The organism is Clostridium sp. (assembly GCF_050717515.1).
GTDB lineage: Bacteria > Bacillota > Clostridia > Clostridiales > Clostridiaceae > Clostridium_AD.
Window position 1 is genome coordinate 115,343 of sequence record NZ_JBOITL010000023.1, and the last position, 57,671, is coordinate 173,013.

Here is a 57,671-nt window from a genome sequence, read left to right on the forward strand (position 1 = left end):
AAAGCAAAAATTATTTAAAGTTCAACTTCCCATTGCCAAAAATACAATTATGGCAGGTGTTAACCAAACAATAATGCTTGCACTATCTATGGTAGTTATAGCTTCTATGATTGGTGCTGATGGATTAGGAGTTGAAGTCTTTAGGGCCGTTACAAGAAATGAAGCTGGACAAGGTTTTGCGGCTGGACTCTCCATTGTTATATTAGCTATGATACTAGACCGTATTACTCAAGCCCTAAATATAAAAACTAATTCTTAACAAATTAATATATAGGTAATATAAGGAGGCATAAATTTATGATTAAACATAACTGGAAAAAAGTTAGTATGATTGCTTTTAGTCTAGTAGCCCTAACTCTTGTTGGCTGTGGTAACAGTAATAAAAATAAAAGTGATACTAAGCCAAAGTCTGCTAATGCAACTTATGGTGAGCAAATGAATTATAAGATTACAGGTATAGATGCTGGTGCAGGAGTAGTTCAAGCTTCCGAAAAAGCTATTAAAGACTATAAATTAGATTATACTGTACAAACTAGTTCAGGAGCTGCTATGACACAAGCTCTTTCAGATGCAATTAAAAATAAAGAACCAATTGTACTTACTGGTTGGTCACCTCATTGGATGTTTAGTAAATATGATTTAAAATACTTGAAGGACCCTAAAGGATCTTTTGGTGGTTCTGAACATATAAATACAATTGCGCGTTTAAAATTAAAAGAAGATAAGCCTGATGCTTACAAAATTTTAAACCAATTTTCTTGGACGCCTAAGGATATGGAAGCTGTTATGCTTAAGATTAATGATGGTGAAGATGTAAAGAAAACAGCAAGACAATGGATTACTGACAATAAAGATAAGGTAGGTAAATGGACAGCAGGTGCGAAAAAAGTAAAGGGTGAAGAAATCAAACTTGCCTATGTTGCTTGGGATACAGAAATCGCCTCTACTAATCTAATTGCATTAGTACTTGAAGATATGGGATACAAGGTTAGACTTACGCAAGTAGAATCAGGCCCTATGTGGGCTGCAGTAGCCAGTGGCGATGTAGATGCTATTGTTGCAGCATGGCTACCAGGAACTCATGCGAAATATATGGCTGATTACAAAGGTAAATTTGAAGATTTAGGTCCAAACCTAGAAGGAGCTAAAATAGGTTTAGTTGTTCCTAAATATATGAATATTGATTCTATAGAAGATTTAGTTAAATAACTTGAATTAAATCCTCTACTTTAGAGCTGTAATATTTAAAGATAATAATATATTTATAGTGATTTATAACAAAAATAGTTATTGTAAGATTAAAGAATTTCACAATGAAATTAAAAATTCATTTAAATCCACCTAAGCCCTTACATCACAGCGTTTTATAGCAATGTGATGTAGGTTTTTTTTTTGCCATGAAAACCTTTTACAAAATTTAAAAAGTTTTTGTATAAATCGTTTTCAATAATTACATAATAAATTATAGCTATTAACGCAATCTTTACAAAGTAACAACTCAATGTTATGATTAAGTTGTTACTTGCAATAATTAAGGAGGCTACACTTTGATTGATTTTATAAATGTGAACAAAAGCATCAATGGTAAGGTTATATTGAAAGATATAAATATAACTATAGAAAAAGGACAATTAGTTGCCTTTATCGGACCTAGTGGTTGTGGAAAAACTACCACACTAAAAATGATTAATAAATTACTAACTCCAACCACCGGTGATATTTTAATTAATGGAGAGAAAATTGGAGAAAAAAACACTATAAAGCTTAGAAGAAACATGGGCTACGTTATTCAACAAGCGGGACTTCTTCCTCATTTAACTATTGGTGAAAATATTGGTTTAATAGCATCTATAGAAAAAATGCCAAAAGATAAAATAGAGGAAAAAGTAATTGAATTATTAAATCTAGTAGGACTAGATCCTAAAGATTATGTAAATAAATACCCTAAAGAGCTTAGTGGAGGCCAACAACAAAGGGTAGGAGTTGCAAGGGCTCTTATAATGGATCCTGATGTAATATTAATGGATGAACCTTTTAGTGCATTAGATCCTATAACAAAAACTCAACTTCAAGATGAAATATTCAACATACAACAAAATTTCAAGAAAACTATAATATTCGTAACTCATGATATGGATGAGGCTTTAAAACTAGCGGATAAAATTTGTATCCTAGAAGCTGGATCCGTAGTTCAATTTGCCACTCCTGAGGAACTATTAAAAAACCCCATTAATGACTTTGTGCGAGATTTTGTAGGTAAAAACAGAATATGGAATCAACCCGAACTCATTAAGGCAAAAGATATTATGATAGAAATGCCTGTAAAATCAGTTGGTGAGCGAACCATTCTGCAAGCCATTGAAATAATGAAATCTAATCATGTAGATAGTTTACTTGTGGTAGATAAAGCTAATCTTTTATGTGGCCTTGTTACTTTAAAACATATTAGAAAAAATCCAGATAAAAGTAAAAAGATTAAAGATATAATGCAAAAGGATCTTTTAACAGTAAGCAACGAAGATTCTATAATTGATATATTAGAAATGATAAAGAGTGAAAATATAAGCTTTGTACCTGTAATAGATGAAAACTTAAAACTGTCAGGCTTAATTACCAAGAGCAGCCTTTTATCTATCTTAAGTAACCAGTTTATAGATGAGGAGGTAGATGATAATGAATAGTATAACATCTTTTATAAATTTCGTAATAGATAGAAAATCTGAAATTTCCGGTTTATTTATACAACATATTCAACTAACTATATTTTCAATTTTACTTGCAGTGGTAATAGCTATACCCCTTGGAATACTTATAGTTAGATATAGAAAACTTGCAGGTCCTGTCATTGGATTTACAAATATAGTTCAATCTATACCAAGTTTAGCACTACTGGGATTTTTAATTCCTGTACTTGGTATCGGCAGTAAACCCGCAATTGTTATGGTAGTTATGTATTCTCTTCTACCTATTGTAAAAAGCACATATACAGGACTCACTAACATAAGTCCTTCACTTATTGAAGCCGCTGATGGTATGGGACTTACGCAAACACAAGTACTTCTCAAAGTTCGTTTCCCACTAGCTATGCCGATTATAATGTCAGGTGTTAGAATATCTTCAGTTACAGCAGTAGGACTTATGACTATAGCCGCCTTCATTGGGGCTGGTGGTTTAGGCTTTCTAGTATATTCTGGTGTTGCAACTGTTAGTAATAATATGATACTAGCTGGAGCTATCCCTGCTTGTTTACTTGCTATTTTTCTAGACTTCATTTTAGGTAAGGTAGAAAAAATAGTAATTCCTGAAGGAATAAGAACTACTCCTAGTAAAGCAAGAAAAACTAATACAATTTTCAGCAATAAAAAATTCAAACTTGGAGCCTTGATACTCGTTCTTATAATCATTGTATCCTCCGTAGTTTCTAGTTTTGGCAAAAGTAAAAACACAATTGTGGTAGGCTCTAAAAACTTTAATGAACAATTAATACTTGGAGATATGGTAGCCTCTTTAATAGAAAGTAAAACAGATATTAATGTTGAAAGAAAATTAAATTTAGGAGGAACTGCTGTAGTATTTAGCGCTATGCAATCAAAAAATGTTGATGTATATGTAGAATATACTGGAACAGGTCTTGTAAATATACTAAAAAAACCTACTATAAAAGATCCAACTAAGGTTTATGATATTATGAAAACGGATTTTTCTAAAAATTATAATGTGGAAGTATTAAACCCCCTAGGATTTAATAACACCTATGTAATAGCAGTGAAACAATCTCTTGCTAAAAAAAATAATTTAAATACTATATCCGATTTAGCAAAAATAAGTCCTACTTTAAACGCAGGATTTACTATGGAGTTTGCAAATAGACCAGATGGTTATCTTGGAGTTAAAAAATTGTATAACCTAAATTTTAAAAATTCTAAAGGTATAGATGGTGGGCTTAGATATACAGCCCTTGAAAAAGGTGAAACACAAGTTTTAGACGCCTTTGCTACAGATGGATTACTTAAAAAATTTGATCTTCAGCTTTTAAAAGATGATAAGAATTTCTTCCCACCTTACTATGCAGTTCCTGTAATAAGAGCAGAAACATTGAAGAAATATCCTGAGTTAAAGGAAGTATTATTACTTTTAGAAAATAAAATTAGTGATAAAACTATGAGAGACCTCAACTATAGAGTAGATAGTGGAGAACAATCTAAAGTTGTTGCAGAAGACTTTTTAAGGTCTATAAAATTGATGGATTAAGTTAAAGAGAACGTGATATACTAGCAAATTAGGATATCACGCTCTTTTTAGGCTTCTTAGAGCACTTTACCACCCCTCATTAGAAACTTACTCTTTTTTCATATAAACATGTGTTCTTTACAAAGTAACAACTTGGTGATATACTTAAGTTGTTACTTTGAAAATTTAAGGAGGTTACATTTTGATTGAGTTTAAAGATGTAAATAAAAGTATAAACGGAAAAATAATATTAAAGGATATAAACATTACTATAAAAAAAGGAGAACTGGTTGTTTTTATCGGACCTAGTGGTTGTGGAAAAACTACAACACTAAAAATGATAAATAAATTACTAACCCCCACTTCTGGTGAAATCTTAATTAATGGAGATAATATCAACACTAAAAACACTATAAAGCTTAGACGTAACATGGGCTATGTTATACAACAAGCGGGTCTTCTACCTCATTTGACTATAGGTGAGAATATTGCTTTAATAGCATCTATAGAAAAAATGCCAAAGGATACAATAGCGGCGAAAGTCGTTGAATTATTAAATTTAGTTGGACTAGCTCCTGAGGAATATTCAAACAAATACCCTAAAGAGCTTAGTGGAGGTCAGCAACAAAGAGTTGGTGTGGCAAGGGCTCTTATAATGGATCCTGATGTAATATTAATGGATGAACCCTTTAGTGCATTAGACCCTATAACAAAAACTCAACTCCAAGATGAGATATTCAATATACAACAAAACTTCAAGAAAACCATAATATTTGTAACTCATGATATGGATGAAGCCTTAAAACTTGGGGATAAAATTTGTATCTTAGAAGCTGGATCAGTAGTTCAATTTGCTACTCCAGAGGAATTATTAAAAAACCCTATTAATGACTTTGTACGAGACTTTGTAGGTAAAAACAGAATATGGAATCAGCCTGAACTAATTAAGGCAAAAGATATTATGATAGAAATGCCTATAAAATCCGTTGGAGAGCGAACAATTGTGCAAGCAATTGAAATAATGAAATCTAGTCATGTAGATAGTTTGCTTGTAGTAGATAAAGCTAATCTTTTATGTGGACTTGTTACCTTAAAACAAATTAGAAAAAATCCAGATAAAACTAAAATGATTAAAGATATAATGATAAAAAATATTATAACAGTAAATAATGAAGACTCTATAATCGATATATTAGAACTTATAAAGAAAGAAGACATAAGCTTTGTTCCAGTACTGGACGATAACTTAAAGCTATCAGGCCTTATTACCAAAAGTAGCCTTTTATCTATATTAAGTAATCAATTTATAGATGATGAAGACGAGGAGGCAACTGATAATGAATAGTATAACTTCTTTTATAAATTTCGTAATAGAAAGAAAAACTGAAATATCAGATTTACTTATGCAACATGTTCAACTAACTGTATTCTCAATTTTAATGTCTATAATAATTGCAATACCTCTTGCAATACTTATAGTTAGGTTTAGAAAACTTTCAGGTCCTGTTATTGGCTTTACAAATATAGTTCAATCTATACCAAGTCTAGCACTACTCGGATTTTTAATACCCGTAGTTGGTATTGGCAGTAAACCCGCAGTTATTATGGTAGTTATGTATTCTCTTCTACCTATTGTAAAAAATACATATACGGGACTAACTAATATAAGTCCTGCGCTTATTGAAGCTTCTGATGGTATGGGACTTACTCAAACTCAAGTATTACTTAAAGTTCGTTTTCCTCTAGCTATGCCTATTATAATGTCAGGTGTTAGAGTATCTTCAGTTACAGCAGTAGGACTTATGACCATAGCCGCATTTATAGGCGCTGGCGGCCTTGGATATTTAGTATTTTCTGGTGTTTCAACCGTTAATAATAATATGATCCTAGCCGGAGCTATTCCTGCTTGTTTACTTGCTGTTATTTTAGATTTCATTTTAGGCAAGGTAGAAAACATAGTAATTCCAGAAGGGATAAGAACTACAAGTAAAGTCAGCAAAACTAGTTTATTATTTAAAAACAAAAAAATTAGAATTGGGTCCATTATATTAGTTGTTATACTAATTGTAGGATCATTAGTTTCAAGTTTAAATAAGGGTAAAAATACCATAGTGATAGGTTCTAAAAATTACAATGAACAAATAATACTTGGAAATATGGTAGCCTCACTAATAGAACATAAGACAAAATATAAAGTAGAAAGAAAATTTAATTTAGGCGGAACTGCCGTAATATTTAACGCTATGAAATCAAAAAATTTAGATTGTTATGTAGAATATACTGGTACAGCGCTTATAACTATACTAAAAAAAGCTTCTATAAGCGACCCAGCTAAAGCTTATAATGTAGTAAAAGAAGATTTCGCTAAAAATTATGGTATAGAGTTAATGAAACCCATAGGTTTTAATAATGCTTATATAATGGCTGTAAACAAAGAACTTGCTAAAAAAAATAATTTAAAGACTGTTTCTGATTTAGCAAAAATAAGTCCAACACTAAATGCTGGATTTACTATGGAATTTACAAATAGATCAGATGGTTATCCTGGACTTCAAAAAAAATACAATCTAAACTTTAAAAGTGTAAAAGGTATAGATGGCGGACTTAGATATACAGCACTTGATAAAAATGAAACACAGGTTTTAGATGCAAACTCCACGGATGGATTATTACAGAAATTCGATCTTGCACTATTAAAAGATGATAAGAATTTCTTCCCGCCTTACAATCCAGTACCTATAGTTCGCACAGATTCATTGAAAAAATTCCCCGAGTTAAAGGGACTATTACTACAACTAGAAGGGAAAGTTACAGATGAGGATATGCAAAAACTTAATTTAAAAGCAGATAATGGAGAAGATCCTAAAAAAGTTGCAGAAGACTTTTTAAAATCTAAAAAATTAATAGAGTAAGCTAAAAGGTATATTCAAATAAATATATATTCTAAATTTAAAAGTGAGATATGTTATTAAACTATCTCACTTTTTTTGTACTCATTTTAATAAATCAAAGGCAAGTTATTTTTTTACTAAAAATAGAGTTAATTAACTCTGTAAACACTTATCTATAATTTCACCTTTTTTATCAGCTGGCACATTTTCTAATAATTTTTCTTCTAGTTCAAATATATATATTTTGCTATCATCTATAACATAAAATTTATTTATTTGGTTTAAATCTCCACTACTTTTATATAAAATCGGCTTGCATATGTCATCAGACATCCTAACTAAATCTTCAATAGTTACTACCTTCATTGTACTTTCACATGAAAATACCACATCATTTTCAATTGCAACCATTCTATTACCATGCAGTTTAAATATTTGCTTTAATTTTTTCTCAAAGGGATTGTTTACAATTAATCCTGATGTAAAGAAAATAAAAAAAACTAAAGCACCTATACACGTCCCAATAGCAATACAAGTTATAGCAACCATTTTTTTATTAATAGGTACTGGTATTTTCTTTACTTCCTCAATTGCAGCTTGTTTTTTTAAAGCTAAATTACCTTTAATCTCAAAGACTTTTGTATTCAAAGGAATTTCCATTGAAGGAGACAAATTCTCCTTAATTACTCCTTTATCTGTTTTTGCCTCTAAATTAACTCTAAAAAGAATAGTCAATTTTGTATTAAAATTAACACTTGATGTTTTAATTATTTTTTGAACAATATTATTATACTCCTTAAGCTTTATTGGTATATCCTTCTGGACTAAAAATATTTTATCATTAACATTGAATTTAGTTTTTGCTTGAAGTGTCTTTTCCTTCTTCCAAACAGTTTTCTTTTCCTTTTCGCTTCCCGTCATCCCTTCTAGCACTGCAATAATCTCATAATCACCATTTATATCAGCTGCTCTTTCACCACTAAACTCATATTTAAAAGATGCATTTATATAATCTATATAATCGGTTATATAAGTATTACCCTCCACTAGGTCATTTTTACCATATATTTCATTAGGAAGTAACAAAACTTTATAATTAATATTTCCGTTATTTTTATAAGAGTATAAAGGCACTTTCTCCGCGGTAAATTTATGACTATTTACTATTCTATACAAAAAAGCTGACATCCCAATTAGTATAATAACAGTTGATATTATAAGACCTAACCTTAAATATGTATTCATAGCACATAGTTTTTTGTTTTTTTTATTTTTAGACCTCATTTTTACTCCCCCCTAATATATTTAATATGTATATTGTACCTTATAAGTTATTTATTTCCAATATAAACATTGTAAGCAGGGTTAGACTCCCTGCTTACTTACATTATTAGTTGTGTTGCTTAAAGCTTACTTTTATTTTTTCTTTTTATATAAAAGTACACTTCCTCCACCTATAAAGCACCACCCTATTGTTATTACTACCGTCATATCTACGGGTGACCCTGTTTGAATTAGTCTAGCAACTACTTTGGGACCATCTGGATCAGGTACAGTTGGTGTACCTGGCTCAGGCACAGTTGGTGTACCTGGCTCAGGCACAGTTGGCGTACCTGGCTCAGGCACAGTTGGTGTACCTGGCTCAGGCACAGTTGGTGTACCTGGCTCAGGCACAGTTGGTGTACCTGGCTCAGGCACAGTTGGTGTACCTGGCTCAGGCACAGTTGGTGTACCTGGCTCAGGCACAGTTGGTGTACTTGGATCAGGCACAGTTGGTGTACCTAGCTCAGGCACAGTTGGTGTACCTGGCTCAGGCACAGTTGGTGTATCGCCTCCTCCAGATGATGTAACAGCTCTAAAATTCATAGCAATAATAAATGTACTTTTTAGCCTTTGAACGCTATTTCCCGCCTCTTCATTCATGTCTGCAACTATCTTAACTTTTTTAATTTCACCAGGTTGAAGCGTACATTCAACATCACTTTTAACACTTACGGTTTTATTAATTAAGTTTTCAACACTGCTACTAAATAATAATAAATCGCCTCTCATTATTCTATAATTTACATTTTTAGTGAAATCTATATACTTCTGAGATTCTGAAGAGAGTACATTATCTGAATTATCCTTTATCTTAAAATCACCTAGTTGAAAACTATCCATGACAATACTAAATGAACAGTTATTCCTTACAGAAAATATACTACTTACACTCCCTCCTGGTATTAATAATCCATCACATGATGTAAATATAGGAACTTGATTCCCATTCCCTGTCTCTTTAACATCAATAACAATTCCAGTTTCAACAGCTATAGCATGAAAACTTGACTGAAGAGATATAAAAATAGTCAATAATACAAAAATCACAATTGATGAAATTTTTAACGTATTCCTTAAAATCAATTAACTCCCCCCCCTTTTCATACAAGGTCAAAAACAACTCTATTATATTATTAGTTATCTTGCTTAAAGTTTGTTGTAAGGGTGAATGTTAAAGTTTTCATTTGAGTATCTGGTGGTGCATCTTTATCAAAATGTATGATAATATACTTTTCCGCTGAACCATCTCCATTTAAGTCATCTGCTTTCTCTTCAGGAACATTTAAAGAGAAGTTACCCTTACCATTAGGTTCCATCTTTAAATCACTTAATGACTCCTTTATCTCTGCATTAAAATCACTTGCAATATTTTCAAGATTTCCACTGATTTTTTTAGTTTCTTTATCAATTACGTTATCTCCATCTGCATCTATAGTAAGTCCAGCATCATAAGTCAAATAGGCTAACAGTTTTCTATCTCCATTAAACTCAACTTTGAAATCATCAAGCTTTACCGGAATAGTTCCTGAGTTAATGCCCGTTACCCTAAATGCAGCCCAGGATCCTGGGTATAAATTGGTCAATGATACCTGAACAGTATGTGCTTTCTCACCAATTATTTGTACACTTGAGTTTACATCTTCAGACCCACAAGCTGAAGGATATGTGTCATCCTCAACGAAATTAACATTAAATTCACCAGTTGCCACTGTACCATTAATTACTAGATTATCATCCCATTTTGCATATCCGGCACCCATTAACATTAAAGATGTTACTAAAGCTATGGATATAACCCTTATTTTTTTCATTTCCTAGCACCTCCTTTACTAATTTCTAAAAAACAGGGCTAGGTAACCCTGTTTTTTAAGTTAATCTTATTATTTAGTAAAGCCAATATTATGCTGTTTAAAGTTTATTGTCATTTTAAGCGTAGCTGTTACTTTTTCGCAATCCGTAATTTCTGGTGCAAGCCAGAAATTAATACAGTTGCTATCCTTAACAGCAGCATAACCTTCTAATCCTTTGTATTTTGTAGCAACTTGCGCTCTACATTCATCTGGCATGTCAAAAGTTGCATAGTCGCCAGGTTCTAATTGTAAATTTATTCCTTTCAAATAGGTATTAAGAGTAGTTTCTAAGGTATTTAGTTTACAATAGAACCATCTAGCCTCTGTAGTATTAGCTATTTCCTTGCCATCTTGGCCATATAACTTCTTCTCTTTACCCTCTTTATCAAAAATCTTTATTGCTCCAAATACATCTAACTTTTCATTTAATTGTCCATCACCAGTGATTTGAACATTAACATAATCAAATACTGCAGGAATCGTACCTTTATTATCAATTTTTGCTTCATAAAGAGCTAATGCACCTGGATACATGTTACTAAAGTTTATAGTTAGTTCTTTTTCACTCTTCCCTTCAATTTTTGGCACCACGTAAGTGTTTGTATCTGGTGAACAAACACCATTTACATAATAATATGTCTTTGTACTAGGATAAACCCCACTGTTATCAAATTGCACCTTAAGTTCTCCAGTTGATACTGTGCTATTAATTGTTAACGCGTCAGTCCATGCTGCATAACCAGCTCCTACTAGCATTGTAGTAACCATTGCAGCTGCTATTATAACTCTTGTCTTTTTCATATTTAATGCACCCCTCAAATTTTTTTAATTTTATAATATTTATTTTTTATTGATTATGTTGAACAAAATTAATTTCCAGTTTGAATTTTTCATAAGTGTTTTCCATTTCATCACCAGTAACTGCCTGGCTAGGAAGTTCAAACTTAAGCTCTTCGATTTTAGCATAATCATTTGGTTCTAATTTCCATGTAGCAAGACCAGGTGCTTCACTTGTGCCATTTAATACTGTTTGAAGATCTCTTAAATTAGTGTTTATAGCTAATCTTTTAACAATTTTAATAGTATCTCCAGCTTCTCTGTACTGTTTAATATTACCAACTACTGTTATTTTTGCTTTTTCATCATCCGTCATTTTAACTAGATCCTTGTTATTTAAACCTTTTAAAATAGCAGTTTCTTCAGTAATAACTACTGACTTAATTACTGCAGGAATAGTTCCATTGTTTTCAAACCTTGAACACAATATAGCACTTACTCCTGGATACAAGTTATTAAGTGTTAAATCTAAACTTTTTGTATTAGTATTTCCTTCAATATAAGAAGGATTGAAATCTGTTTTTGCATAGTCACCAATACCTATCTCATTATCTTTATACATTGTACATTCAGTAAATTTAACATTTAATTCTCCAGTTGACACTGTACTATTAACTGTTAACTTATCAGTCCACGCTGCAAAACCAGCTCCCACAAGCATTGTGGTAACTATTACAGCTGCTACTAAAATTCTTCTTTTTTTCATATTACTTTCACCCACTTTAAATCGTTTTTAATTTAAGAGTAAATCTTAGATTTATCCAAAGAAGCAGAGTTTACTAACCCTGCTTTATTAATTTTATAGAATTTATTTTTATTGATTATGTTGAACAAAATCAATTTGTAATTTGAATTTTTCATAGGTGTTTTCCATTTCATTATCTTTAACTGCAGCGCTAGGAAGTTCAAATTTAAGATCTTCTATTTTAACAAAATCATTTGGTTCTAATTTCCATGTAGCAAGACCCGGTATTGTGGATGTTCCATTTAACGCTGTTTGAAGATCTTTTAAATTAGTCTTTATAGGTAATGTTTTAATAGTTTGAGGATTATTTACATTTCCTCTATAATGCGTAATAGCACCTACTACAGTTATCTTTGCTTTTTCATCATCCGTCATTTTAACTAGATCCTTGTTATTTAAACCTTTTAAAGCAACATCTTCATGAGTAACTTTTACTGACTTAATTACTGCTGGAATAGTTCCATCGTTTTCAAATCTTGAAACCAATGTAGCATTTACTCCTGGATACAAGTTATTAAGTGTTAAATCTAAAGTCTTAATATTACCTCGGACATCAAAAGGAGTGAAACTTGTTTTTGCATAGTCACCATTGTCTTTGTCATTATCTTTATAAAATGTCCATTCAGTAAATTTAACATTTAATTCTCCAGTTGATACTGTACTATTAACCGTTAACTTGTCAGTCCATGCTGCAAAACCAGCTCCCACTAACATTGTAGTAACCATTGCAGCTGCTATTATAACTCTTGTCTTTTTCATAATTTTTACCCCTCTCTTTTATGGAATTTACATTTAAATAAAAATCACAGAATCATACCAAAGGATTTCTACTTCTTAATTCCTAATATGTTAATTATATCCAACTAAATCACTATTTTCTCACCTCGAATGTTTACTCTTTAATACTACTTTGTATTTATTTAACACTATACTAAAGTAGTAATTCATATACTACTTTAGTATTACATACACCCTCCTTGCTTTAAATTAAGTATCTCCTCTTAATTTAAAACATAAAAAAACAGGGCATCTCACCCTGTACTAAGCACTTAGAATTCCACCTTTTCTTTTGGCACAACATTTTTGCTTTTAAATATTAATGTAGGCCAACCTATCTTAGGTATTACATAAATAACTTTCCCCTTAACATCCCCAATTGAAACCAAATCTGAATCTGCACCTGAATTATTATCTCCTTTAGTTTTATATTTCAATTGTTTTTCATCTTCTTTTATCTCTATAATTCTATGAAAAATGTAAATATTATCCTTCTTGAACTGAATAACATCTCCCATTTTGACTTCGTTACCATCCATTTTTTTCACTATCACCATATCTCCCGGTTGTATCATTGGCTTCATGCTACCTGTTACTATAACTGATGGTTGTATTGGGAAAACTCCAACTGCAAACCAAACCATAGCTATAGAGAAAACACTTGTTAAAATCCAGCCTAATGGATTTTCTTTTTCTGCATGCCTAATCTTTGGAGACTTTGATTGCCCTAAATATATATATTGAATAATCATTAAACTAAATACTGGACACAATATTCCAATTAAAGCTGTTGTAATCCATCTTATATCTGGTAAAATAGGACAAACCCAAACCACTCCATTTAATATTCCTAAATAAACAATTGAAAGGGTTGGCCCTCCAATAAAAACCAAATATGTTACTAATATATTTTTTAATAATTCCGGAAGAAATATTTCTCCAATATATTGAAAAACTTCCATACCTTCTTTCAAACTAATGATTCTATTTAATGATAAATTTAAAAACGTCATTAATATAGCTATTATGGCCATGGTTAAGAAGGGATGTTTATTTGCTAGGCTATTAACTAAATATGCCCTTACTAATTCCCGAGCAATTAATGCTGAGCCTAATACTATTATATTTTTCACTATTCCTAGTGGTGAGAAATCGTAAGGGCTCTTACCAAAATGTTCTATTAACCCAGCTAAAAAGGTGAATAATATATAAAAAACGGCTAAATAGCCCACCCACCACTTTAAATCATTTTGAAACCTTATTTTCCCCTTTGGTCTAACTCGTGGGAAAATCCAAACTATAAATATTATTCCAAACCATATTAATGGCTTGATTATATAAGCAAAATAAGTACTGCTATTAATCTTAATTAAAGGCAGATTTTCTAACAAATAAACACCTAACATTATGCAAATCAGCAAAAAGCATTTAGATTCTGATGTTCTTATCCCTTTAGTTTTACAACTTTTCATCATCTTTTCCCTCATTTTAACATATTTATATTTTTACATACTTCCAATACCTTCAAAAATTACTGATTCATCTCATTAACAAGCTTTTAACGATATTTCAATTTACATAGCTACTTTAGTATTTACCATAAATACTATTTGTGCACGATGGTTTAAATTCAATTTATACAAAATATTACTAACATGCTTCTTTACGGTATGCTCTGATATATATAAGATTTTTGCTATTTCTTCATTACTTAAGCCTTTTCCAACTTCCTTTAACACATCATTTTCTCTGTCTGTTAATTGATAAATTAAACTATTATTTAATACATCTTTCTGTTTTAAAATTTCAGGGTCATAATATTTCTTTCCTCTACTGATTAACCTAATGGCATATATAATATCCTCAGCAAATGCTTCTTTTAGTATATAACCATCTACATCCATCTTTTCTGCCCTCTTAAAATCTTCATGTGGAATAAATGAAGTTAATACTACACATTTGGTTTTTAGATTCATTTTTTTAACCCTTGCCACAATTTCCAGCCCATCATCTGAACCTAGCCTTAGGTCAATTATTGCCATTTCTATCTCATCCTTTATTATTATGTTCATTGCCTCTTCAACATTTGATGCCTCTTTTATTTCATCAATATTTTTTTCATTAGTTAATATAGATATAATTCCCTTCCTTACCATTGGGTGGTCATCAACAATAACTAACTTCACACAACTTCCTCCTGTTCTTTATTTATTAATATAAAATTGGGTAGCATTACCACGATAGTTGTACCTATCTTATCTTTACTATCAATATTTATTTCCCCATTAAGATATTTAACTAAATTCAGCATATTATTAATTCCTAGCCCAATTTCCTTATTATCCATTTTATTTTTTAAATCAAACCCTATTCCATTATCCATTATCATTAACTCCGTAAATTGATCTTTTATATTCAGAGTTATTTCTACTTCATCACATTTACCATGGTGAAGAGCATTACCCGTTCCTTCACATATAATTCTATATAATGCTTTTTTTAAATCATAGCTCATTAATTCTTGATTTCCTTTTATATTAAAAGATATAAAAGCATTATTTAGCTTTGATATATCATTTATATAATTTGTAATATCCTGTTGAAATGTATTAACCCCACTTTTTCTTGAGCTTAGCCCATATATAGTTTCTCTCAGTTCCTTCATTGCCTTGTTTAGCGAATCATTTATTGTATTTAGTTGCATTTTTAATTTTTCTTCAGTAATAAGATTCAATTCCTCCTTCAAAGTATGAGTTGCACAAGAGATACTAAAGAGTCTTTGAGTAACACTATCATGAATTTCATTTGCAATACGATTTTGCTCTTCAGCTATTAATAGATGGTTATTTATTTCTTCTAACTGTAATTTTTCAAATACCATAGCACTTAATTCAGATAAAAACTTTAATTGGCCTGTATTTTCTTTATAAAACACCCTGTCTTCATTATCATTTATTTCAATTCCTAGTACTCCATATTGTCTATGGGAATATTCAACAATAACTGCAGCAAATTTTGCATCCTTTATATATAGATTAATTACCTTATTAGTATTATTCATATTACCCCACTGCCTCTTTATGTCTTTTACTAAATCATCTTTACAGCTTTGAGTTAACTCCCCATTGACCTCTACTTCTAATTCATCTTTATCTGATTGTATGCAGAAAAATGTTAAATTAGACTTGGTAATTTCCTTGGCATAATAGGTAATTATTTTTGTCAATTCGCCCTTATCACTCTGATTTATAAAAGAGTGCGTTGCTTGATACAATGCCTTAATATGTTCAATTGATTCTTTTGTTCTTTCATTTGAGACTATTAAACCATTATTAAGAATCGTTAAATTTTTGCTCTCCTTGTTTAATTGTTTTGTTAATGTTGACAATAATTGCATTAACACAGTTATTAAAATTAAACTAAGTATAAGATTTGAATTATTAAAAACTATTTCAACAATACTTTCCCCTTCTTTGTTAAATATTTCAAATGATATCACTGTAGAAAATATTAAATAACTTAATATGTTAGCAGTGCAACAATATATATTTAAAAAATATATACATATTAAAACAGTATTTAAAGAGTACCAAATATATGGGCTCTTTAATCCACCCGTAGGTATCAAAAGTATTGTATTTCCTATAATTTCAATAATAATCAACATTTTAATGATATTCTTCATATTTGGGTTGCTTACATAAAGATGGTTTAAAATAATTGATGAAATAGATAAACATACTACCACTATTAATTTATATTTTAATGCAACCTGAAAATCACTAGCTAAATAAAATAAGGAGGTCAAAAACAGGGAAAAATATCTGTATAAATAAATAATTTTCAACTCACCATTTAAATTTTTTATTGCCAATACTTTATCTAAGCCCATATTAATCACAAAACACCGCCCCCACAAATCTAACTATACGTTTGAATAACAAAACCTCTGTTCGCTTTATAATTATTACCATTTTCACTATATACATATATTATTAAATTTTTCGTAAAAAAAACAACCTACACAAATAAATTCCTTGTAGATTGGGTGGGTTGCACCATTGACTCAGCATGCTCTAGGTGCCCAAATATGGAGCATACTTCATTGTCCCCCTATTTATTTTTTTATTACATAATCAATAATATAAGTATACCATTTACATTTTCTGGTGTAAATGGTATTTATTTATATATATATTTAAATAGGCATCAAATCTTTCATTTAAGCTACAATGATAATCAATACACCTAAAATGAGCTTCACCCCTGGCTTTATTTTCTTCATATTTTTACCCTCTTTAATTTTATATGCTGAATAAAAATAATTAGTACAATAACCTTACTTTTGCTCTAATCCATTGTATTTTTTAACTTTTAGCCATATAATCTATATATAGCTTTATATTCATATAAAGCTATTAATTGTTATTAATAGGGGAGGATGTAGTCTTTATGCCAAAATTTATAATTTTTGCAATTATATTAACTATTATGTACATTGTATATGCTAGCCTGATGAAAGCTGCCGGTAAGACCCCCCCCTTAATGCCAAATGTTAAATATGATGAAGAAAAAAGTAATTAAAACTATCCAAATGCATGTTTACTCTGCATTTGGATAGTTTTAATTACTCTACTACGGTGTCAACCGCACATTCCTGCATAGTTCTATTGTAAGTTGGAACTATTTCTTCTACTTTTTTAATTAATAGTCCAACATCATCCCTATCAATAATCTCCCTAAGCTCTCCAATTTTCTCTCTCAAAACCTCTAAATCACTAAAAATCGGTCTCCCCACAAATATTTTCTCGTGTTTAGTATTGGCAAGCCCTTCTTCACTCATCATCAGCTCTTCATAAAGTTTTTCTCCCGGCCTAAGCCCTGTAATTTCAATTTTAATATCTTTATTAGGCTCAAATCCTGAAAGCTTTATTAAATCCCAAGCTAAATCATATATTTTAACAGGTTGTCCCATATCCAGCACGAAGATTTCTCCACCTTTGGCATAAGCACCAGATTGAAGCACTAATTGTGCCGCCTCTGGTATGGTCATAAAAAACCTTGTTATATATTTATTAGTAAGTGTAACTGGTCCACCATGCTCTATTTGTTTTTTAAATAGTGGTATTACAGAGCCATTACTTCCTAAAACATTTCCAAATCTCACTGCCACAAAGTGTGTTTCACTTATTTTGTCAAAGGATTGTATAATCATTTCGCACATTCTTTTGGTAGCACCCATTATATTTGTTGGGTTTACCGCTTTATCCGTGGATATCATAACGAACCTTTCTACTTTAAACTTATGTGCACATTCTGCCATATTAAAAGTTCCAAATACATTGTTTTTTATGGCTTCCATAGGGCTCTCTTCCATTAACGGCACATGCTTATGCGCTGCTGCATGGAAAACTATATTTGGTGAATATTTTTTAAATACACTTTCTAATCGTTTAATATCTCTAACAGACCCTATCAGTACTTTTAAATCTAATTCAGGATATTTATACTGGAGTTCCATTTGCAAATCATAAGCATTATTTTCATATATATCGAAAATAATTAATTGCTTGGGTTCAAATTTTGTAATCTGACGGCACAATTCTGATCCAATAGACCCTCCTCCCCCAGTTACAAGGATAGTCTTATTGTGAATATAGCTTGCGATGCCATCCATATCCAGCTCCACTGCTTTGCGTCCAAGCAGATCTTCAATATCTACTTTTCTTATTTGGCTTAAGGAAACTTTACCATTTATTATTTCATACATACCAGGAATGATTTCTATTTTACAATTTGTTTTTTTACATATTTCTAAAATTTGTTTTTTATCTTTATCATCTATAGTTGGTATAGCTATAAGTATAGTTTCTATAGACTGCTGCTCTGCTATTTTAGGTATGTCACTCCTATTACCAAGAACTTTCACTCCCACTATATTTTTTCCTTTTTTATAAGGTTCATCATCGATTACAGCTACAGGCATATACGTACTTTGACTACTGCTTTTCATTTCTTTTATAACCATAGCGGCCGCCGCCCCAGCTCCAATTATCATTACTCTTTTCCGTTCATTTTTACTTGCATTACAATTTAGAATACTTTCAAATCTACCGTAGATTCTAAATGACATTCTAAAACCTACTATAAAAATGATGGAAAAAGCACAGGCTATTATACTTACTCCATAAGCAAACTCATGGCCGAAAGTTCTAACAAAGGCAATAGTTGCAAGATTAGCTGTAAGACATGCTCCAATAGCTAACATAAATTCATCTATACTTGCATAACTCCAAAGGCTTTCATAAAGCTTAAAGAGATAAAAACAAGCTATGTAAATAACTGTTACAATTAAGGCTATCTCTTTGTATCCTTTTGAATAAAACTTGAAACTTGTAAAATTATATCTAAAATAAAATGCTAATATATATGCTAAGTTTATTAAAACTGCATCACTTAAGATTAATATTGGCTTTTTCCATTTTCCTAATACTTTCATATTATCTACCTCTTCTCTTCTTTTCTAAAGCATACAAAATTTCTGTTTTCTACTTTTACTATGTTACTTGCAATTTATAATAAGGTTTTTACTTTCTATTAAATTATTTATTTAATTCCCTAATTTATACAAAGAAACCCAATATTATTATATAGCTATGTAAAACTTATAGCAATTTTTTGTTTTGTCAATATTCCACGTTATAAGGCATATGCTCTACTATACATCAACTTTATAATTATTTCACAGTTTCAATGTTGTTTTTTTTAAAATAAGAGTCCATGGCATCTTGTATATCAAGGCTTCACAGTTATTCATGCAGCGACATAATAGTATTTTTTTTATTTAACTTACAAAAAAATAAAGAGATAGATTTGCTCCCATAAGAAACTCTATCTCTTTATTTTTAATGCTGCAATTCTCAATTTTCATTCTTTCACAAGGTGAATTAACAACCCCACTTTTTCCTAATTACAATCTTCTTTTTTCTACTTCTTTATATAAGTCACTAAAATTATCATTATATTTTAAAGTCTGCAGATATTCCATAAAGGGAACTCTTAATTCTTCTCTTTTTAATGCAAACTCAACTGTGGCCTCAAGAAATCCTAATTTATCACCTACATCATATCTTCTTCCTTCGAATACATATGCGTACATGTCTTGCTGTGCTATTAAAGTTTTTAGAGCATCCGTTAACTGAATTTCTCCACCTTTACCTGGCTTTGTATTATCTAATATATCAAATATCTCAGGAGTTATTATGTATCTACCAAGTATAGCTACATTTGAGGGCGCCAAGTCTACTTGTGGTTTTTCAACAAGGTTATTGACTTTGTATACTCTATCTCTAATTTGAACTCCATCAACTATTCCATATTTATCTACATTTTCTTTTTTTACTTCTTGAACCCCTAAAATTGTTGCCTGCTTTTCTTCAAAACAATCCATAAGTTGTTTTAAGCAAGGGATTTTTGCGTCAACTATATCATCACCTAGCATAACAGCAAAAGGTTCATTGCCAACAAAGGTTCTTGCACAATTTATAGCATGACCAAGTCCTTTTGGCTCTTTTTGTCTTATAAAATGTATATTCACCATATTTGATATATCTCTAACCTGTTCAAGTAAGCCATCCTTATGTTTATTTTCTAGCTCTAGTTCAAGTTCTACAGATTTATCAAAATGGTCTTCAATAGACTTTTTATTTCTTCCTGTAATAATTAGTATTTCTTCTATACCTGAAGCCACAGCTTCTTCTATAATATATTGCATAGTAGGCTTATCAACTATAGGTAACATTTCCTTAGGTAGTGCCTTGGTTGCAGGTAGAAACCTGGTTCCAAGTCCCGCCGCTGGTATAATAGCTTTTTTAACTCTCATATAAACATCTCCTATTAATATCTAGTGTGATTTCCTTATACACTGATTAATCTTACTTGTTTTATAAGTTATTTTTCGTACCCATTAGGATTATTTTTATGCCATTCCCAAGCTGTTCCTATAATGTTTTCAAGGGAATTATATTTAGGGTTCCAACCCAGCTCACTTGCTGCCTTATCACTAGAAGCTATAAGTACAGCAGGGTCTCCTGCACGCCTTGGCGCAATTTCAGCTTTTATATTGCATCCCGTAACTTTTCTTGCAACTTCTATAACTTCTTTAACAGAAAAACCTTTACCATTACCTAAGTTACAAATTGTACTTTTACCACCATTTTCAAGTCTTTTTAGGGCAAGTAAATGTGCGTTTGCTAAATCTGTTACATGTATATAATCTCTTACGCAGGTACCATCTTCTGTAGAATAGTCCTCCCCAAAAATCATGATTTTTTCTCTTTTTCCTAGTGCTACCTCAAGGATTAATGGTATTAAATGAGACTCTGGTGAGTGATCTTCTCCTATTTTCCCAGATACATGAGCTCCCGCTGCATTAAAATATCTAAGGGCTGTATAAGTAATCCCATAGGCATTATCACACCACTTTAATATTTTTTCTACTGCAAGCTTTGACTCTCCATAGGGATTAGTTGGTATTGTTTTGTCCCCTTCAAGGATAGGTATACTCTCCGGTTCTCCATAAGTTGCAGCTGTTGAGGAAAATACTATATGTTTTACTTTATGATCTCTCATAGCTTTTAATAAATTAACAGTACTACCTATATTGTTTTCAAAATACTTTAGTGGCTCCACTACGCTCTCTCCCACTAGTGAGTCTGCTGCAAAATCTATAACTGCATCTATTTTATTTTCATTAAAAACAAGATCTAATAGGTTACTATCTCTTAAATCTCCCTCATAAAACTTTCCACCCATAAGTGCTCGTTTATGTCCCTTTTGAAGATTATCTAAAATTACAACTTCTTCACCTTTTTCTAAAAGCTCCGCTACCATATGACTTCCTATGTAACCAGCTCCGCCACAAACTAAAATAGCCAATATATTCAACCCCTTTCAATTGGTTTCAAAATTATTTAAGTTACCTTGCAGGTTATAAAAAACCCACAATGTAATTATACTATTTAGCTTACTATTTTACTATGATTTTCACTCCGCAGTAGTAATTAAAGATTACTACTGCGGAATGGTTTTCTGACTTTCTTATTTTAAATATTCACTAATTGCTTGCTGCCAAGTCCTAGTTATATCACCACAAGTGAGTTCCATCATATAATTTCTAAGCACGGAATATTTAGGTCTTTTGGCTGGCCTTGGAAACTCATCTGTTGTGCAAGGCAAAACTTCTGTAGAAATACCTTTAAGTCTAAATATTTCTTTAGTGAATTCATACCAAGTGCATTCCCCTTTGCAGGTGCAATGAAACACTCCATAATTCTTATCTTCTATAAGTTTTATTATAGCTCTAGCTAAATCCACTGTGCTTGTAGGTGTTCCCTTTTGGTCATTAACTACTTTTATTGTTGTATTAGTTTTACTTAAGTTTAGCATAGTCTTTACAAAATTATTCCCTTCTCCGTAAAGCCATGCAGTTCTAACTATATAATGCTTAGGATTGTGGCTTTTAACTAATATCTCTCCCTCAAGCTTTGTTTTCCCATAAATAGTTTGCGGATTTACGGGGTCAAACTCTGTTAGTGATTTATCAGTATTACCATCAAAAACATAATCTGTTGATACTTGAACAATTTCTGCCCCAATTTCATTTGCAGCTACAGCCAAGTTTTTAGGTCCTAGGGCATTTATTTTATATGCCATATCTATTTCTGACTCACATTTGTCAACAGCCGTAAATGCAGCACAGTTAATAATTACATCTGGTTTTTTTTGATTTACAAAACTATATACACTACGTAGGTTTGTTATATCTAAATCTAATTTACCTGCAAGTATTAAGTCAATACCTTTTATCTCTTTATATTGCCTGGCCAGCTCTCGTCCAAGCTGGCCATTAGCTCCTGTAATTAATATCTTCATAATTCATTCTCCTTTATATTCTACTTACAACTAGAAATAATTTAACTCCTTACCTATTCCACCTTTACAGCGGGGCTTTAGGCACTGGCTTTATATCTTTGTAAATAAATTTGTGAATTTGATCTATAGTATCTGACTTATCATAGGTTAAATACCACACTCCATCTATAGTTTTTCCCTTGCAGTAGCCATCCACTGGAAATCTCTCCTGCTCCAAGGGTTTTATATTAGAAGTAATCACTCTTTTACCACTCTTTATTACTTCCATACTATTCATGCTTGTTTCAGTATAAGGTAGCATCTTAGACAGAGCAGATAGAGATTCAGTTACCCCTAAAGACTGAATTTTTGTAATTACAGCTGATAATACAGTTCTTTGCCTTTCAGTTCTCCTAAAATCTCCACCAGAAGTGTAGCGTACTCTTGAATACGCTAAAGCTTGCAGTCCATTTAAAGCCTGTAGTCCCACTCTTGTAATCTTAGTAACTGGTTTATTTTCGATTTTAGATCCTTCAAGTATTTTATCGTTTATTGCACTAATTTCGTCTTGTTTAATATCTATAGTCACTGTGCCAATATCATCTATTATTTTTTCAAAGGCAAAAAAATCCACAGAGACATAATCTCTAATGTCTAAATTAAAATTTTCATTAATAGTTCTTATAGCAAGCTGTGGTCCACCGTAGGCATATGCATGGGTAAGCTTCGTTTCACCATGACCACTTATCTGTACGTAGGTATCCCTCATTATGGAGGACATTTTTATTTTCTTGTGATCTTCATCAATAGAAAGTATTATTATAGAATCCGAACGACTTGGCTGATTTTTATCCTTTCTATCTAGACCGAAGAGTGCAATATTTATTATTTTGTTTTCATTTTCTTTTTTTACAGATGCTTCAGGCTTGATACCTAAATCTGCATCGGTTTTTGATATTTTTAATGTATTTATTCGACTTAGTTGATAAAATGTATAGCTAAATGCAGCTCCACCAACCAGTACAATAATAATAAATACACTTAAAAAAGTCTTCATCCATGGTTTCATTTTCTTCATATTTTCACCTCCTATAATGATTAGTATAATCAATTCCGAAAGTGATATGCAGACTCTAAAATGACCACAATTAATTATATAACTTTGAAAATTTTATGGCAAACTTTTAATTTCATAATGAACATATATTTACCCATTTTGATAACTAATTTAAAAAACCTAAAGGATAGTATATTACTTTCGATAATATAACCTAATGATAATATTGCAGCCCCATAGGTGATGATTTAATCTTCTATGTAAATCTTTTACCGATAATAGCAAACTTATCGAAAGGTAAGGACGCAAAGCCATAGGGCCTTACGTAGGTATGGTAGCCTAGCCACCGAAATAAAAGGAGTGATTTAAATGTTAAAAAACAATTTCAAAAAAAGTATAACCGCAATAATAATTTTAATTTCTTTATCAAATGTTAGTTACTTCTTACCTACTACAAACGCTGCTGATCTAATAGTAAATACTAATGATTTAACAACACAATCTTCTACCCTATCTACCACAACTAATATTCCTACTATTATAAATGCTATAAATTATAATTTAGATATAACAGGAGTATCAGATACCTCAGGCCAATTTCAAAAAATGATAGACTCTTTTTCAAAAGGCTCTGTAATACAATTACCAAAAGGTATATATAAATTTTCTAGCACCGTTAAATTAAAAGACAATATAAAACTAATTGCTTCTAGTGATGTTATAATTATAGGCACTAGCAAAAACACTCTATTTTCTACAGGTAATTTAAACAGTTTTGAGGGCATAGAGTTTCAAAATTGCTCTACAGCTTTAAATGTTTTTCAAAAGACTGGCCTTAATGTAATAAACTGCAGATTTACTAATAATATTGATTATGCAGCAATTAATTTTTATGGAGGAAAAAATTCCTCCGTTACAAATTCATATTTCTACGATATACATAAATATGGAATTTTAATAGATAACGATGCTTCTAATATTACAATCAACAACAATAATTTTGATAACGCTACCGTTTTTGGTGGCTATGAAGTAGAACAGATAAGTGGGCATGTTTACTGTTTAAATGGAACTAAAATTATAGTATCAAACAATATTATAAAAAATAGCGGAGGGCAAGGTGTTATCTTCGGTTATAATTCAACAACTGCCAAAGGTACAACGGATTCTGTAGCATTCAATAATCAATGCGTGGGCAATGGTCAGGAAGGCATTACAATTTATGGAGGCAAAGGCAAGGTTACCAGCGGAAATTCTATTATAAGCAATACATCTATAAATAACAGATTTAATCAAATAGAAGTATGGCAATCTGATAATAACATTGTATATGAAAATACAGTGGAAGAATCCATATTGGGTCGTGGAAATTTGGGAGCAATATGCCTTTTCGCTACAACTGGAACAAATGTTACAGGAAATACCGTGTTGTCTTCGCAAACTAATGGTATAGCAATAATAGCAGGAACTTCAAATTGCACCGTATCAGATAATATTATAGCTAATACTAATAGGAAAAATGATATTAATACTGCCGAAAAAGGTAATGCCATATTACTTGACTGGAATGGTGTAGCTGATCCTCAATATATTACAATCACCAATAATAAAATTAGCTCAAGTAAAGGAATTATAGCTAAAAGTGGTATCTACTCAACTTCTAATAAAAATCATCATAACAAAATAAGTGGTAATATCACGAAAGGCTACAAGTATGGAAACCATTGGTATGCTCTAGCCACTTGTGGAAAATAATAATATATACTAGATAAAATTCTTACTTATACAAAGGTTTTTTTATTTTTGTAATATTAAGACTTCAGAAGGATATTTATATTCCTTCTGAAGTCTTTTGTTGTTGCTCTGTTAACAGATAGAATGAACTTAATCACCTCTATTAATGTTATAATTAGAAGGATACTCATTATAAAATACTAGAATGTAACACACATAAAAGGAGTGATTAAATATCTTAAAAATCAATATTAAAAAAAGTATAATTCCAATTATTATATTAGTTTGTTTATCAACTGGTAGTTTTTTTGTAACTACTACAAATGCTGTGGATGTAGCAGCAATTTCTTCTAGTGCATCTAATCCTACTATAATAGAAGCTAAAAATTATAATCTAAATATAACGGGATTATCAGATACTTCAGTTGCATTTCAGAAAATGGTGGATTCACTACCAGTAGGTAGCGCAATAAAATTACCAAAAGGTATATATAAATTCTCAAACATCGTTGAACTTCCAGATGGAATAAAATTAATTGCAGATGATAATGTTGTAATCCAAGGAATTGGCAAAAACACTTTATTCTCTACAGGTAATGATAACACTTTTAAGGGTATAGAGTTTCAAAATTGCTCTACAGCTTTAAGAGCTTTGTATAAAAAAGAGGTCAATATAATAAACTGCAGATTCACAGATAATATTAATTTTGCAGCAATTGATTTTTATGGGGCAAGCAATTGTACTGTTACTAATTCATATTTTTATAACATACTCAAATATGGAATTAAAACAGATAACAATAGTTTTGATATTACTATAAATAACAATTATTTTGATAACCCCGAGGTTTTTGGTGGATACGCTACGCAGCAGATAAGTGGGCATGTTTACTGTTTAAATGGCAGCAACATCTCCGTTACAAACAATATTTTAAAAAATAGCGGTGGCCAAGGGATAATATTCGGTTACAGTTCAACATCTGGAAAAGGTACCACTAACTCCCTAGCACGCAATAATGTATGCATAGGCAATGGTCAGGAAGGTCTCACAATTTATGGAGGTAGCAAAAAGGTTAGCAGTGGAAATTCTATTATAGGCAATACTTCTAAAAATAACAGATATAATCAAATAGAAGTATGGCAATCTGATAATAACACTGTCAGTGGCAATACAGTAGAAGAATCAATAAAAGGTCGTGGAAATATGGGAGCAATATGCCTTTTTGCTACAACCGGTACAACCGTTACAGGGAACAAAGTATTGTCTGCTCAAAATAATGGTATTGATATAACCGCGGGAAGCTTAAATTGCACCATATCAGATAATTACATAGCTAATACTAATTTGAGAAATGATAGTAATGCTGCAGAAATTGGTAATGGCATATTACTTGACTGGAATGGCATAGCTGATCCTCAATATATTACAATCAATAATAATAAAATTAGCTCAAGTAGTGGGATTATAGCTAAAAGTGCTATTTACTCAACTTCTAATAAAAATCAGCATAACAAAATATATAGCAACCTAATAACGGGCTACAAATCTGGAATTCATGAATATGCTGATTTGACCCGTGACAAATAAGCAAATGGATTAAATACTATACTGTATATTATAGTAAATTTAATATACAGTATAGTAAATTTACTAATACAAATATAAAGGGTGAATGTATGAAATTTTTAAAAAATAAAGTAGTTATTATTATAATAATCCTTTTATCAATTATAATAACAACATTTGTAATTATTAATAAAACAAAAGATCCATCTCTTCATAACATTAATAAAAGTGATGTAAAAAAATATTCATTAGACATAACTGGTGAAACTGATACTTCTGCTTCATTTCAAAAAATGGTAGATTCTTATCCTAGCGGTAGTACATTGAATTTACCAGAAGGTACCTATAATTTTCACGGCAGCGTTAAATTAAAGGATGGAATAAAATTAATTTCAGGCGGTGATGCTGTAATTAAAGGCACAGGCAAAAACACCTTGTTTTCTGTAGGTAATGATAACAGTTTCCAAGGTATAGAATTTCAAAATTGTGCTACAGCTGTAAATGTTACCGAAAAAAAAGGACTTGTGATAACTGATTGCAGATTCACAAATAACATTGATTTTGCAGCCATTAATCTTTCCAAGGCATCAAACACCTCAGTTACAAATTCATATTTTTATGATATACGTAAATATGGGGTTTTAATAGATAATAATTCATCTAATATTAAAATCCATAAGAATAATTTTGATAACCCTAAAGTTTTTGCTGGCTATGCTAAGGAACAAATAAGTGGTCATGTTTACTCATTAAATGGAACTAAAATTTCCGTTACAAACAATATTTTAAAAAACAGCGGTGGTCAAGGTGTAATCTTCGGTTATAATTCCACCACAGGAAAAGGTACAACAGACTCCGTAGCAAGCGATAATCTCTGCCAGGGCAATGGTCAGGAAGGTGCTACAATTTATGGAGGTGATAAGAAAGTCACTAGTAGAAATTCTCTTATAAACAATAATTGTAAAAACAACAGATTTAATCAAATAGAGGTATGGCAGGCCAATGATAATATTGTTAAAAACAATACAGTGGAAGAATCCATAAGCGGTGTTGGTAATTTAGGCGCAATATGTCTTTATGATACAAATGGAACCAGCGTTACGGGAAACAAAGTATTGTCTTCGCAAACTAATGGTATTGATATAACTGCAGGAAGTGCAAATTGCACTATAACAAATAATACTATAACAAATACAAACCTCAAAAATGATACTAAAGCTGCTGAAAAGGGTAATGGAATATTACTTGATTCAAATGGCAAATCTCATCCCCAACATATAACAATAAAAAATAATAAAATTAGCTCTGGTAGTGGAGTTATAGCTAAGAGTGGTATTTATTCAACTTCTAATACAAACCAGCACAACAAAATAGATAGTAATACAATATCAGGTTACAAAAATGCACTTCATGAATATGCTAAAATGACAACTGAAAAATAAACGAAGAGTGACTCCAAATAAGAGATTGAAACATGAAATTCCATTTAGAAATTCTAATCTTTTGCAAATATAAAATTCTCTAACGCTCACATTCGGCGTCCTGCCTCAGGTTCGCTAGCCTGACTTCCTGTCAGGCTTACGAGAATTTTATATTGGCAAAAAAGAATTTCTAAATGGAATTTCAATTGTTTCTGCTCTTCTTATTTGGAGTCACTTCCCCAGGAATTTCATCTTATTGTCATTTACAATAAGATGTATCTAAGAAGGTGCAAATAGAACAAAGAAAAAGGGATAATTTATTAAATTATCCCTTTTTCTTCGCTTATATTGTTTTCCTCATAGATTTTCTCAGGTATCCATTTGGTTAATATTAATCCGTATATAATCCAATTTACTGGATTTGTAAAATAACCTCCATAGATCTGATATAAGAAGCTAAAGATCAGAAGGTTTGCTAGTAGCATATTTTTTTTGTGGAGTACATTTATTAATAAAAGTATTATTAATAAAACAAGATATGCTACTCCAAACAAGCCGCCTTCTGCAATGAAGTATGGGAAAGATGCTGCTACCACAGCTGTCATGCCCGTTGATGCGAAAATTTTCCTTGTATTATCTGTATTCAGATTGCCCAGTCCAACTCCAAGACCACCGGTATTAGTTATTGCTGTACTAGTAAATTCTTGAGTAACATTTACTCTATAACTATTGGAAGAATCACTTCCATTTAGCGTATCAACAGTTCTCATATACATTGATGATTTAGTCACAATAGATACTACTATTATTGTAGTGAAGATTATAGCTAATCCATATCCAACTAAAATATTTTTATAGTTCAGCTTTGCTATTATAATTATAAATGATACAAATAGTATGGTGCCTAGTAATATTACTGAAGCCCCGTAAGCTCTAGATAGCACTAATAAAATTAAGCAATTCACGGTATAAACTATGTATTTTCGATTTACCTTCTTATCTTTTTCCCCAATAATTAAATACATTAATATAATAATTATAAAGGATAAATGAAAGCCCAGTTCGCTAGGTTCTATATAAAATAAATTTAGTCTTGTAAGGCTATATTTATTTATAGTATCATGAAGTCTCCAAAAATATTCGTTACTAGAAAATATCAAAGCCATGGGTGTAAATATTATGTATATCCTACAAACATAATCAATAAATTTTTTAATTTTAAAATCATGAACTTTCCTACCTACCAAAATCATTAGAGAAATACATATAGTTATTTTAGAAACATTAACCATAAGCTTTTGAATATCCAAATTAACCATAATCATCTTTTGAAGGATACCATAAATCGCAATAGGTAGTGCAGCTATTATTAAAAGTGAAATGTCTTTTTTTCTTTTAAATATAACAAAAATAATCCCGAATATACCTAGCGCATAAAAATAATCTAAATTGCCAGTTAAAGTTTTCGGCGCAAAGGGTAAATTGGCAGCCATCTGATGAAAACAATACAATAATGCCATTAACATTTCCATTTAACTATTTCTCCATTTCTTTAGTATTTCATTAAAAACTTAAACTACCTGGTTAAATCAGTATACAATTTCATTATATCCTCAGCATGGTTTTTCATTGTATAAATGCTTTTTAACCCGATTATATTTCCATTAATATAAGATAATTTTTCTCTGCACTCTATTATAGTTTGTAGGTTATTATACAATTCATCTTCTGAGGCTTTGATTATGATACCAGTAACTTCTGGAATTATCATATCTTTAAACCCTACAAGATCAGTCATAATCACAGGTACCCCATAAGAAAATGCCTCTAGGGCTATATACCCAAATGTTTCATACCAAATACTAGGTACTATAAGCACATCTGTATTCTTAAATATATTCTCTAACTCAGAATAATTATAAGTACCCTTTATATTTACTTTTCCCATATATTTATTTGTATCTATATTTACATTTCTTCCGTAAATGTTTAAAGTCCAATTGTTAACATTGTTTTTCATTAACTTTTCAAGCACCTTCAATAGAAAAAATAAACCTTTGTATTTCTCTATTGATCCGATATATGTTATTTTTAACGGTTCATTGTCATTACTATTTTTTTCTATTCTATTATCCTCTATATTTGAATGAGAAATATTAATAATTGTGCTATTTACATTGTCAATATATTTCTCATATGCATTTTTTGCAACTGTGCTATTATAATGAATATAATCTATATTATTAAGTATATTTATAAAGTACTTTCTTAAGTTAACATAGTCCTTGGCACCGGTGTTATTATTGTTTTTTGCTTTTACCGGTTGGTATTCCATTATACTATTGTTTCTTTTAATAATTATTTTCTGCTTATAATTTCTTAATTTTTTTACAATCAAACTATTCTTTAGTTTTCTATAAGTCCTTGACTGCATTAAAAACACTAGTGATTTACTGTAGCCATTTCTATTGCAATCTATACAGTTTTTCCCATTGTCATAATCTTTGCATATTGACCCTTGTAAATTAATAAGATTAACTTTAGGACATATTCCAAAATAATCATGAGATGTGAATATGGTTTTTATATTTAACTGTTTTGCAGCTGCGATGAATTCTTTATTAAGTCCCATCAATGTGTGAATATGTATGATTTCTACCTTTAAGTCTTTTAAAAAATCAATATAAATATTCAGATCTACATCTTTCAAATATGCTTTTGGATTTGGTATTCCACTTAATAAGGGGATAGAAAGCGGATTTAATATTTCGAATACCTTAATACTATTAAAGGGTTTATCCTTATTAATCCTTAATTTCCTATTAAGCGAATAATGTCCTGGATATAATAATGAAACTTCATTTCCATTTTCAACTTGGCTTACCATAAGGTCTACAGAATATTTAGTTAATCCTCCTGTTCTAAGAGGGGGAAGTCCTAGGGAATAATGCAATATTTTAATAAGGCTGCGCCTCCTTTATTTATAAGAATAGCTCTTCATAATCATTAACAATCTTGTCCCAAGAATAAAATTGTTTGATAATATTTTTAGCTTCTCTAGACATTATTTCTATCTCGTTTTCTTTTAATTGTTCAGCTTTATTTATTGTGGAAGCTAAGTCACCATCTTTTTTACTAAAATACAGTGCTCCCTCTTTCCCAACTTCCTTATTAAAGTTAACACCTAAAAGCAAATTAATATCAGTACTTGATAGAGCTTCTAGTAGTGAAGGATTTGTTCCTCCTACTTCATGTCCATGGAGATATGCAAATGCCTCTTCTCGTATTTTCTTTAAAAGTTCATTATCATATACAGTTCCTACAAATTTTACTCTTTTATCACTAGTAAAATTGGTGGCCTTTAGTAATCTATCATAAAATTTGTTTTTTTCTAAATTCGTAATTATAACCAGATCTTTTTGGACATCAGACTTCATAAATTCTCTTATCATAGTCTCATAATTATTCTCAGGTACAAACCTTCCAACTATTAAGTAGTATGATTTTCTTTTTACTGAAAACTTATTAAACCAGTCTGTTATTACTGCGTCATTTGACCCTAAATTAGATCTTCCAATTTCCGCTCCATAAGCTATAAATGTAGTTTTAGGATTATAAACCTTGTACTCGGATTTTATATAATCCTCTATACCTCTTGAATCACATATTTGCAGATCTGCATGTTTAACCATTAATTTTTCAGAGAATTTCCAATAAGCTCTTATTGGTGCAATCCATTTACTTCTTTTCCATTCATGTCCATCAGGATTTACATAAAGTTTTATTCCTAAATCTTTTAGTTTTTTCTTGTAAAAGCATAAGAATGGTCCAATACGACAAGCAAGAATAAGAATAATTGCATTAGATAAATTGTTATCCTCAATATACTTTATAGATTTGCTTAAAGCCTGCAAATCATAGAGCACGGCTTTAGCGCTACCTATTTCTTTTACATGTACATTAAAGCATCTTGCCTTATTATAATAAAACTCTTCATTGCGCACATTTAGACAAGCTACATGATACTTTATGCTATCATTTTTTTTATAAAGGGTTAACTTATCTACAAAAGTTTCGAACCCACCATAATTTGCAGGTATTCCTTTTGAACCTATAATAAATATATTTGACATTTGTATACACCTCTATTTCTCTTTTGTAAAATTATTATTAAATTGTTTTATTTAAAAATACGCCTATAATACTGGCATTTGCTTTTTCCAAAATTTCTTTACCTTTTATAGCAGTTTTTCTTTCTGTCCCACCATACTTAACCACAAGTACACAACCATCTGCATTTTTTGCTATAGCCTTAGCATCAGCACTTTCAGTAAGTGGTGAAGAATCAATAATAATATAATCAAAATCTTTTTTTAAAGACCCGGTAAATTCATTGAATTTTTCTGATACAAAAAGTTCCGCATAGTTTAATGCATTTGCGCCAGAAGTTATTATAGATAAATTCTTTTGTTTTGTAGTATTAATTACTGCTTCAAGCACAATATCTCCTGATAGAAAATTCACTAGGCCTTTATCATCATTTTTTAAATTAAACATATTATGTATATTAGAATTTCTTTGGTCACAATCAACAAGTATAGTTTTTTTACCACTTTGAGCCAGTACTAAAGAAAGATATGCAGCTGTAGTGGACCTACCAGCCTTTTGTTCTGCACTGCATATCATAATAACCTTGCTTTCACTTCCCGTACACAGAAACTGAATATTTGCTTTTAATTCGTGAAACGCTTTAGCATTAATTGAATCCAATTCGTGATTTTCTGCAATATTTATTTTTCTCATTAAATACCTCTCCTTTCTTAAATGTAGTTATATATCCGTCGCCTTTCTTTTAGGCAAATTTCCAATAACATCAAGTCCCAAATATCTCTCTACATCTTCTTTTGTCCTTATTTTTTCATCAAAATAACCTATGAAGGTCACAACAAATATTGAAATAAAAAGTCCAAGTAAAAATGCCAATATAACATTAAGAATTTTAAATTTACTGTTTACAATACCATTCTGAGCTGAATTTTCCATTACTTTTAGGGTCTGTGTAGGATATATTCTCTTTACTTCTTTTGTAAAAGAATTATAAACTGCACTGGCTATAACCACGGACTCCTTTTGCGACTTTCCACTAGCTGTAATTGTTAAAATTGGAGCAGAATCTGCTACACTAACTTCATAACTTTCTTGAATTTTTGCAAGAGATACAGAGCCTTTTAATGCTACGCTAGCATTTTTTGCAATAGTGGAAGATCTTGCAATTTCCTCAAATGTACCCATTAAACCTTTAGCATTACTTATATCTTCCTTTTGGCCTATTATAAGGCTTGTTTTTGTTTGATAAATTGGTTTAGAGCTTTTCATTGAATAAATACTAATTGCGGTTGCTGTTAATGTTAATAACAATGTTAGAAGTAGTATAATCCATTTCCCTCTTTTTATAACATTTATAAACTCTTTATAACCTACAGTAGTTTCATAGTTCATTTTAAATACCTCCATGGTAATTGTTCTCATTATAATAATGAGAATGTTAAATTTTACTTTTGCTGATTTATTAACTTCCTTTTAACCTTAGACAGTATTACTCTAGTTTTGCCATAAACTCTTTTTCTAAAGCTATCTTTTGTATATTTATGTATTAGTTTATTTATATCACCAGAAGATGAATTGAATTTTTCAAAAAATTTATCTCTATTAGTATTTAGTGGTACAGATTTTGTAGCAGATGGATTATATTTTATAGCCTCATCAAGATCTACTTTCACTGCTATCATTTTATGCTGTAATTTTTGGAATACCTTTTTCCCTTTAGTAGAATTAACTAAAATAAGTGATGTGCCTTTATCGTCATTAAGTTTTGGCAAAATATTTTCGATGCCCCAAAAGTCAGCAATAGTTATATCACTTTGTCTATTTACTGTTTTAAACCTGCAATCATAACAGGAAGGCCTAAGATATAGATTCTGCAAAAAACCTCGCATGTATATATCTTGTGTAAATTCCTTCTTATACTCACTATTGTTATTAAATGACACCGCCACCGAGTACCTTGCCCATCCGGAATCTTTATTCCGAAAAACTATTTTCCGTGTTTTCGCACCAAACCTTTTTTCAAGCCCCGTTTTATACTTTTTAAACACTTTAGGTGATGGCACTCCATGACAAACTATATCAATACATAATAGGTTGTCATACTTTTTCCCTAAATATGAATATATCCCGCCTATTTGGCAAGGGGTTCCTGAAAACAATACTTGAACATCTTTTTCAAGAAATTCTTTTGCTCTTTTATAAGTTTCACCGATTTTACTTTGTTCATACTTAGATCCACGAAACTTAGATAAACCTTCAACCGTATTTGTGTAACTATGTACAAGCTTAAGATCCTCATCATACCCAGCACCAAAAACAACTCCGCCATTTTTGATTGTATTTTCTGATAAAATTGTAAATACCCCACCTGATGTGCTTTGTAATCTTATACCTTCATTTTTATTTATACAGGCATAAGCAATAGGTGTACTATCTGTATTAATTTTATTAATAATAGGACACACTCTCTCACATAAACCACAGTCTATACATTTGGGTACATCAACTTGCGGATATAAAAAGCCTTCATTATCCTCTTTCATTTCTATGCACTGCTTTGGACATGCATTTAGGCAGGAACTACAGCCACAGCAATTTCGTTTTTCATCTATTTTAATCATGTTTAATAAACACACCCCTAGCTTATCCTATATAAAATTCTCTAAACTATTCAACCTTGGTTCCTAATCTTCTAAATATCTTTACAACAGGTTTCTTAAATAAATCTTTTTCATACCCATTCATTCCCATAAACCACATCAGTGGAATATATATTACAGTAAATATAAGTCCCCTTTTTACTATAGACCCATATCCACTACCGTAAATAAACTGATTTATGTAAATTCCACATCCAAAAGCAATAACAACTGGTATAGTCATAAAAAATATTTCTTTCCAAAATCTTGGAATATCTATATGTATCTTTTTGTGATAATAAATGTTAATAGCAATAATATTTCCTAAAATTAAACCAATAGATGTTCCAATAGCACATCCTATTCCACCATATTTTCTACCCAGTGGTATACTTATGGCAATATTAATGCCTGCCACTAAAATATAAATAATAGAACGAAACTTCTGCCTGTTTTTTGCCTGTAATATGGTAATCCCTAAATTTTGTATTAGAGGCACTGTGACTGGAATAATTAATATAGCTGCAATATAAAATGCACTACTGTAATCTTTTCCTGCCCAGGTATTTATAAAATCCTGTCCTACAAGCAAAAAACCACCTAAAATATATGCCATAATGACATATTGAATTCTTCCTATTTTAATAAAGGTATCTGAAAATTCTTTATCGCATGCGTCTTTTGCAACCATAGCAGTTAGCCTTGGTAAAAAAACACCTGAAATTGCAGTTGAAAAAGACAAATAGTAGGTGTTGATTTGTGATGCAACAGAATAAATTGCAACTGCAACAGTACCAGATACAGCTCCTAAAATAAATTGATCAGCACTCCAATTTATCTTATCAACAATCATCCCTAAAAATATATAAGATGAATAGCCAACTATTTCTTTTAATATACTAAAGTCAAATTTCCTAAAATACATCTTAATCTTTAACTTAGCTAAACAAAACCACATATTTATTAGTAAACATATAATATTTAAAATAGTAGTAATTATTACCATCCCTATTGCTCTATAACCTAACATTAATAATGGCAACATGATGCATGGGTTAATAATAATTCTAAGGATATTTATAACCTTAGAAAAAACAAATTCCTCATAAGCATTCATAATTGAACTAAATATACCAAGCGGGAATGATATTGATAAGTTGAATACAAGTAATAGGGTTAATGTTTTTGCTATTTTAATTTCAGCAAGTGTCATCTTAGCTGAAAATATATTTTCTATATTTAAATACAAAATGAACCCAGCTATTGCTGTTATTATGCCTATCAAAGTATATAAAATCAAAAACATACCGTTTAGATTGTATTCATTTTCCTTTTGATCTAGTGCCCTGTATTTTGCAGTATATCTTATAATTGCATTACCAAATCCAAAGTCAAGGATAGTAAGGTATCCAACAACTGACGCGGTAAGCGAATATAATCCAAATTGTGACTGACCCATCATACGTAGCATAAATGGAGTATAAGCCAAACTTATAATGCTACTTAAAAAAAGTGAAACATATGACAAAATTGCTCCTGCCTTAAGTTGATTTTTTCCCAAAATAAATTCTCCTTGTCTTTAGTAATAGCATAAATTATTACGTTTATTACTAGCCTATTTTTTATTTGATTTCCTTATATCATTAACCAATTCCTGGAGTTCTCTCTCTACAATGTCGCTAGTTTCCGTTACCTTAATATCTATCTTTTTAACTAAACTATCATAGTTTTTTAAAACAAATTTAACCTTCTCACTTACTAGTTTACTTATTTCATCACATTCCCACAGTTTTTCATCTGCTGATTCAATTACTAATTCATTCATATCTAATCCATCACCAATTACGCCTGAATACTTAACGCTATAGGATAATGAAATAGCAGGTTTTCTCATATAAAAAGTTGATACACCAGAATGCATTCTTCCTGTTATAGTAAATAATCCATTTCCAAGTATTTCTCTAGCTTCTGATGGCAACATTGCCTCTGTTATGGGAATAATTTTCCCTAATATTTTTTTATCTAATTTTTCCATTATTTTATTTATTGCTCGTCTGTCATCATTATCTGATTCTAAAACGTTAGGTTCGCAGACATGCATAAGTAAAACTATTTTTTGGAATTTATCACTTTTCCATAATTCATTAATAATATTTACCCAGTTTCTAATATAATCATCAAAATTGTTTGTATAGCTTTCAACAAGTCCTGAAGGCACTAAGGTTATATATTTATTTTCTTCAAGGTTGTATTCTCCTACTTTGTTATCATATTGATATTGCATTGGCAATTCAATAAAGGCTAAATCTCTTCCAGATTTTGCATTTTCAAAGTTTAAACTTTTTAAATATTCTAGATTTTTATCATCTCTTGTATGAATTTTAGTTTCACTTAAACAGTGCCTAGCTAGTTCCCCTCTATTACCTGTAAAAGGTCCCATTGTATGCCCTATTAAATATATATTCTTACGCTGACTTTCCTCTTTTAATTTATGTAATTCACTTTCTAATCGGTCTATTCCATAGTACTCTGATATGTCATCTCCACCGATAATTATTATATTTTCTATGTTTTCAATAAGTTTATTTAACTTTCTACGTCTAATTTTATTTATACATTTTTTTAATAAATTATCAGTAGCATCTATTTTAGACCTTTTTATGGTTGCCTGCCCTACTTCACTTTTTAATCTTTGTAAATCTATATCAGAGTTAACATCCACATAAAATATAACATTATCATAGTTCTGATTTATTTTATTAATTAATGTTATTGCCATCATGCAGCTTCCGTAATTAAAGGTATTCCATATATGTTTTATATAAATTTTCATATAATCTACTCCTAGTTATTGATTTTTAATTTCTTTTTTTAGTCTCTTATATTATTTTGTATTAATTTAATTTTTACCAAAAATAATACTAATACAACATTTTTCGATTTCATATACTTAACAATTAATCTGCTAAGTTTTCCAATAACATTACAATTATCTAAATATTCTATAACACCTTCATCATTTAATACTTTAGATGCTTTTTCACATTTATCTTTTAAACTTAAATGATTTTTAGCATTAACCACTCCATATAAATATTCAATTATGCAATAAATAAAATGATTTGCCTGATATTCTATTGCCTTATCATCATATTTACCCCACTTTTCCAGCTTATTTATAAGGGTCATATTTTCTTCTAAAATAACATTTAAATAATTTTCCGAATACTTTAACCATACTGGATTCGCCTTCTCAATTCTATATTCGTAAAAAGCAGAATCTAAGACTATACATTTATCTATATGTTCATAATAGTTAGCATTAAATACTGTGTCTTCTCCACGTTTATAATTCTCAAATTTCAAATCATATTTCTTTATGATTTCTGATTTGTAAATCTTATTCCATAGAGTATCTCCAATTTCTTCTTTTCTTAATAAAATAAAATTACTTAAAATCTCATCTTTTGTCTCAAAAAAATGTTTTCTTGGCAATACTTTTGTTCTCCTTAAAATATTTCCACTTTCGTCCACAGTAACATTAGTTTGCCCCGATATAACTAAATCAACCTGGTGATCCTCAATACACTTATACATTTCCTGAAGTAGATTATCTTGGTACCAATCATCACAATCAAAAAATATAATGTATTTACCTTCCGAAACATCTATTCCTATATTTCTTGCAGCCCAAGTCCCTCCATTTTCTTTACTAATTAATCTTATTCTACTGTCTTTTTTTGCATATTCATTACACATTTCCACACTATTATCAGTAGATCCATCATTTATTATTATTAATTCGAAGTTTTTAAATGTTTGATTTAAAATCATATCTATACAATTGTTAATATATTTTGATCCATTATAAATGGGAACTATAATACTTATCTGAGGCATAATAACACTCCTTAATCATCAGCTACTTGTCATCCACGTAGCTGCTTATCGCCTAGGGCGCTGTAATATTAGTTAAATCATCTATTTTATTATTTATTTAAATATCGAAGCTTGTATACTATGCGAAATATAAAACCATAAGTTCTTGTCTTTATAAGAATCGCATTAACTTTATATTTAAGTGATAGCTTACTATTACCTATTATTTCAGAAATTTTTAAAGCTCTGACCTCTTTTTTAATTATTTTTTTAAAATCTAAATAATTGTTTTTTTCTCCCGTTTCGCAATACTCAGTCCAATATTTGCTATGTATTACCCATAGAGTTTTTATCATATACACTCTATAATAATGAATTAATTTTTCATAAAGCAATGGATCCGCTGTTATATAATCTCTCATGATATAGCAGCCTGCTATCATATCTTCCATTGACTTTATTGAAAATACTTTTGTAAGTGATGCTTCTCTTTGTCTGTAATAATATAATGGTTCACTCATTAAAAAGATTTTCTTGGAACAAGCAAGTGTTAAAAATAGTGCAGGAGTATCTTCACATACTATAAAATCAGGAAACAAAATTTTATTTTCTGTAAAAAGTTCTCTTTTATGTAGCTTATTCCATGCATAAGCTTTGATATCATTTAATAAAAACTTCCTAAGAGCCTCAATTTTATCTATATAGCCCTCTTTATCCATCCCTTCTATCTTTTGATCCGGTTTTTCCTTATTGGTTTCGCTATACAATATGTAATTGCAAATAACTATATCTGCACTCTCTCTTTTAGCAGCGTTGTACATTTTTTGGAACATATTTAATTCAATAAAATCATCTGAATCAACAAATGCTATGTATTCTCCAGTTGCTGCACTGAGCCCTGCATTTCGAGTCTCACTAATTCCACTATTTTTCTGATTTATAATAATTAATTCAGGGAATCTTATTTTATATTCTTTCAATATTTCAGAACAATTATCCGTAGATCCATCATTTACTATAATAATTTCTCTATTATTAATAGTTTGCTTTATAACGCTATCTAAACACCTTGGCAAGTATTCTTGTACATTATAAACAGGTATTATAATACTGACATCCACTCTATTCAACGGAATACCCCCTTAATTACTAATTAGTTTTTATATGAAAAGTCTTCTTGAGTTTATGAAAAGTAATATCCTTTAATAAAACTCGTAAATATTTTGAACTTATATAGCTTTTAAGGATTAGATAACTTCTATAAGCTTCATTTTTTTTCTTATATTCTTTTGATTTAGTAAGTCCTTCTAAGGCTAAACTATATTTACTTTCTTCATTAGCATCAATTTTAATATTCTTTAAACATTCTACTGATTGACTTTCAAATTGAAATTTCAGCCTATCTTTATACATCTTAACAACCTGTTTAGAGTATAAAAGCTGTTGCAATGAATTACTTTTGGAAATTCCACTGCTTCTAATTCTATATTTAACTAAGAACTCATTAGTATTTGCAAGTTTAAATCCACTAGTTATAAGTCTTAATAAAAAGTCATAATCTTCTGCGCAGGTAATTTCTCTGTATCCGTGAAGCTTATCTGCACATTGTTTTTTAAAAAACCAGGTTGGATGATTAATGAAATCTACATTTACTAAACAACTTTTTATTAATTTCATATCCTCTGGCATTATTGCATCTTTGTATAGTTCATTGCCGTCTTCATCAATATTAATACATCTGGCGCCCATGAAATCTATATCTGGATGACTATTAAAATAATTTATTTGTTTTTCAAATCTATTAGGCAATGATATATCATCTGCATCCATTCTTGCTATAAAATCACCTTTTGCATGACTTAATGCAAAATTCAAACTTTTAACTAAGCCAATATTTTTCTCATTTTTAAAATATCTTATCCTTGCATCGCATTTGCAATAATTTTCAATTAATATATCTAATTCACTGTTATTGGGATTATCTAAAATAATAATAAACTCTAAATTTTTATAGCTTTGAGTTAGTATGGATTCTATTGATTCTATTAACCAATTTTCTTTTTCGTTGTATACACTCATAATTACAGACACCAACATTTTTTTATTGCTATTCATGGAAACACCTCGTTAAACCTTCGATTTATTTGTGAAGTTTGAGTAATTTCACTTATAGAAGTGAGTGACTTTCCTTCTGAAATGCTGAAAACATTTGCGCCTTCTTATCTTTCTCAGAAAGTAGCACTTCTTCTATATCTTTAAGTGGCCATTCTACCCCTATATCCGAATCATTCCAGGCAATTGAGCCCTCAAATTCAGGATGATATAAATTAGTACATTTATATACAAACTCTGCCTGCTCTGATGTTACAAGGAACCCATGAGCAAAGCCTTCTGGTACATAAAACTGTCTTTTATTCTCAGCGCTAAGCATTACTCCAAACCATTTACCATAAGTCTCAGATCCACTTCTCAAATCCACAGCTACATCAAATACTTCACCACTTAAAACTCTAACAAGTTTTCCTTGAGAAAACTCTTTTTGAAAGTGTAATCCCCTAAGTACCCCTTTTTTGGATTTAGACTGGTTATCTTGAACAAACACCATATCTAGCCCTGCTCCTTTAAATTCATCAAAGTTATAAGTTTCCATAAAATATCCTCTGTTGTCTCCAAAAACTGTAGGCTCTATTATATATAAATCTTTTATTGTAGTTTCAATAAACTTAAATTTTCCCATTATAACGTTTTTACTCCTTCATACATCTTTTTATAGTATTTTTGATATTCTCCTGAGGTAACATTTCCCATCCATTTATCATTATCCAAATACCACTGAATTGTACTTTTTATACCTACTTCAAAAGTTGTTTCTGGATACCATCCCAGTTCATCCACTATCTTTGCTGGATCTATTGCGTATCTTCTATCGTGACCTTTTCTATCTTCAACATGCATAATTAAATCTTTTGTTATTTCCTTGTCTACATTCTCATTTAAATAAGAAATAATACCCTCAACTATTTCAATATTCGCTTTCTCATTATGTCCACCGATATTATAAACTTCTCCGGTGCGACCATCTCTTAATACCATATCAATAGCTTTGCAATGGTCGACCACATATAACCAGTCGCGAATATTTAAACCATCTCCGTATACAGGTAAATCCTCATGCTTTAAACAATTGTTTATTAAAAGAGGTATAAGCTTTTCTGGAAACTGATATGGGCCGTAATTATTTGAACATCTAGTTATGTTCATTGGCATCTTGAATGTATCAAAGTATGCCTTCACCATTAAGTCACTGCCAGCTTTTGACGCTGAGTAGGGACTATGTGAATCAATAGGTGTTGTTTCTACAAAATAACCTGTGGCGCCTAGCGATCCATATACCTCGTCTGTTGAAACCTGAAGGAATTTCACACCTTCCTTGAAACCACTTTCACTCTCCCAAGAATTTTTAGCACAGTTTAAAAGATTTACTGTTCCAAGTACATTTGTTTGAGCAAATATCTCTGGGTCCACTATGCTTCTATCCACATGTGATTCTGCTGCAAAGTTTACAACATAGTCAATATTGTATTCATTGAACAACTTTCCTACTAATTCACTATCACAAATGTCTCCCTGGATAAAAATATAATTCGGATTATTTTCAATTCCTTTAAGGTTTTCCAAATTTCCTGCATAAGTTAAATTGTCCAAATTTACTATTCTAACATCTGAATATTTCTTTAGAATATAGTGAACAAAGTTTGCTCCTATAAACCCTGCTCCTCCTGTTACTAAATAAGTTTTCATTTTATCCCTCCAAACTTTATAACTTCTAATTTTATAATTTATAATTTTATAATCCGGAACAAGCAGCTACTTCTTTTAATGCTTCTTTATTTGCTTTCTTATATTCCATAGCAATATCCATTAAATAAGTTCCATAACCAGTTTTTAAAAGTGGTTGTGCCAGGGTTTTTAGTTCTTGCATAGTTATCCACCCATTTCTATAAGAAATTTCTTCAAGACAGGCTATATATGTACCTTGAGTATTCTGCACTGCTTCTACAAAATTTGAAGCCTTGAGCATTGACGCATGAGTTCCTGTGTCGAGCCAAGCAAGTCCTCTTCCAAGCAAATTCACCTTAAGCTTTCGCTCCATCATGTAAATTCTATTTAAATCCGTAATTTCAAGTTCTCCTCGCTCCGAGGGTTTTAATTTTTTAACCTTTTCTACAACAGTGTTGTCATAAAAATAGAGTCCTGGAATAGCATATTCCGACTTTGGATTTTCAGGTTTTTCTTCTAGTGAAAGTACATTTCCCTCTTTATCAAACTCAACAACTCCAAAGGAATTCGGATTTTTAACATGGTATCCAAAGATCACAGCACCATCTTCCAGCTTCGCCGCCCTGCTAAGACTTTGCGTAAAACTTTGTCCCCAGAATAAATTATCTCCAAGTATCATAGCTACCTTATCATCACCAATGAATTTTTCGCCGATTATGAAGGCTTCAGCTAATCCATTTGGTTGTTCTTGAACTGCATATTCTATTTTGAGTCCTAGTTCACTGCCATCTTCAAATAACTCCTTAAATCCTGGCAAATCTCTTGGTGTTGAAATTATTAATATTTCTCTTATCCCAGCTAACATTAAAACGGACATAGGATAATAAACCATTGGTTTGTCATATATTGGCACCATTTGTTTTGATACTGCTCGTGTAACTGGATAGAGCCTAGTTCCTGTTCCTCCAGCTAATATAATACCTTTCATAACTATATTCCCTCCCTCTATTGATCTTTCAAACTAAAAAGTTCTCGCTTTTCAAAAGAACTCTCCGCTTTAAATCAGATCCAATACTAACTTGCCTTCTCATCCCCAAACAGCACTCCCACTGTCCTGAAAATAAGTCCTATATCTACCAGTGTATTTCTATCTATTAAATACTCAACATCCATTTCCATCCATTCTTCAAATGGAATATCATTTCTTCCTCTTACCTGCCAATAACAAGTTAAGCCTGGTTTTGCAATTAATCTTTGTCTTTGAAAAGATGTAAATTGCACTACTTCTTTAGGCAGACTTGGCCTTGGACCAACTAAGGACATGTGTCCTCTTAATATGTTAAAAAGTTGTGGGAGTTCATCTATACTTGTCTTCCGTACGAACTTACCAACCTTAGTTATTCTAGGATCATCTTTTATCTTAAACATAGGTCCTGACATCTCATTTTCACTTTGAAGATTTTTTAAAAGACATTCCGCATCCGAACACATAGACCTAAATTTATACATTTTAAATTGTGTGCCATCTTTCCCAACTCTACTCTGAGCAAAAAAAACAGGTCCCTTTGAATCGAGCTTTATCCAAATTCCAACAACAATCATCACTGGACTTATTAATATAATTCCGCATAAAGCACCTATAATATCAATTATTCTTTTGATTATAAAATATCCTAGGTTTTTCTTATATTCACAAGCAGTGGACTCCTGTTTAACGCTTGAATTTCTTTGTGATTGTTGCATCTGTATTTCCTCCTTTTTAGGAATATGCAAATAAGTGATAAATCATCTTAAGCTAATTGCAATACCTCTGGCTATTTAATTATGTATTAGAATTCATATTACTTAACTTTTCGTCACTAGAAACTGCTGCTTCTTATTACTTCTTCATATAGACTCCTAAAGTTCTCATTATATTTTAAAGTCTGAAGATACTCCATGAATGGGCCTTTTAAATCATCTCTTTTTAAAGCAAATTCAACTGTGGCCTCAAGGAATCCTAATTTATCACCTACGTCATACCTTCTTCCTTCGAATATATATGCATACATATCTTGCTGTACTATTAATGTCTTTAGTGCATCAGTTAACTGAATTTCTCCGCCTTTACCAGGCTTCGTATTATCTAATATATCAAATATCTCCGGAGTTATTATGTATCTACCAAGTATAGCTACATTTGATGGTGCAACGTCTACTTGTGGTTTTTCAACAAGGTCATTTACTTTGTATAGCCTATCACTAATTTGAATTCCGTCAACTATTCCATATTTATTTACATTTTCAGCATCTACTTCTTGAACCCCTAAGATTGTTGTATTATTCTCTTCAAAACAATCCATAAGTTGCTTTAAGCATGGGGTACCCGCATCAACTATATCATCACCTAACATAACAGCAAAAGGCTCATTACCTACAAAGGCTCTTGCGCAATTAATAGCATGTCCTAGTCCTTTAGGTTCCTTTTGTCTTATAAAGTGTATATTCACCATGTTTGATATATCTCTAACCTGTTTAAGAAGGTCATCTTTATGTTTATTTTCTAGTTCTAACTCTAGTTCTACTGATTTATCAAAGTGATCTTCAATAGACTTTTTATTTCTTCCTGTAATAATTAATATTTCTTCAATACCAGCCGCAACCGCTTCCTCTATAATGTATTGCATTGTAGGCTTATCAACTATAGGTAACATTTCTTTAGGTAATGCCTTTGTGGCAGGTAAAAACCTTGTTCCAAGTCCTGCTGCTGGTATAATAGCTTTTCTAACTCTCATATAAATTTTCTCCTCTTTTTCTCTGTAATTTTTTTTAAAACATACTTATAATTCTTCTTTTTATAAATCTAAGCACTTTCTAAGTGACCCCTATGAATATTTCATTTTTATACATTTATCGACTCAATATGATATTTTGCTCTGTTTTTATAATAATTTTTGGTAATTATTTTATATTTTTATATTTGGTTAAATAAAATCGTTAAACAGAACATTACTTTTACCATATGGTAGAGTATATCATAATATTACAAAATGTGTGTTAAGTTTTTATTAAGTTTATATATTTTGTAACTTTTACGACATAAACTATGTGTTTTCTTCTATTTTTGCTATGATTTTCTATTTTACTTTAATATGAATCAATTTTATTTCATAAATATTACTAAATCTAACTGCACGAAAAAAAATCAGAAGTTTTTAAGTTCTGGTTCGCTTTTGAGGTGCATGATGCTAAATAGCCTGCGAAATAACATTATATTTCGCAGGCTATCACTTTTATAAGATTAATAGAACAATGAGAACATTATATAAATAGGTAATTAGTGGTATACTAAAAAATGATTTACAATTTTAAAATAGTGAGGTGGTCATATATGGAATTTAATATTATTGCTATGTCATTAATGATAGTATTAATTCTTACTAATTACATCGTTATTAAAAAGCCTCAAAAGTATTTAATCATTCCATTTATTATATATGCAATGTTAGTTAATACCCCTTTAATTAACAACATAAATAAAAATTTAGAGATAACCTTGGTGATAATATACATTATGGCCTCTCTGATTACGATAATTCATTGTTCAAAAATGGAGAAGAAATAGGTACTCAATATTTTTAGGTGAAATAATTGTGAGTGTTAGAGAATTTTATATTCGCAAAACAATAGAATTTGTTAATGGAATTTCACGTTTCGAGCTCGTTTGCAATTAACGCAGTAGAATTTCATTCGTAATCTTTCCCTTCCCCTTCTACGTATAATAAGTATGAATTCTCGACCTAGTGACTTGCAATAAAGAAGCGAAAAAACATTGAAATTCCATTTAGAAATTCTTCTTTTGCGAATATAAAATTCTCGTAAGCCTGACAGGACGTCAGGCTAGCGAACCCGAGCCAGGAAGGCGAGTGTGAGCGCTAGAGAATTTTATATTCGCAAAAGATTAGAATTTCTTAATGGAATTTCACGTTTCGAGCCTTTATTGCAAGTCACGTAGGAGAATCTCATACTTAATACTTCTTACACTTTGGTTTTTCTTTGCCTTCTCTCTCAAATGCCAAAAGTGCATTAACCTCTCCCCCTAATAGTATTATAATAGAAGTAATATAAAGCCACAGCATAAGCACTATCACTCCTCCTATTCCACCATATACACTAGAATAGTTGTTGAAGTTATTCACATAATATGCAAAGCCTAAAGAAGACAACAACCAACCTAAAGTACTAAAGGTAGCTCCAGGCATTACTTCTTTCCATGTGAGTCTTCTACAAGGGGTAAAATGATACAACGCTGCAAATATAAATACCATTCCTAATAAAGTTACTAGGTATCTTATGATATCCCAATTCAATAAGAACTCACTAGATACATGTAATCGTGTTGCAATTAATCCCCCTATCATTTGTCCAAATACAACTAAGGCTACTGCAGCTATAATAACTACCGCAAGTCCTAGCATAAATAATACGGATATAATTAAAGTTTGAAAGTAAGGTCTTGTTTCTTTCTCATCGTAAGCTTTATTTAATCCCTTTATTATAGCTCTGAACCCGCTAGACCCAGTCCAAATTAAACCTATTATACTTAGCGATACTAAATTTCCACTTGTTTTATCAAACACCTCAATAACCGTAGTATAAATTAAATCAAAAGTGCTTTTTGGCATTATTTGGCTTAGATATACCAACACATCATTACTCTTTAAATCACTATAGCCTAGCATACTAAGCAGTAGTAATAAAAAAGGAAAAAAAGATAACAATAAATAATAAGTAACTTGAGCTGCCAAGGCAGTAATGTCATCATCAATAACCCTTGATACAAGTTTTTTTAAATCATTAAACATATAATCACCTTTCCAATCTCCATATTTTAAATCACATATGTATGTTCCGCATGTAAAATGTTCTGATAGCAGATCCCTTGTTAAGAGACTCTAATTTTATTCCATGAAAAATTTTCTAACCTAAGACCCTGTAAAACTTATTATATACTATCTTTCACACTTCTACATGCTTTCACCTATAATTGCCTTTGATATAAATATGCATAATCTTATGTAATAAACCCAGGATGAATTTCATACTTACCTTCTTCTGTTATAATATGTATTATAGCAAGATATTATTAATAATTAAAAAGGGGGTTTTAATGTGAAATTAGCACTAGCTCAATTAGATATTGCCTTTGAAGATAAAACTGCGAATAAAAAAGTTGCTTTACAATTCATAAAACAGGCAGCTACTGAAAAGGTGGATATGATACTTTTCCCTGAAATGACTTTAACAGGCTTTTCTATGAACACTTCTTTAATAGGAGAAAACAATAATGAAACCACAGAATTTTTTAAGGAAATGAGTTGTAAATTTAATATTTTCATAGGCTTTGGGTATGTAGAGTGCACCACTAATAGTAAAAATAACTACTCTGTAGTTGCTCCCTGTGGCGCAGAACTTGTAAACTACACTAAAATTCATCCTTTTTCCTTTGGAGATGAGTCTAAATTTTACCAAAGTGGGAACGGAATAGAATTTTTTAACGCTTTCGGTTTTACTATTGCCCCTTTCATCTGCTACGATTTACGCTTTCCAGAGATATTTCAGATAGCTTCCAAAACTTCCACTTTAATTACCGTAGCAGCTAACTGGCCAACAGCGCGCCGCGAACACTGGATTACCCTGTTAAAAGCAAGAGCCATAGAAAATCAATGTTATATAGCAGGTATAAATCGAGTTGGGGAAGGAAATGGGTTAAACTATAGTGGTGACTCCATGATTATAGATCCACTAGGAAACATAATAAGTAGCTTATATATGGAAGATGGTCTAATTATAGCTGGTATCTGCAATCAAGATGTATCTCAGATTAGAGGAACCTTTAGGCTTAAAGATGATAGAAAAGAAGATCTGTATTGTAATTTATATAGTCATCTTTAGTTTTTTTCAACATCTGATTCCAAAAGATTTTTCATCTGGTAGGCTTCAATTTTATTATTATAATTCCAAGGAATTTTTTTCAATATATTAAGAAATTTAGATTATTTTGATAGTGAAATTTAATATTATAATATATTTTCAGATAAAATATTATCAGATAATTAAAAATTTATCCACAATTTGAACAAAGTTATCCACATAAAGAGGATAACTTTGTTTAAATATACATTCTATAAGCCATAAAGTACCAATATCTCCAATTCGCTTGAAATTTATTCGATTTAACAGAATAGTTATACACAGGCACGAAATAAGTCTAAATATAAATTCTATTGAGAAAGTTTCTTTTTCATCATGAAAAGATCACGTTCATTCCAATATACTCTATTTTTTCACTTACATCTGCAACATCTCTTCCGCCACTATGTTAAGTTTACTTTTTATAGTCTCAAAAGGGTATAATTTCAAAGCTTAAATTATGGAACTTACAGTACTTTATAAATATATGTAAAGAATATAAACAGTTGAACTATCAGTATTAAAGGTATTCCTATCACAAACTTATTATGCTTAGTTTTATGTCTAAATAATTGCATACCCATAAATATTCCCAAAGCACCATAAGCAAAGGCTATAATGAAAAGAGTACTTTCTGGAGTTCTCCACCTCTTCTTTTGTGATTTCTTCTTATCTGAATACATCACAAAGATACCGTATAAATTAATAGCTAAAATATAATACAAAAATAATTTCATTTTTTTCCTCCAATTGAATTCTAGTGATTTAATTATATATTAAATGCTTGTCTTTAACAATAATGCCCCCAATGGGTTAACTGATATTCCATCGGGAATTTATTATTTTGTTCTCTACTTCATGCTACATAGCAAACACAGCCTAACGGCTAAAAGATTTTGAGCGAGTTAGCGAAATTCCATTCGAAATCTCTTGTTTTGTTCTCTCCTACGTGATACATGTCAAACATCCAGCCTAACGGCTAAAAGATTTTGGGCAAGTTAGCGAAATTCCATTCGGAATCTCTTGTTTTGTTCTCTCCTACGTGATACATATCAAACATCAAGCCTAACGGCTAAAAGACTTTAGGTGCGTGTTGTCAGAATTCCATTCGGAATTCCGTTTCACTAAATGTTCACATACCTCGCAGGTCTTTGGTGGAAGGGCTTTGGCTGTGAAATTTCGACCAAGTGACTTGAAATAAGAAGCGCAGAAACATTGAAATTGTATTTAGAAATTCTTCTTTTGACTATATAAAATTCTCGTGACCCTGCCAGGACGGCAGGGTAGCGAACCTGAGGCAGGACGCCGAATGTGAGCGTCAGAGAATTTTATATTGGCAAAAGATTAGAATTTCTTAATACAATTTCACGTTTCAAGCACTTATTGCAAGGCACGTAGGAGAACTTCTATGCCCTTACGTATACTCTAACTTTACCTTGCTCCCTCCCTGTCCCTGCTCTGCCGGCGTCACTATTAGTTTTATAGGCACCCTATTCTTAAGCTCCTCCACGTGACTTATTATTCCCACAGAAAGTGTACTTGAATGAAGCTTCTCAAGCGAATTCATTACTATTTCTAAAAGGTCCGTGTCTAAAGTTCCAAAGCCTTCATCTAAAAAGAAGAATTCTAGTGGAGCACTACCTTTTAATTGAATTTGTGAGGATAGTGCCAGAGCAAGACATAATGAGGTTAAGAAGGTTTCTCCGCCGGACAAGGTATTGGTTTCTCGTCTTGTTCCTCCATTGAAATCATCCCTCATTACAAAAGCTCCATCAGAGTCCAGCTCTAAGGCATAACGACCTCTTGTTATTTCCTTTAACCGTTTTGAAGCTTCCAGTGATATATATTTTAACTGCTTCATGGCTACATATTCTACAAATTTATTCCCTTGAATTAAGGTGTCAAGTTCTCTTAAAAGACCTAGCATATGTTCTACTTCGCTGCGCTTTATTATAAGAGCTGCAAATTCTTTTAGCTTTCTTTCCATTTCCTCTAAGATACGATTTTCAACGCCTACAGCCTTATTTTTTTCTTCTAAAACATTTTGCAGTATTTGTCTTTTTTCTTTTAGTTCTTCCCAAAAATCAGGCTCTATTTCTTTTCCGCAAAGAAGATTTTCAACTCTTTGCAAATTATCTAGGATTCTACGAAGCACTTCTTCGTAATGTTTTATTTCACTATCTAAAATTTTCAAATCTTCTTTGGAAATTAAATAATGAATAGCTACATCAGCATTTTCAAAGGAATTTTCACTAAGAGATATCTTTAATTTTTCTTCTCCTGTAACCAATAGTTTTAAAAGCATTGTATTTTCCTTTTCTTCACTAGTCTTCTGAGTTTCCACATTTTGCTTTTCTATATTTTCTCTTTCTAAAATTTCTTTTAAATTTGCCTCTTTCAAAGTTATGCTTTTTATTTCATTTCTTACCTTTTCTATTTCTATTTTAGGCGTTAGTTCCTTTGAAGGCTTAAATCCACAGAGTTCCAGAATTTGAATAGTCAAACGCTCTATTTCTGCTCTTTTTTCCTTGCCACTGGTTTCTATTTCTGTTTTTGAGGTAGTAAGGCCCATTAAGATTTTATCCACTTCATCTCTTTGCTTTTCTAGTATTACTAACTCTGCTCTGTACTTCCTTACTGTGGCAGTTAGCTTTATTATTTCATTGTCTGCTACTTTAAGTTGCTTTATTTTCTCACTTATGGATAGCACCGTTATACTCTCAGTTTGCTTTTGATTAAATGTACCCTCATGCCTTCGCAAGTATTCTTCTCTTTGCAAATCTTCTTTTAAAAGGAGGTACTTATCTTGAAGTATCTTTACTCTTTCTGTAGCAATAGATAAATCTATTTTTATTGCTATTAATGCTTCCTTTTCCTTTTTTAAGCTTTCGCCAAGTTTAGCTTCTGAAAGGTCTACTTTATTTTTTTCATTTTGTAGCACAACTAAGGCTAAATCTAGCTCAGTTTTTCGCTTATTGTAGGATTCTGTGTTTTCTTTAAACTGAAGTAATTCCTTTTCACTTATCTTCTTCCGTTCTTGTAGCTCCTCCATATTTACGCCTCTGAGTTTTTCAGAAACTTCTATAATACTCTTATCTATATGCTCTGCATCTCTTAAAATTTCTGCTGCTGTAATTTGCTCCTTTTGAAGTTCTTTAGCAAGTTTTTCTAAGTTTAGCTCTCCATTTTGTTTTAAATTTTTCAATCCTTCTAAATTGGAATTTACTATTCCCTCAGCTAAATGCGTATGATGCTCCGATCCACATACTGGACATAGGTCTCCTTGCTTTAAATTACAAGCTAGAATTGCTGCCATGCCCCCTAATTCTATCTCTTTTATTTCAGCTTCTAGGGTTTTAAGCTGAGCTTTTGCAACTTCTATAGTTTCTGCTCTATTTTTTAAATCTAAGCTAGCTTTTTCACTTTTAATGTTAATGTTGTGGTATTTTTCCTTAAGCTCGCCTAATATTTTATTGTTTTCTACAGCTTTTTCTAAGGTATCCCGGAATGTACTATAAGCGTTCTGCTTATCTAGCAACAAATTATTATCTCCCGGGAAATTATTCGTAAGTTCCACGGTTTTTTCTCGCAAAACCACTAATTTATTTCCACTACTTTCCTGAATTAGTAATATCTCTCTATGTCTTACATCCGTTATTCCTATATCCTTTTGGGATGCTTGTTCTTTATTTCTAAGTATATCTACATTTTTCATAGCAAGGTCAACTTCTAGCTCAATATTGTAGGCATTCTGAAGTTTTTCCCTGTATTCTGGCAATATTTCTATTTCATTTAAACTTTCTTCTGTAACTTTTAGTTTGTTTTCTGTTTGTGATTTATTGCTTTCTAGCAGTTTATACTTTATATTATTTTCATTCATATTTATCATAAGGTTTTTATGCCGATCTAAAAGAATAGCTTTTTCATGGGCCAGAATATTTATTTTTTCTTCAATAGTTGTAGCTTGTTTAAGACTTACTTCCCTTTCAATTAAACCAGGAAGTTTATTGTTTTTATCCATCCAAGCTCCCTCATAAGAGATCTTTGTTAAATTTAGCTTTTCGCATAGACCTAAAAAAGCATTGTTTAATTTTTGGAGGGTGGAACTATTTATAGCTAAACTTTCTTTAATTTCAAGTACATTGTCAATAAAGGGCTTTACCTTTAGTGCTGCGCTTCCTTTAGTGAATTTTTCATTTTTATTTTTAATTTCTTCTTCCTGAAGCTTTAGTTGGGCTTCCTTATTTACATATTGATTTTTTTCTTCTTGTAGCTCCCAGAGAGTTTTGCAGTGCTCGTACTCTTTATCTATTGTAATTTTCTGAGTTCTAAGATCACTTTCTTCTTTTTTTAAGCGGGCTAGTGTCTGAATTATCTCAATACGGGCCTCTTCTCCTACATTTTCATAGCCCTTCATTTCTCCCTCTAGCTCATTTTTAGATATTAAGTTTTCATTTCTAACTCTTTTTATTTTTTCATAAAGCTTTGTGCCGTATTTTTCTAAGGCAAATATTCTTTCTAGCATATCCCTTCGTTGTTTGCCTGTAAGTTTTAAAAATTCATTGAATTTACCTTGAGGTAGCACTACGGACCGAGTAAAATCCTCAACTTTTAGCCCTATAATATCTATAATATTTTCCTCTACGTCCTTTGGTCCTTCTGCCAGCACCTTGTTTTCTTCAGAATTTTCCACATTTATTTCTATAAGCCTGGCATAGGCAGTTTTGAAGTATCCAGTTTTTAATCTCTTTATGCACCTTTCTGCTCTATACAGCTTTCGAGTTTTTCCTACCCCTATTTCAAAGTCGTAGCTTATTTCTACCACATTGGTTTCAGTATTTACAAACTCCTTGGTGTCTCTGGATACTTTCCCATAAAGCGCTATAGTTATACCATCTAGGATTGTAGATTTGCCACTAGCTGTGGGACCGAAGATACCGAAAAGTCCTTTTTCTGTGAGTTTTGAAAACTCTATAGTTTGCTCTTCTACAAAGGAATTGAGGCCCTTTATTTTAAGATTAACTGGTTTCATTTTCCGCATCCCCCTCTATTGCTATACTTAAGAATAAATCCATTAACTCTTTTGAAGGCTCTAGCCCTGCTTTTTCCTTTACAAAATATTCTTTAAATAATTCTTCCATGGATTTTTCCCTTAGGCTTTCTGCTAAATCTTCTTCCCTTGCTAATCCTTCTAGTATTGGCTGTATGGAAACTATGTCACGGCGATTGCGTTTCATTTCTTTTATGTGTTCTGTGCTAATTATTTCCTTGGTCTTTATTTCAAGGTATACCCAAATGTTTCGCGTGCTTTCTGCTATGCATTTTTCTAAGGCCTCTTCCACGCTACTACATTTCCATACTTCTATAGGCTTGTAGTTTCTAAAGAGGATTTGTGAAATTTCAGCTTCGCCCCCAGCTTTAACCTCTACCAGATATGCTCCCTTGCTATAGTTTATTTCACTTTTGCTATATTGAATTGGAGACCCGGAGTATCTTATCTTTCCCTTAGTTCCTGGTACTTTTTGTGGTCTATGAAGATGTCCAAGGGCTGAGTATTGTGCTTTTTCAGGAAATTTAAGTGGAGAAACGGAAAGACTTCCACCCAGCTGTATACTTCTTTCTGATCCACTTTCCTCTCCGCCCATAACATAGAGGTGAGATACTGCTAGATTTACGGTATCCTCTCTATATTTAGTGGATAGCTTCTCAAATAATTGTCCTATTCTATCAGAATAGCTTTTTTGCCTATCTTCATCAGTTAGTCCTGTTGAAAGCACCTCATTTAACCTTTTTTCACTTGGATAGGGCAGTGTTATAATAACTGCCTTCTCCCCTCTTATACTAAGTTCTAAATAACCTTCGCCACTTTCTATTATTTCAAAGTCACATTTATTATCAGCGTTGTATTCTCCAAAGCCACCTTCTCTTGCTATACTCTTTGGTTCTCCTAAAAGTATTACTCCATGCTTATATGAAAGCGGACTAGCCGCTACTAATCTCTCTGGATTGTCGTGATTACCTGCTATTACAAGCACTGCTGTTTTACCACTTTTTGTAATGTTCTTAAGGGTGTTATAAAACATTGCTTCTGCTTTTGCAGGTGGATTACCATTGTCATAGATATCTCCAGCTATAAGTACCAAATCTATATTATTATTTTCCACTATTTCTATAAATTCTTGTAGAAATTCTTCCTGTTCCTCTAGCCTACTGTATTGCTCTAAGGTCTTCCCCAAATGCCAATCTGAGGTGTGAAGTATTCTCATTTTATTCTCCCCTTTCTTAGGACACTATTTAACCCGCAAGGCTTCATCTATACTAAATAAATATAGATAGCTCTCTTTAACTGGTTTTCCAAGCGTATCCTTAAGTGCCCTTGCATAATAATCTAGCTGAGATCTATATTTCTCTATTATCTCACTTGCATCACCATTTTTTACTGAGTCTGTTTTATAATCTACTAGAATTATTTCTCCATTTTCTTCAAAATAGCAGTCGATTATTCCTTGAAGCATTATTTTTTCTTCTCCATATATGTCATGAGGAAGATTTTTATAAATATCTGTTGAATTAATTTCCATATGGAAAGGGACTTCTCTTTTTAATAAATTTAATTTATAGGCTTTTACCATTCTTTGCCCTAGTTGTGTTTTAAATAATTTCACTAGTTTTTCTGCCCGTACAGCTTTGCCCTCTTCTTTTGACAATAAGAGTTTTTCAACATAAATTTGGATTTGTTCCTCTATTTCACTTAATGTTTCCACCTTAGTTAAATCTAATCTTTGCACCACTGCATGCATAGCGGTTCCTTTTTCTGCCGGTGTTAATCCCTTTAGTTCCTCTAAAAATCTTGGCTTGCTTATAAGTTTTTGCTGGTACATATTTTCTGTGGTACCTTCTGTAAGCTCTAAATTAAATTTTCTTTTAAGCTCCGTTACTGTAAGTACTGTTGGCATTTTTGTGGACATTTCATATTTATAAATAAATCCTAGCCTTTTTTCTATCTCCGCAAGATTTTTCTCATCTGTGATTTTTTCCTGGATTCTTGTTAACTTTTCCTGCGTAGTCACAAGGTTTTCTTCCTGCTCATCTTGTATTTTAACTATGTCATCTCTATTCCAAAGCCTAACCTGAAAGCTTGCAGGATGCTCTAATAGCTTTACGTTATCCTCTTCTATTCCAATTAACTGCCTTAGCATCTTTCCATCTGAATGCCTTATTAGGTTGGGTACTATCCAATCTAAATAGCTTTTTGCTTTTAAAATTTCATATTCTCCAAGCTTTTCAGTATTTTCTTCTAAACTAAAGCTCATTCTTCCTATATTTTTCTCTATATTTTTCATTGACCCAGTTATAATTAGCTTTTCCTTTGCTCTTGTAAAGGCTACGTATAGCACTCTCATTTCTTCTGAAAGGCTTTCTATCTTTATTTTCTTTCTTAGTGCTTGTTTTAAAACTGTAGGGTAAGAAATTCTTCTTAGAGGGTCCACAAAATCTGGACCGTAGCCTAACTCATGATGAAATAGTATTCTTTTATTTATATCCATTAGGTTAAAGTTTTTTCCTGTACCACTTAAAAATACTACAGGGAACTCTAAGCCCTTACTTTTATGAATACTCATTATTCTAACTACGTTTTCATTTTCCCCTAAAGTTTTAGCGCTGCCCATATCTCCACTGCTTACTTTTAGCTTGTTTATGAAGTTTATAAAATTAAACAATCCCTTATAGCTAGTTTCGTCGTATTGCCTAGCCCTTTGGAAAAGCACTCTTAAATTTGCCTGTCTTTGAACGCCCCCTGGCATTGCTCCTATATAACCGTAATAGCCAGTATCTGTGTATAGATACCAGATGAATTCATCAATGGGCATATACTTACAGATTTCTCTAAAGTGGTTTAATTTTTCTAGGAATTTATTAAGTTTTTGGATAATTAATTCATTTTGCTCTGTTTCCACAGTATCCGAAAAATTTACCATAGCCTCATAAAAAGAGATTTCCCTCTGACCTATTCTTATGTCTACTAACTCCTCTGAGGTAAATCCACCTATGGGAGAACGTAGCACTGAAAGCATAGGTATATCTTGTCTTGGGTTATCTATAATTTGAAGTAGACTCATGATTATCTGAATTTCTATGGTATTAAAATATCCTGTTCCTGTATCTGCATAAACAGGTATACCCTCAAGTTTTAACTCTTCTAAAAATGAAGGTGCCCAATTTGAAGTAGCCCGAAGTAATATTACAATATCCTTATAGTCCACATTTCTATAAGCTTTAATATTTTTGTCATAAATTTTAAATGCCGCGTAGCCATCATGTAGCATTAATTCTTTTATTCTTTTTGCCACAATTCTAGCTTCTAATTGAATATTTGTAGGGGTTTCTTCCTCTGATGCTTTGCTAGCATCCTGGTCTTCTGAATCATTTGACTGATTTTCCTCTTCATCCTCATCATTTCCCTGGGAGATATCTATAACATCCTTTTCAATAAGATGTAGCTCCACTGCTCCACCTACTACCCCCGGCTCTTTAAGTTCTTCAAAAAAAGCTCCTAAATTTAGTGCTTCTTCATCTGTGTAGTCAAGATCTCCAATGTTTTTGCACATTATTCCTTTGAAGATATAGTTTACAGCATTTATAACTGGTTCTCTGCTTCTAAAATTTTTGTATAGTGTTATTTTCCTGGTTTTTGCACCATCAACCTTTTCATAAGACCTATATTTACCTAAGAAAAGCTCCGGTCTTGCCTGTCTAAATCTATATATGCTTTGTTTTACATCTCCTACCATAAATACATTCGGAGCCCCTATTTTTTCTCTTGAGATTATATTAAGCAAGGTTTCCTGCACCATGTTACTGTCTTGATATTCATCTATCAAAATTTCTTGGTATTTATTTCGTAGTTGCACCGCTACAGAGGAAGGTTGTGGTTTTCCATCTGAATCTAGTACTACTTCTCCTTTTTCA

General features: G+C 31.2%; 46 protein-coding genes and 2 riboswitches (2 of these 48 running past the window's edge). Of the genes, 11 read left to right on the forward strand and 35 right to left on the reverse strand.

The genetic code is table 11. The features are described 5' to 3' along the window. The 6 genes from ACREV6_RS08505 to ACREV6_RS08530 form a co-directional block, all read left to right on the forward strand. Positions 1 to 259: the 3' end of an ABC transporter permease gene (locus ACREV6_RS08505; RefSeq protein WP_431577577.1), read on the forward strand. The gene continues 575 nt to the left of window position 1, outside the view; 259 of the gene's 834 nt are visible here — the last part of the coding sequence; its start codon lies beyond the left edge, outside the window; its stop codon occupies positions 257 to 259. Between the two features lie 38 nt (positions 260 to 297). Next, entirely contained in the window at positions 298 to 1,209 is a 912-nt protein-coding gene (locus ACREV6_RS08510) for a glycine betaine ABC transporter substrate-binding protein (RefSeq protein WP_431577578.1), read from the forward strand. Between the two features lie 338 nt (positions 1,210 to 1,547). Continuing rightward, positions 1,548 to 2,681 carry an ABC transporter ATP-binding protein gene (locus ACREV6_RS08515; protein ID WP_431577579.1) on the forward strand — a complete coding sequence of 378 codons (1,134 nt, stop codon included), beginning with the start codon at positions 1,548 to 1,550 and terminating at the stop codon, positions 2,679 to 2,681. After that, on the forward strand, positions 2,674 to 4,251 hold the full coding sequence (locus ACREV6_RS08520) for an ABC transporter permease/substrate-binding protein (RefSeq protein ID WP_431577580.1): 1,578 nt from the start codon (positions 2,674 to 2,676) through the stop codon (positions 4,249 to 4,251). The genes ACREV6_RS08515 and ACREV6_RS08520 overlap by 8 nt, the downstream gene beginning before the upstream one ends. Before the next feature lie 181 nt (positions 4,252 to 4,432). Continuing rightward, positions 4,433 to 5,575, forward strand: coding sequence for an ABC transporter ATP-binding protein (locus ACREV6_RS08525; protein ID WP_431577581.1), 1,143 nt, complete (start codon positions 4,433 to 4,435; stop codon positions 5,573 to 5,575). Continuing rightward, positions 5,568 to 7,142, forward strand: a complete 1,575-nt coding sequence (locus tag ACREV6_RS08530) for an ABC transporter permease/substrate-binding protein (RefSeq protein ID WP_431577582.1) — start codon at positions 5,568 to 5,570, stop codon at positions 7,140 to 7,142. Before ACREV6_RS08525 ends, ACREV6_RS08530 begins: the two co-directional genes overlap by 8 nt. A 132-nt stretch (positions 7,143 to 7,274) precedes the next feature. Here ACREV6_RS08530 and ACREV6_RS08535 read toward each other — a convergent pair whose 3' ends face one another. The 9 genes from ACREV6_RS08535 to ACREV6_RS08575 form a co-directional block, all read right to left on the reverse strand. Further along, positions 7,275 to 8,405: a DUF5305 family protein gene (locus ACREV6_RS08535; RefSeq protein ID WP_431577583.1), complete on the reverse strand. Its 1,131-nt coding sequence runs from the start codon at positions 8,403 to 8,405 to the stop codon at positions 7,275 to 7,277. Positions 8,406 to 8,537: 132 nt separating this feature from the next. Further along, a complete protein-coding gene (locus tag ACREV6_RS08540) occupies positions 8,538 to 9,527 on the reverse strand; it encodes a hypothetical protein (protein ID WP_431577584.1) in 990 nt (329 codons plus the stop codon). A gap of 50 nt (positions 9,528 to 9,577) precedes the next feature. After that, positions 9,578 to 10,255 (reverse strand): intermembrane phospholipid transport YdbH family protein, encoded by a 678-nt coding sequence (locus ACREV6_RS08545; protein WP_431577585.1) that lies wholly within the window; start codon positions 10,253 to 10,255, stop codon positions 9,578 to 9,580. 69 nt (positions 10,256 to 10,324) lie between these two features. Continuing rightward, complete coding sequence (locus tag ACREV6_RS08550; protein WP_431577586.1) at positions 10,325 to 11,095, reverse strand: hypothetical protein; 771 nt, start codon at positions 11,093 to 11,095, stop codon at positions 10,325 to 10,327. Between the two features lie 46 nt (positions 11,096 to 11,141). Continuing rightward, entirely contained in the window at positions 11,142 to 11,837 is a 696-nt protein-coding gene (locus ACREV6_RS08555) for a hypothetical protein (protein WP_431577587.1), read from the reverse strand. Positions 11,838 to 11,945: 108 nt separating this feature from the next. Beyond that, positions 11,946 to 12,635 carry a hypothetical protein gene (locus ACREV6_RS08560; RefSeq protein WP_431577588.1) on the reverse strand — a complete coding sequence of 230 codons (690 nt, stop codon included), beginning with the start codon at positions 12,633 to 12,635 and terminating at the stop codon, positions 11,946 to 11,948. Between the two features lie 290 nt (positions 12,636 to 12,925). Further along, positions 12,926 to 14,128 (reverse strand): signal peptidase I, encoded by a 1,203-nt coding sequence (locus ACREV6_RS08565; RefSeq protein WP_431577589.1) that lies wholly within the window; start codon positions 14,126 to 14,128, stop codon positions 12,926 to 12,928. Positions 14,129 to 14,227: 99 nt separating this feature from the next. Then, entirely contained in the window at positions 14,228 to 14,839 is a 612-nt protein-coding gene (locus tag ACREV6_RS08570) for a response regulator (RefSeq protein ID WP_431577590.1), read from the reverse strand. After that, positions 14,836 to 16,545: a sensor histidine kinase gene (locus ACREV6_RS08575; protein ID WP_431577636.1), complete on the reverse strand. Its 1,710-nt coding sequence runs from the start codon at positions 16,543 to 16,545 to the stop codon at positions 14,836 to 14,838. The genes ACREV6_RS08570 and ACREV6_RS08575 overlap by 4 nt, the downstream gene beginning before the upstream one ends. 146 nt (positions 16,546 to 16,691) lie before the next feature. Next, positions 16,692 to 16,775: riboswitch (cyclic di-GMP riboswitch) on the reverse strand. Between the two features lie 330 nt (positions 16,776 to 17,105). Between ACREV6_RS08575 and ACREV6_RS08580 the strand changes: the two genes are divergently transcribed. Further along, positions 17,106 to 17,237, forward strand: coding sequence for a hypothetical protein (locus ACREV6_RS08580; protein ID WP_431577591.1), 132 nt, complete (start codon positions 17,106 to 17,108; stop codon positions 17,235 to 17,237). 43 nt (positions 17,238 to 17,280) lie between these two features. Here ACREV6_RS08580 and ACREV6_RS08585 read toward each other — a convergent pair whose 3' ends face one another. The 5 genes from ACREV6_RS08585 to ACREV6_RS08605 all read right to left on the reverse strand — a co-directional run bounded on the left by ACREV6_RS08585 (position 17,281) and on the right by ACREV6_RS08605 (position 23,643). Next, entirely contained in the window at positions 17,281 to 19,152 is a 1,872-nt protein-coding gene (locus ACREV6_RS08585; RefSeq protein ID WP_431577592.1) for a polysaccharide biosynthesis protein, read from the reverse strand. A gap of 471 nt (positions 19,153 to 19,623) precedes the next feature. After that, positions 19,624 to 20,535, reverse strand: a complete 912-nt coding sequence (gene galU, locus ACREV6_RS08590; RefSeq protein ID WP_431577593.1) for a UTP--glucose-1-phosphate uridylyltransferase GalU — start codon at positions 20,533 to 20,535, stop codon at positions 19,624 to 19,626. Positions 20,536 to 20,603: 68 nt separating this feature from the next. Next, complete coding sequence (gene galE, locus ACREV6_RS08595; RefSeq protein ID WP_431577594.1) at positions 20,604 to 21,590, reverse strand: UDP-glucose 4-epimerase GalE; 987 nt, start codon at positions 21,588 to 21,590, stop codon at positions 20,604 to 20,606. A gap of 162 nt (positions 21,591 to 21,752) precedes the next feature. After that, on the reverse strand, positions 21,753 to 22,586 hold the full coding sequence (gene rfbD / locus ACREV6_RS08600; RefSeq protein ID WP_431577595.1) for a dTDP-4-dehydrorhamnose reductase: 834 nt from the start codon (positions 22,584 to 22,586) through the stop codon (positions 21,753 to 21,755). Positions 22,587 to 22,650: 64 nt separating this feature from the next. Then, positions 22,651 to 23,643 (reverse strand): LCP family protein, encoded by a 993-nt coding sequence (locus tag ACREV6_RS08605; RefSeq protein ID WP_431577596.1) that lies wholly within the window; start codon positions 23,641 to 23,643, stop codon positions 22,651 to 22,653. 249 nt (positions 23,644 to 23,892) lie between these two features. Continuing rightward, positions 23,893 to 23,973: riboswitch (cyclic di-GMP riboswitch) on the forward strand. 18 nt (positions 23,974 to 23,991) lie between these two features. Here ACREV6_RS08605 and ACREV6_RS08610 point away from each other — a divergent pair. The 3 genes from ACREV6_RS08610 (at position 23,992) to ACREV6_RS08620 (ending at position 28,365) form a co-directional block, all read left to right on the forward strand. Continuing rightward, a complete protein-coding gene (locus ACREV6_RS08610; protein ID WP_431577597.1) occupies positions 23,992 to 25,377 on the forward strand; it encodes a right-handed parallel beta-helix repeat-containing protein in 1,386 nt (461 codons plus the stop codon). Positions 25,378 to 25,684: 307 nt separating this feature from the next. Further along, on the forward strand, positions 25,685 to 26,944 hold the full coding sequence (locus ACREV6_RS08615; protein WP_431577598.1) for a right-handed parallel beta-helix repeat-containing protein: 1,260 nt from the start codon (positions 25,685 to 25,687) through the stop codon (positions 26,942 to 26,944). A gap of 89 nt (positions 26,945 to 27,033) precedes the next feature. Further along, positions 27,034 to 28,365 (forward strand): right-handed parallel beta-helix repeat-containing protein, encoded by a 1,332-nt coding sequence (locus ACREV6_RS08620; RefSeq protein WP_431577599.1) that lies wholly within the window; start codon positions 27,034 to 27,036, stop codon positions 28,363 to 28,365. 299 nt (positions 28,366 to 28,664) lie between these two features. Here the strand turns inward: ACREV6_RS08620 and ACREV6_RS08625 are convergent, their stop codons facing one another. The 17 genes from ACREV6_RS08625 to ACREV6_RS08705 all read right to left on the reverse strand — a co-directional run bounded on the left by ACREV6_RS08625 (position 28,665) and on the right by ACREV6_RS08705 (position 47,593). Then, positions 28,665 to 29,876: a hypothetical protein gene (locus ACREV6_RS08625; protein ID WP_431577600.1), complete on the reverse strand. Its 1,212-nt coding sequence runs from the start codon at positions 29,874 to 29,876 to the stop codon at positions 28,665 to 28,667. A gap of 44 nt (positions 29,877 to 29,920) precedes the next feature. Beyond that, positions 29,921 to 31,297 carry a glycosyltransferase gene (locus tag ACREV6_RS08630; RefSeq protein ID WP_431577601.1) on the reverse strand — a complete coding sequence of 459 codons (1,377 nt, stop codon included), beginning with the start codon at positions 31,295 to 31,297 and terminating at the stop codon, positions 29,921 to 29,923. Between the two features lie 28 nt (positions 31,298 to 31,325). Beyond that, positions 31,326 to 32,477, reverse strand: coding sequence for a beta 1-4 rhamnosyltransferase Cps2T (gene cps2T / locus ACREV6_RS08635; protein ID WP_431577602.1), 1,152 nt, complete (start codon positions 32,475 to 32,477; stop codon positions 31,326 to 31,328). A 37-nt stretch (positions 32,478 to 32,514) separates the two neighbouring features. Further along, on the reverse strand, positions 32,515 to 33,147 hold the full coding sequence (locus ACREV6_RS08640) for a CpsD/CapB family tyrosine-protein kinase (protein ID WP_431577603.1): 633 nt from the start codon (positions 33,145 to 33,147) through the stop codon (positions 32,515 to 32,517). A gap of 27 nt (positions 33,148 to 33,174) precedes the next feature. Further along, entirely contained in the window at positions 33,175 to 33,843 is a 669-nt protein-coding gene (locus ACREV6_RS08645; RefSeq protein ID WP_431577604.1) for a YveK family protein, read from the reverse strand. A gap of 53 nt (positions 33,844 to 33,896) precedes the next feature. Next, complete coding sequence (locus ACREV6_RS08650) at positions 33,897 to 35,072, reverse strand: Coenzyme F420 hydrogenase/dehydrogenase, beta subunit C-terminal domain (protein WP_431577605.1); 1,176 nt, start codon at positions 35,070 to 35,072, stop codon at positions 33,897 to 33,899. A gap of 46 nt (positions 35,073 to 35,118) precedes the next feature. Further along, entirely contained in the window at positions 35,119 to 36,651 is a 1,533-nt protein-coding gene (locus ACREV6_RS08655; protein ID WP_431577606.1) for an oligosaccharide flippase family protein, read from the reverse strand. Between the two features lie 54 nt (positions 36,652 to 36,705). Further along, entirely contained in the window at positions 36,706 to 37,923 is a 1,218-nt protein-coding gene (locus ACREV6_RS08660; RefSeq protein WP_431577607.1) for a polysaccharide pyruvyl transferase family protein, read from the reverse strand. A gap of 38 nt (positions 37,924 to 37,961) precedes the next feature. Then, on the reverse strand, positions 37,962 to 38,990 hold the full coding sequence (locus ACREV6_RS08665; protein WP_431577608.1) for a glycosyltransferase family 2 protein: 1,029 nt from the start codon (positions 38,988 to 38,990) through the stop codon (positions 37,962 to 37,964). Positions 38,991 to 39,079: 89 nt separating this feature from the next. Further along, positions 39,080 to 40,090 (reverse strand): glycosyltransferase family 2 protein, encoded by a 1,011-nt coding sequence (locus ACREV6_RS08670; protein ID WP_431577637.1) that lies wholly within the window; start codon positions 40,088 to 40,090, stop codon positions 39,080 to 39,082. A gap of 28 nt (positions 40,091 to 40,118) precedes the next feature. Then, positions 40,119 to 41,084: a glycosyltransferase gene (locus ACREV6_RS08675; RefSeq protein ID WP_431577609.1), complete on the reverse strand. Its 966-nt coding sequence runs from the start codon at positions 41,082 to 41,084 to the stop codon at positions 40,119 to 40,121. Between the two features lie 52 nt (positions 41,085 to 41,136). Then, the gene (gene rfbC / locus ACREV6_RS08680; RefSeq protein WP_431577610.1) at positions 41,137 to 41,706 is read right to left on the reverse strand and encodes a dTDP-4-dehydrorhamnose 3,5-epimerase; all 570 of its coding nucleotides are present in this window, start codon (positions 41,704 to 41,706) and stop codon (positions 41,137 to 41,139) included. Beyond that, on the reverse strand, positions 41,706 to 42,770 hold the full coding sequence (rfbB, locus tag ACREV6_RS08685; protein ID WP_431577611.1) for a dTDP-glucose 4,6-dehydratase: 1,065 nt from the start codon (positions 42,768 to 42,770) through the stop codon (positions 41,706 to 41,708). Before rfbB ends, rfbC begins: the two co-directional genes overlap by 1 nt. A 46-nt stretch (positions 42,771 to 42,816) precedes the next feature. After that, positions 42,817 to 43,737 carry a glucose-1-phosphate thymidylyltransferase RfbA gene (rfbA, locus tag ACREV6_RS08690; protein ID WP_431577612.1) on the reverse strand — a complete coding sequence of 307 codons (921 nt, stop codon included), beginning with the start codon at positions 43,735 to 43,737 and terminating at the stop codon, positions 42,817 to 42,819. Between the two features lie 86 nt (positions 43,738 to 43,823). Then, positions 43,824 to 44,492 (reverse strand): sugar transferase, encoded by a 669-nt coding sequence (locus ACREV6_RS08695; RefSeq protein ID WP_431577613.1) that lies wholly within the window; start codon positions 44,490 to 44,492, stop codon positions 43,824 to 43,826. A gap of 116 nt (positions 44,493 to 44,608) precedes the next feature. Continuing rightward, entirely contained in the window at positions 44,609 to 45,523 is a 915-nt protein-coding gene (gene galU / locus ACREV6_RS08700; RefSeq protein WP_431577614.1) for a UTP--glucose-1-phosphate uridylyltransferase GalU, read from the reverse strand. A 1,233-nt stretch (positions 45,524 to 46,756) separates the two neighbouring features. Beyond that, the gene (locus ACREV6_RS08705) at positions 46,757 to 47,593 is read right to left on the reverse strand and encodes a YihY/virulence factor BrkB family protein (RefSeq protein WP_431577615.1); all 837 of its coding nucleotides are present in this window, start codon (positions 47,591 to 47,593) and stop codon (positions 46,757 to 46,759) included. A gap of 307 nt (positions 47,594 to 47,900) precedes the next feature. Between ACREV6_RS08705 and ACREV6_RS08710 the strand changes: the two genes are divergently transcribed. Next, positions 47,901 to 48,683: a nitrilase-related carbon-nitrogen hydrolase gene (locus ACREV6_RS08710; protein ID WP_431577616.1), complete on the forward strand. Its 783-nt coding sequence runs from the start codon at positions 47,901 to 47,903 to the stop codon at positions 48,681 to 48,683. Positions 48,684 to 49,168: 485 nt separating this feature from the next. On the opposite strand, the gene ACREV6_RS08715 is transcribed toward ACREV6_RS08710, so the two are convergent. The 4 genes from ACREV6_RS08715 to addA form a co-directional block, all read right to left on the reverse strand. Further along, the gene (locus ACREV6_RS08715; protein WP_431577617.1) at positions 49,169 to 49,438 is read right to left on the reverse strand and encodes a DUF1294 domain-containing protein; all 270 of its coding nucleotides are present in this window, start codon (positions 49,436 to 49,438) and stop codon (positions 49,169 to 49,171) included. Positions 49,439 to 50,115: 677 nt separating this feature from the next. Continuing rightward, positions 50,116 to 53,733 carry an SbcC/MukB-like Walker B domain-containing protein gene (locus ACREV6_RS08720; RefSeq protein WP_431577618.1) on the reverse strand — a complete coding sequence of 1,206 codons (3,618 nt, stop codon included), beginning with the start codon at positions 53,731 to 53,733 and terminating at the stop codon, positions 50,116 to 50,118. Continuing rightward, on the reverse strand, positions 53,720 to 54,967 hold the full coding sequence (locus ACREV6_RS08725; protein WP_431577619.1) for an exonuclease SbcCD subunit D: 1,248 nt from the start codon (positions 54,965 to 54,967) through the stop codon (positions 53,720 to 53,722). Before ACREV6_RS08725 ends, ACREV6_RS08720 begins: the two co-directional genes overlap by 14 nt. A 24-nt stretch (positions 54,968 to 54,991) precedes the next feature. Continuing rightward, positions 54,992 to 57,671, reverse strand: the 3' portion of a protein-coding gene (addA, locus tag ACREV6_RS08730; protein WP_431577620.1) for a helicase-exonuclease AddAB subunit AddA. The gene runs 1,235 nt beyond the window's last position; only the last 2,680 of its 3,915 coding nucleotides appear in the window; the start codon falls outside the window, past its right edge; it ends in the stop codon at positions 54,992 to 54,994.

Coding starts and splice junctions, on each gene's coding strand:
- ACREV6_RS08510 (WP_431577578.1), top strand. CDS start 298: ATGATTAAACATAACTGGAAAAAAGTTAGTATGATTGCTTTTAGTCTA.
- ACREV6_RS08520 (WP_431577580.1), top strand. CDS start 2,674: ATGAATAGTATAACATCTTTTATAAATTTCGTAATAGATAGAAAATCT.
- ACREV6_RS08530 (WP_431577582.1), top strand. CDS start 5,568: ATGAATAGTATAACTTCTTTTATAAATTTCGTAATAGAAAGAAAAACT.
- ACREV6_RS08535 (WP_431577583.1), bottom strand. CDS start 8,405: ATGAGGTCTAAAAATAAAAAAAACAAAAAACTATGTGCTATGAATACA.
- ACREV6_RS08545 (WP_431577585.1), bottom strand. CDS start 10,255: ATGAAAAAAATAAGGGTTATATCCATAGCTTTAGTAACATCTTTAATG.
- ACREV6_RS08550 (WP_431577586.1), bottom strand. CDS start 11,095: ATGAAAAAGACAAGAGTTATAATAGCAGCTGCAATGGTTACTACAATG.
- ACREV6_RS08555 (WP_431577587.1), bottom strand. CDS start 11,837: ATGAAAAAAAGAAGAATTTTAGTAGCAGCTGTAATAGTTACCACAATG.
- ACREV6_RS08560 (WP_431577588.1), bottom strand. CDS start 12,635: ATGAAAAAGACAAGAGTTATAATAGCAGCTGCAATGGTTACTACAATG.
- ACREV6_RS08565 (WP_431577589.1), bottom strand. CDS start 14,128: ATGATGAAAAGTTGTAAAACTAAAGGGATAAGAACATCAGAATCTAAA.
- ACREV6_RS08575 (WP_431577636.1), bottom strand. CDS start 16,545: ATGGGCTTAGATAAAGTATTGGCAATAAAAAATTTAAATGGTGAGTTG.
- ACREV6_RS08580 (WP_431577591.1), top strand. CDS start 17,106: ATGCCAAAATTTATAATTTTTGCAATTATATTAACTATTATGTACATT.
- ACREV6_RS08585 (WP_431577592.1), bottom strand. CDS start 19,152: ATGAAAGTATTAGGAAAATGGAAAAAGCCAATATTAATCTTAAGTGAT.
- galU (WP_431577593.1), bottom strand. CDS start 20,535: ATGAGAGTTAAAAAAGCTATTATACCAGCGGCGGGACTTGGAACCAGG.
- rfbD (WP_431577595.1), bottom strand. CDS start 22,586: ATGAAGATATTAATTACAGGAGCTAATGGCCAGCTTGGACGAGAGCTG.
- ACREV6_RS08605 (WP_431577596.1), bottom strand. CDS start 23,643: ATGAAGAAAATGAAACCATGGATGAAGACTTTTTTAAGTGTATTTATT.
- ACREV6_RS08610 (WP_431577597.1), top strand. CDS start 23,992: ATGTTAAAAAACAATTTCAAAAAAAGTATAACCGCAATAATAATTTTA.
- ACREV6_RS08620 (WP_431577599.1), top strand. CDS start 27,034: ATGAAATTTTTAAAAAATAAAGTAGTTATTATTATAATAATCCTTTTA.
- ACREV6_RS08625 (WP_431577600.1), bottom strand. CDS start 29,876: ATGGAAATGTTAATGGCATTATTGTATTGTTTTCATCAGATGGCTGCC.
- cps2T (WP_431577602.1), bottom strand. CDS start 32,477: ATGTCAAATATATTTATTATAGGTTCAAAAGGAATACCTGCAAATTAT.
- ACREV6_RS08640 (WP_431577603.1), bottom strand. CDS start 33,147: ATGAGAAAAATAAATATTGCAGAAAATCACGAATTGGATTCAATTAAT.
- ACREV6_RS08645 (WP_431577604.1), bottom strand. CDS start 33,843: ATGAACTATGAAACTACTGTAGGTTATAAAGAGTTTATAAATGTTATA.
- ACREV6_RS08650 (WP_431577605.1), bottom strand. CDS start 35,072: ATGATTAAAATAGATGAAAAACGAAATTGCTGTGGCTGTAGTTCCTGC.
- ACREV6_RS08660 (WP_431577607.1), bottom strand. CDS start 37,923: ATGAAAATTTATATAAAACATATATGGAATACCTTTAATTACGGAAGC.
- ACREV6_RS08665 (WP_431577608.1), bottom strand. CDS start 38,990: ATGCCTCAGATAAGTATTATAGTTCCCATTTATAATGGATCAAAATAT.
- ACREV6_RS08675 (WP_431577609.1), bottom strand. CDS start 41,084: ATGAATAGCAATAAAAAAATGTTGGTGTCTGTAATTATGAGTGTATAC.
- rfbC (WP_431577610.1), bottom strand. CDS start 41,706: ATGGGAAAATTTAAGTTTATTGAAACTACAATAAAAGATTTATATATA.
- rfbB (WP_431577611.1), bottom strand. CDS start 42,770: ATGAAAACTTATTTAGTAACAGGAGGAGCAGGGTTTATAGGAGCAAAC.
- rfbA (WP_431577612.1), bottom strand. CDS start 43,737: ATGAAAGGTATTATATTAGCTGGAGGAACAGGAACTAGGCTCTATCCA.
- ACREV6_RS08695 (WP_431577613.1), bottom strand. CDS start 44,492: ATGCAACAATCACAAAGAAATTCAAGCGTTAAACAGGAGTCCACTGCT.
- galU (WP_431577614.1), bottom strand. CDS start 45,523: ATGAGAGTTAGAAAAGCTATTATACCAGCAGCAGGACTTGGAACAAGG.
- ACREV6_RS08705 (WP_431577615.1), bottom strand. CDS start 47,593: ATGTTTAATGATTTAAAAAAACTTGTATCAAGGGTTATTGATGATGAC.
- ACREV6_RS08715 (WP_431577617.1), bottom strand. CDS start 49,438: ATGAAATTATTTTTGTATTATATTTTAGCTATTAATTTATACGGTATC.
- ACREV6_RS08720 (WP_431577618.1), bottom strand. CDS start 53,733: ATGAAACCAGTTAATCTTAAAATAAAGGGCCTCAATTCCTTTGTAGAA.
- ACREV6_RS08725 (WP_431577619.1), bottom strand. CDS start 54,967: ATGAGAATACTTCACACCTCAGATTGGCATTTGGGGAAGACCTTAGAG.